The organism is Microvirga arabica (genome assembly GCF_016811235.1).
GTDB classification, from domain to species: Bacteria; Pseudomonadota; Alphaproteobacteria; order Rhizobiales; family Beijerinckiaceae; genus Microvirga; species Microvirga arabica.
Map to the genome: position 1 here is coordinate 1 of NZ_JAFBID010000058.1, position 41,221 is coordinate 41,221.

A 41,221-nucleotide genomic window follows, 5' to 3' on the forward strand; every position below is an offset into this window, starting at 1 on the left:
TGAACACCGCGTCCCCCCTCACTGTCGCCTCGACGTTGTAGCCGGAACTCTGAAACAAAAAGTTTGCGACACATCCCTTCATAGTGCTGTGCGCCGTCCGACAGAAAAACCTCAGCCCGAAAGTGGCGCCGCTCCTTGCCCTCGCGCGGCGCGAGCTCGGGGAACGCAAAGCTCGGCACGCGATAGCTGCGCATGGCCACTTGATAACAAAACTCATCATGTGGGCCGTGCGGAACAATGATCTTGACACTATCGGCTTCGCGCGACCTGAGCCTCCAAGCCTCGCTCCCGCAGTTGTACAGCCACGGCCTCAAGGGCTGGCTTGACGCTCTGGTCGAGGAAGGCATTCACCTCGTCACGGCCATGAAAGCGGATGATGCGGTTCAGGCTCCGCTGCCAATTGCCACCAACGGTGACCTGGGGACCTGGACGATACGCCGAGATGCCCAAGCGCTCAGCCGGATGCACGCGCTCGTTCTGCAAGGCCCGCAGCAACCCGTAGCACAGGACAACCATAATGACTGCGAACGGCAACGCACCGGCGATGGCGGCTGTCTGCAACGACTGGAGCCCACCGGCAACGAGGAGGACGGCGGCAACAACGCCCGCTGCCAGTGCCCAGAACACCCGCTGCCACACGGGCGGCTCTTCCGACCCACCCGAGGCGATGATGGAAATCACCAGCGCTCCCGAGTCGGCGGAGGTCACGAAGAAGGTAACGATGAGCAGCATTGCCACAAGCGATGTAAGCGTTGACAGCGGCAGCGCCTCCAGGAGCACGAAGAGAGCCACGGGCATGTTGTCCGTGACGATTTGGGCAATGGGAGCAATGCCATTCATCTGCATCCACAGGGCCGTGTCGCCGAAGACCGTCATCCAGAGGAAGGTGAAAAGAACCGGGACAAGAAGCACGCCCATGACGAACTCGCGAATGGTGCGTCCGCGGGAGATGCGGGCGATGAACATGCCGACGAAAGGCGACCAGGAGATCCACCAGCCCCAGTAGAACAGGGTCCAGCTACCAAGCCACTCATTCGGCTCATAGGCATAGGTCCGAAAGGTCAGACGCACGACGTCACTGAGATACGCGCCGATGTTCTGCATCAGGGCCCGGAGGAGGAAGAGAGTCGGACCGGCGATGAGAACAAAGCCAAGAATGAGGATGGCCAGAATGACGTTGAGCTCGCTGAGGCGGCGGATGCCGACGTCAAGGCCAAGAACTACTGAGACTGTGGCAAGGGCCGTGATGCCGGCAATGAGCGCGAGTTGGATGCCGACAGTTGAGGGCAACCCGAAGAGATGCTCAAGCCCGGCATTGACTTGCAGCACGCCCAGTCCGAGCGAGGTCGCGACCCCGAACATGGTCCCGAACATCGCGAAGATGTCGACGGCGTTCCCGACCGAACCATGGATGCGCTCTCCCAGAACCGGGTAGAGCGCCGAGCGGACCGTGAGAGGCAGGTTGTGGCGGAACGAAAAGTAGGCCAGGGCCAAGCCGACCACGATGTAGACGGCCCAGGCATACATGCCCCAATGGAAGAAGGTGATCACCATGGATTGGCGCGCGGCGTCCAGCGTGTTGCCGGGACCCACGGGCGGCGCCGTATAATGGAAGATCGGTTCAGCCACGCCGAAGAACATGAGGCCGATCCCCATTCCTGCGCTGAACAGCATCGCAAACCATGACACATAGCTGTAGTCGGGCTCGGCATCGTCCGAGCCGAGTTTGACCTCGCCATAGCGGCTCAGCATGAGAAAGAGAGCAAAGCCGAGAAACCCCGCCACTGCGGCGATGTAGAACCAGCCGAATCCTTCGACGATGGATTGCTGCACAGCTGTGAAGGAGGCGCTGGCAACTTCGGGCCGGATAGCGCCGAACGCCACGAACACTGCGATGAGGCCTGCCGAGATGAGAAAGACAGGCCTGTTGATGTGGGGCGTTGGCTGCTCAATATCCGGCCGTGGCATCGCCGTCTTTCCTATGACCGCTTGCGCCCACCTCCTCCCGATAATCCTTGATGGTTGGATAAGGTCCACCCGGGCCAGCATCTTGCTTTCGGAGCATCCTACCGTCCTTGGCGTCTCAAACACGAACGGTTACGCTAGTCGCGAGGTCGGGTCATCAACTGGAAGCGTAATGGCATCTGCCTTTCTGATTGGGCTGATGCTCGAAGGTGAAGGCATGGCGGAACCGACAGGCAAGCACTCCATGTCAGAAATCCATCAGGCCTCCTGGCGGCAAAGGTTGGGTAGCCCCGGCCTGGAGCGGGATTGGGATTATCTCCGACGGCTCCTGCTCACGCTGGTGGTCCTGGGGCTCGCCTATTTCCTTTGGCGCATCTCAGGAATTCTGCTGCTTCTGTTCGCCGCGGTTCTGCTGGCTGTTCTTCTCAGAGCATTTGCGGACCTCATCGCGCGGCACACCCCTATTCCGGAGCAGTGGACCCTAACCGCGGCTATCCTCATCGTTGCGATTTTGGCGGCGGCATTTCTGGTCCTGTTTGGGTCCCAGATCTGGGGGCAGATTGCTCAGGTGTTCGAGAGGCTGCCCGACGCCATTGATGCTGTTGGCAGTCGGATCGGCATCAGCAACGCCAGCGAGGAGCTTGAGAGCACTATCTCTTCGAATCTGGGGCCCGGTGTCCTGTCCCGGGCGGCAGGTCTCGGCTACACCGTTGCCGGAGCCTTGGCCGATCTGGCGCTGGCGGTCATCGCGTCGATCTACCTTGCCGCCGATCCGCGCCTATACCGTCGTGGGGTCGCCAAGCTCCTGCCCCCGAGCCAGCACGCACGCATCTTTGACGCTATGGACGTGACTGGCAAGGCGCTGCGGCTCTGGTTTGCCGGGCAGCTCGTCACAATGGTGCTGGTGGGCCTCGCATCGGGCTTGGCGTATTGGTGGATCGGCCTGCCGTCTCCTGTGGCACTAGCCACCATCGCCGCCGTCACCAACTTTGTGCCGTTTGTTGGCCCCATCCTGGGTGCCATTCCGGCCCTTGTCTTTGCGCTCACCATGGATTTGCAGAGCCTGCTGTGGACCGTGGGATGGATATTGACGATCCAGCAGATCGAGGGAAACGTCATCACGCCGTTTATCCAGAAGCGGGCGGTAGCAATACCGCCCGTGGTGGTGCTGTTCGCCATTGGGGTGTTCGGACTGTTGTTCGGTTTGCCCGGCATCTTCCTTGCGGTGCCGCTGGCGGTCGCCATCACCGTTCTCGTCAAGAAACTCTGGGTCCGCCAAACCTTGGGTGAGGACACCAGCGTTCCAGGTGAGGAGACACCAAGTGATGACGCTATGCCCAAGGCAAAATGAGCCTGCACAAGCTCATCAATGTAGATTTGAGAACTCGGGATCGTCAGGGGCTCGCCTGTAGAGTTGGTGACGACCCCGTTAGTTAATCTCATATCGGTCATTGGATCGCAGCGCCGGCTTCCTGAGCTGCGTCCAAACAGGAGCACAACACAAAGTACTGAGATGCTGCAGAACCTTGTCCAGGCCTGTCCGTTTGCTTGGCTGGTGTCCAAGCCGCCCTGTTCGAAGGAGACAGACGATGCTGAAGATGAAGCTTGCAGCAGGCCTTGCCGCAGCCGCCCTGCTGGCCGGACCGAGTTTTGCCCAAACCACGGCTCCGACCCAGCCTGCCGGTCCTGGTCAGGTGATGACCCAGATGCCACAAGACCTGATGCGCGGGTCACAGCTGATGGGCATCGACGTGTACGGGGCCGACAACCAGAAGATCGGCGACATCGATGAGGTGCTCGTGGACCGTCAGGGCAAGATCCACGGTCTCGTCGTAGGCGTCGGCGGCTTCCTGGGCATCGGCCAGAAGGATGTGGCCATTCCGTTCGATCAGGTGCAGTGGATGTCGAACCAAGAGGTTCAGGCCTCCTCCGGGACCGCCACTCAAGGCAACTCCGGCACGAACACGGCCGGCGGCGTGACCGTGCCCAGCACAGCCACAAGCCGGACGAACCAGCCGGCGACCACCGGCAGCACCGCGGCCGGCACCACCGGCTCGCCCGGAGCAGCCGGAACCCTAGGCGGCGCAGGTACCGGGGGCACAACCGCCGGAACCGGCACGGCAGCGGCTGGCACCGACCCCAACATGCCGGCCCGCGCCATGGTGAAGATGACCAAGGCCGACCTGCAGAACGCTCCCGAGTTCCGCTACGCCAACGATCAGAACCGCGCCAGCGCCGCTGGCAACACCACCCCGCCGCCCCGGAACGTGAACACTCCCGGCAACACCCCGCCGAACGCTCCACAGCAGTAGGAGGTCCGGGAGGATCCCGGGGCGGATCCCCAGGGCACCTGCAATCCCTCCTACAGGGTTGGCCTCAAATGAGGGGTGCCGTTGCGGCGCCCCTCGTCTCCGCCTCGCCGCCTTTATCGGGCCGGGCGAATTGGACAAAGCCGGGCAGCGCCGGGAAACGCACTCTCTCCTGATGAGTTGAGCACTTAGACCGGTGCCGACACGGTCCTCCGGGTTGATCCAGGCGTTGACGGGCACAGCACTCAGCCGGGCTACGAGCGCCATACCCAATTCCATGTCACCGGCGCGGCTCCAGATGGGACGCTACATTGAACATCGTACTGCTCCCGATACTGCCGCTTCTGGCAGCCATCTTCCCTCCGTTGGCAATCCGGTCGGGGCGCTCCCTGTGCGCAGTGTCAGCTGCGATTTTCACGGTCGCCGCGCTCCTCATCCTGGCAGCTGCTGCGCCGGCGATTTACCGGGGCGAGCTTGTTCAAGCAACCTACGAGTGGCTGCCGCAGTTCGGCCTGTCATTCAGCGTGTTCCTGGATGGACTGGGGTTCTTCTTCGCGGCGATGATCCTCGGCATCGGCCTGCTGATCATCATCTACTCTCGCTACTATTTAAGCGAGAAAGACCCAATGGGGCGTTTCTATGCCTACCTTCTCCTGTTCCAGGGGGCCATGGTGGGCGTTGTCATCAGCAACAACATTCTTCTGCTGGTTGTGTTTTGGGAACTCACGAGCCTGAGTTCCTTCCTGTTGATCGGCTACTGGCGCGCCCTTCCTGAGGGACGCCAGGGCGCGCGCATGGCGCTGGTCGTGACCGGCGGCGGCGGCCTCCTGCTGCTTGCAGGTCTCCTCCTCCTCGGCCAGATCGCGGGATCCTACGAGCTGACCGAGATCCTACAGCGGGGCGATGTGATCAAGGCCTCGCCGCTCTACCTTCCAATGCTGCTTCTCGTCCTGGGTGGCGCCTTCACCAAATCGGCCCAGTTCCCGTTTCACTTCTGGCTGCCGCACGCCATGGCGGCTCCGACGCCGGTGTCGGCCTATCTGCACTCAGCCACCATGGTGAAGGCAGGCGTGTTCCTCATGGCCCGCCTGTGGCCCGCGCTTGCGGGAACGGAAGCTTGGTTCCTCATCGTTTCCATGACCGGGCTGATCACTATGCTGATCGGAGCCTGGATTGCCCTGTTCAAGGATGACCTGAAGGCGATCCTCGCCTATTCCACCGTCAGCCATCTTGGCCTGATGACCATGCTGCTGGGGTTGGGCACGCCGATGGCCGCGGTGGTGGCCGTCTTCCACATCCTCAACCATGCCACTTTCAAGGCGGCGCTGTTCATGAGCGCGGGCATCGTGGACCACGAGGCGGGCACGCGCGACGTCCGGCGCCTCGGCGGCCTCCTGCATCTGATGCCGATCAGCGCCACCCTCGCCCTCATCGCGGCCGGGTCCATGGCGGGCCTGCCGCTGCTCAACGGCTTCCTGTCGAAGGAAATGATGCTGGAGGAGGTTGTGCACACGCCCTATGCGGGCAACCCCTGGATCATGCCGACCCTGGCCACTGTCGGCGCCCTACTCTCGGTCGCCTATTCGGTCCGGCTTGCCATCGCGACTTACCTGGGTCCGGTCCGGACAGACTACCCGCACCACCCCCACGATCCCCCGCTCGGGCTCTGGCTCCCCGTCGCGACCCTGGTTGTTCCGGTGATCGCCATTGGCCTTCTGCCGGCGGTGATCGCCGGCCCTGTGGTGGAACGGACTGCCCTCGCTGTCATCGGCGGTCAGGCTCTGCCGTCCTACTATCTCGCCCTCTGGCACGGCTTCACTCCCGCCCTGATGATGAGCGTCGTGGCGCTCGCCGGCGGAGCGGCGCTTCTGATGGCGTACAAGCCGCTGGACCGCCTCCGCCTCGCCATGCCGCGCCCGGAGGCAAAGCGGATCTTCGACCGGGTGCTCGACAGCGCCGCCCGTGGGGCCAGGATCGTAGTCGCGGCGCTCCATACCGAGTCGCTGCCCCGCTACTTCGCGACGATCATTGTGGCCCTCATCATCGTCGGCGGCGCCGGGTTCATGACGGGAACCCACGCGGCGGGAACCAGGGCTCCCCTGCCCGTCAACGGGCCGGCGCTGGTCATCTGGGCCACTCTCCTGGCCACCAGCGTGGCGGTTGTGGTGCTGCACCCCAACCGCCTCCTCACGCTCCTTCTGACCAGCCTCGTGGGGCTCGGCGTGTCGATTGCCTTCATTCAGTTCTCGGCCCCGGATCTCGCGCTGACGCAGATCTCGGTCGAGGTGGTCATGACGATCCTGCTGCTGCTGGCCCTCAATCTCCTGCCCCGCACGACACCCAGGGAAACTGGCTGGCTCCGTCGTGCGTGGGACGGCGTCATCGCCAGTGTGGCAGGCCTCGGCCTAGCGGGCCTCGCTTACGCCGTGATGACGCGGGACTTCCAGCCCATCTCCGAATACCACCTGGCGCAGTCCAAGCCCGGCGGCGGCGGCACGAACGTTGTCAACGTGATCCTCGTCGACTTCCGCGGCTTCGACACATTCGGCGAGATCATCGTGCTGTGCATCGCGGCTCTCGCCATCTACGCCCTGCTCGACAGCTCGCTCCGGGGTGCCGCCGCGCGCCGTCTGGCCTCTATGCGCCAGGGCGAGGAGGCTGCGGACGCCCACCCGCTCATGCTCGTCGTGGTCACCCGCGTGCTCCTGCCGCTTGCCCTGACGGTCGGCGCCTTCATCTTCCTGCGTGGCCACAACCAGCCTGGCGGCGGCTTCGTTGCCGGGCTCGTGGTTGCCATCGCGCTCCTGATGCAGGCGATGGCAAGCGGCTATGTCTGGACCGCGGAGCGCCTGCGCCTGAACGCCCACACGATGCTCGGCCTCGGGGTGCTGCTGGCGGGTCTCACAGGCCTCGGCTCTCTCCTGTTCGGCCGTCCCTTCCTGACCAGCACCTTCGGCTACGTCCATCTTCCCGTCATCGGCGAGTTCGAGCTCGCCTCGGCGATGGCGTTCGACACCGGTGTCTTCTTCGCGGTGGTCGGAACCGTTCTGCTGTCGCTTGCCCAGATCGCACGGGTGGAGGCCCGCGCCGAACGCAAGCCGGTGCCTGCAGGTCCGTCCGACATTCAGCTGCGTCACCCAGCCGCCGCCGTTGCGCCCCCAGCCACCGTCCTTGGAAAGGAGCCCTGACCATGGAGATCCTCGTTGCAAGCGCCATTGGGGTGCTGAGCGCCGCCGGCATCTACCTGATCCTGCGCGGGCGCAGCTTTCCGGTCATCATCGGCATGACGTTTCTCTCCTATGGGGTGAATGTCTTCCTCTTCGCCATGGGACGGCTGGCCGTCGACAGGCCGCCAATCATCGCGTCCGACACGACGGTCTACGCGGACCCGCTCCCGCAGGCCCTGGTGCTGACCGCCATCGTGATCTCGTTCGGCATGACGGCCCTGATCGTGGTGCTGGCACTGCGCGGGTTCCTTGAGACGGGATCGGACCGGGTGGACGAGGGCATCCCGAAGCTGCCCGAGCCTGTTGACGAGCGGCTGACCTCATGAGCGGCTGGATCATCGCCCCCATCATCATCCCGGCCATGGCGGCGGCGCTGCTGCTGCTGCTCCGGCGGTCCCCGAACCTGCAGCGTCAGGTGTCGCTGGCGGCAACCGCTCTCCTGTGCCTGGCCAGCATCAGGCTTTTCATGCTCGCCATTGAGGGTGACGTTCTGTCCTACAGGCTCGGAGACTGGCCGGCACCGTTCGGGATCGTCCTCGTGCTGGACCGGCTGTCCGCCACGATGGTCCTGCTCTCGGGCATTCTGGCGTCAGCCGTGATGCTTCACGCCATCCGGGGATGGGACGAGAAGGGACACCATTTCCATCCTCTCTTCCAGTTCCAGCTCATGGGCATCAATGGGGCTTTTCTGACCGGGGACGTGTTCAACCTGTTCGTTTTCTTCGAGGTGATGCTGATCGCCTCCTACGGGCTGCTTCTCCACGGCGGCGGACCACGCCGCCTCGGCGCAGGTTTCCAGTATGTGGCGATCAACCTCCTCGGCTCGACGCTGTTTCTCTTCGCCGTCGGTATCATCTACGGCGTAACCGGCACGCTCAACATGGCGGACCTGGCTGGGAAGGTCAGCCAGGTGGCCGCCGGCGATGTCGCGCTGCTGCGCACCGGCGCCCTGCTGCTGTTCCTGGTGTTCGCCCTGAAGGCCGCGCTGGTTCCCCTGCATTGGTGGTTACCCACCGCCTATGCCGCAGCCCCTGCCCCCGTCGCAGCCCTCTTTGCCATCATGACCAAGGTAGGCGCTTACGCCATCATTCGTGTGTTCACGCTCGTCTTCGGGGCAGAGGGAGGGGCTGCCGCATCCATCGCGGCGCCCTGGATCCTACCGGCTGCGTTGGCGACGCTTGCGATTGGCGCCATCGGCGTCCTGGCGAGCCGCGTGCTGGTCGACCTTGTTTGCTTCGCAGTGGTCTGGTCAATGGGCTCTCTTCTTGTTGCCGTGTCTCTCTTCGACGAGCGAAGCCTGACCGCTGCCCTCTACTACACCCTGCACTCGACTTTGATCGGAGGAGCCCTGTTCCTGCTCAGTGACCTGATCGCCTCCCGGCGGGGGCGCTCGCGCGACGATCTTGAGCCCAGCCCTGTCATGGCGAATGCTGCGGTGCTGGGCGGCCTGTTCTTTCTCGCTGCCATTGCCATGAGCGGCCTGCCGCCCCTGTCCGGATTCATCGGCAAGCTGATGATCCTCGATGCGACCCGCACCTCCGGTGCGGCCGGATGGATCTGGGGCATCGTGCTTGCAACAAGCCTGTTAGTCATCATCGGCTTCAGTCGGGCTGGCACGATGCTGTTCTGGAAGAGCGAGGCTGTAGCGGGCACCCTTGAGCCTCCAGCTCCCGCTCGCGCCGCCTCCCTAGCGCCAGCGGCGATTCTCATTGTCGGAACCGCCCTGCTCTCGCTTGGTGCCGGCCCGGTGACCCGACACCTGGAAGCAACGGCGCAGCAGCTCGTGACGCCGCAATCCTATGTGGATGCGGTTCTGGGCCGACCGGCTCAGGCGCAACGGGCAACGGAGGTGCGGTGATGGCCCGGCTTTTTCCGCAACCGATCCTCAGCATCGTTATCGCGCTCGTCTGGGTGCTGCTCGTGAACGACATCTCGGCCGGTGCCGTGGCGCTCGGCATCCTTCTCGGCTGGGGGATCCCGAAGCTGACGAGCCGCTACTGGCCAGACAAGCCACGTATCCGGCGGCCTTTCGCGGTCCTGGAGTACTTCGGCATCGTGCTGAAGGACATCGCCGTTTCGAACGTTCAGGTGGCCTATTGGGTTCTGTTCCGGCGCGGCGACACGCTCCGGTCCCAGTACGTCACCGTTCCGCTCGACCTGACCACGGCAGAGGCCATCACAGCCTTGGCGGGAACTATCACATTGACCCCGGGCACCGTCAGCGCAGACCTCTCCGCCGACGGACGCTCGCTGCTTGTCCATTGCTTGGAGACCACCGATCCCGCCGCGACCGTCGCCCAGATCAAGGAGCGCTACGAGCGCCGCCTCAAGGAGATCTTCGAATGATCGACATCGCCTGCATCATCGCCACCGCGACCATCGCAGTCGCAAGCCTTCTGACCCTTTACCGCCTGACGCGCGGCCCTGGCGTGCTCGACCGGATTCTGGCTCTCGATACCTTGGTGATCAATACCATCGGGCTGATCGTGGTCATTGGTCTGTGGTTTCGCACGACGATGTACTTCGAGACGGCCCTCCTCTTCGCCATGGTCGGCTTCGTGACCACCGTCGCCCTGTGCAAATACCTCCTGCGCGGCAACATCATTGAATGAGAAGCCTCATGGTCATCGTGGAAGTCGTCATCTCCCTTCTCGTCCTCGTCGGCTCGTTCTTTCTCTTCGTCGGCTCACTGGGGCTCGCCAAATTGCCGGATCTGATGCGGCGCCTTCACGGTCCGACGAAAGCGACTACTCTCGGCATTGGCTCGATGTTGATCGCGTCCATGCTGTATTTCTGGGCGGTCGAGGGAAATCCATCGATTCACGAGCTCCTGATCACCCTGTTTCTGTTCCTGACCGCACCTGTGACCGCACAGATGATTGCCAAGGCTCATATCCTTCGCGAGACCCGGGAACGGAAAGCGCTCCCCGACACCGGCCGATCTGTTGGCTGGGCTACGCTCGATCCTGCGGAGGCCGATGAGCGTTCGGAAGTCACGCGGACGATCTCAACTCCATAACGGCCGCCACATGAGGCACGGGTCACATCCTTTTTGCTGCTGATGAATAGAAAAGAGGTCACATGCAGCCTGGAACTGTCCCGAGGATCACGCAGAAATTCGGGCTTGGGCATCATCCTGGAACGGTGGCCTGCCTCCTTCTGGGCGGCCAAGCCCAACCTGCTACGATTGCGATGTCATTCGAAATCACGGCTGCTCACGCCATGCGGCTGACGGCAGTCGCTCCAGTTGATCCTTTCACTCCCCCGCCACGCCCTACCTTCAGTCACAGCTTGCGGTCTTTGGTCGAGGATATTGACCCCGTAGCCATGCACCAATCCGCAAGGTCAGCGATTGAGGAGTTCGAAGCTCACGGCCATGACAATAGGCTCCGGGTAAGCCGGGTTGTTGGCGGATCAGACATTCGGGAGTTGACCGCGAAGGCGGCTGAGTCCGACCTTGTGCTCGTTCCCGCCAATGTGGGAATGGATGGAGGCTGGGCGGAGGGCTGGAGCGAGGTCGCAGAGTTTCTCGTGCGGCGCAGCGACGTCGCTATTCTCCGGGTTTCGCGCAAACCGCTCAACGTCAGGAAAGTTGTTTTCGTCCTTTCCAGCACGGAAAGGTGCTCACAGCTGGCGCGTGGATATTTGGAGCTCGGTCTCTGGCCAGAAGCCAGCATTTCGATCCTGCCCATCGGAGAATATCGTCCGGGTGTGGCGGAGAACGTCAGGGAGCAGCTTGACCTGCTTCGTACCCGATCCCGTAATGCAGCGCTTCTCCCGCCGATTGATCTCGACTTTGAGGCAGCCGATCTGGAGCAGGTCCTGTCGCCGTTCCAGGCTGCTGTGATGGGGCATCTGTCCTACAGGGCGGGCTGGTTCGACTCGGTGAGATCGGACCCATTTGAAGTCGTCGCCTCGCGTGCTCCTGTGGTTCTTGTCCCTTGAAAGCGGTCCTGCCGTTCAATCGCGGCGACCTGCGGGCCTGAATAGTTGGAGTGAGGCCGTTATGCTGCTGACGGCTTGGGAGCCTGCTCATGCAGCGCGGTGGACGCAGCCCGGGCCCGTGGACCTGCTTGGCCGTCCTGGCTCGTCGCCAGCACTGCCGGCGCGCAGCAGAACGCCCTCGTCCAGACTGGCTTGATCCCAAACCTCAATGGGCTGACGGAGGTGGATGACGACGACCGCATGGTCCAGCCCTGGAACATCTCGGTGGACCGTGTCGAGGACATGGATCTGTCCTCGCCTCCGGCACAGAAAATCGCTGAGATCGAAGAGTTGTTGCAGCCCCCCTCTGGCCGGATAACAGCCTCGGTGGTGGAAATCGATGTACCCGGCGCTGATGAGCGGGAAGTGGTTGTCGGCGTCGATCAGGTGAACCTGCAAGGTGAGCGTCTGACCACGGGCCTGACGGCAGACCAGCTCCGGACCATGCCGAATTGAAAGCAGTAGTGCCAAAGCCCCGACACTCAGGAGGTTCAGGCACGGTCGTCAATACCGAAAGCCGCTGGTCGCAAGTGGTATGGCGAATGCAGCCGAAGGGGCTATGACGTCCTGCTCCCCGGTACTCCTCAATCGCGCGATCCGTAAACCTCACTGGCAGCACGGGTCGATCAGCTAAGCTCTCTCTCTACCTGCGTCCGATATCGCCGAATAAACTGGAGCAGGGTTGAATAGGTATTCGGCCAGTACCATCCATGACGGATGGAGAAGCGAATTGAACTCACAAACGCAATCGGCCAGGTACTTCAGCAGGTTACAAACGCGCCAGCACAGGACATTCACATCGAGGGCAAGCCCCTGCGGGGCGGCATCGAGGCTTCTGGTGTCACCCTGGTGACGGTGCGCTACCGCAGCCATTCCCACCGTCAGCAGATGTTCCGGCTCGTCGCGAAGCAGCTGACGGGCCGCCCTGCGCGTGAGGCTGCGGTTTATCAAGGTCTTGTGGCCGCGCACGCTCGAAACCTGGCTCCCGGGCTTCTGGCGGTCGAGGAGTCCGGACCCGGCAACGTTCTCCTGCTGATCGAGGCCGTTCGCCGGACGACCTCTTGGCCGTGGCGCAGCCTCAAGGCGGGAGAGGAGCTTCTGGTCCGCTTGGCGGAACTCCATGCGGACGCCGCGGGGGCGGCGGCGCTTGTTCCCGAATGGGACTATGAGGAAGACCTCCAGGCTGTCGCAGAGCAGACACGGGAGGCCCTGGAAAATTGCCGGAGCGACCCCGACCTGGCGATCCTGGTGCGAGACCTGCCGGCTCTCGACCGGGTGGTTCGCGCCCTTCCTGCCCTCAGGAGGCAGTTGCTGTCTGAACGCCCGTTCGGCTCTCGGCCCATTCATGGCGATCTCCACCCCGGCAACGTCCTCATGGGTCGGCGGCACGGGCAGGATAAGCCGATCCTCCTCGACTGGGGCCGGGCGCGTGTCGCCTCGCCGCTGGAGGATGTCAGCTCGTGGCTGCAGGCGGTCGGCTATTGGGAGCCGGAGGGCCGGCGGCGTCACGACACGTTGCTCGCCTCCTACCTGTCGGCGATGGGCATGGACCGGAGGCTGACCCCTTCGGTGCGGGCAGTATACTGGATGGCTGCGGCGTCGAACGCTTTGTCAGGTGCCCTGCTCCATCATCTGCGCATCGCAAGGAACGGCTGTCAGTCCTCGCGGCAGCGCGCCGCCGCGGCCAGGGCTGCCCAGGACGCGCTCCGCGTTGTCCGCCGGGCGGATGCGTGGTGGCGATGAAGTGGCTGCTCTGAAGCAATCACCCACGCCACCAGAAGCAGTTAGCGGGTGCTGTGCCACACGCTCGTTAGGGGAAGTGAAGCTTCCGGGTGAGGCCACGTCGGAGCCGCTGGGGCCATCGCGAACGCGTTTGTGGAGGTGGCCAACAAAACGAAGTCGAACCGCAACCACGTTCCAACTCGCGACCCGGAGCTTGTAGGGATAGCTCCGGAGCAAATTCTCTCCCCCTTTTCGGGCCGCGGTGGTGAGTGTCCGAGCTGCCGCGCCAGCTGGTTCGAATCAGTCAAATCTGACTTGTTCAAGATTGCCGCCTCACGCTTTCCAATGCCTCTTGTCTTTTGAGGGCTGCTCCTGCCGCCCGATGGCAGCCCACCGGCGTGCCGAACAATACGAATCGCGAACCGTTGTCTTGCGGACCGCTCGGGAGCTCGATAATGCAGCACAATGGACGCAGCCCGGTTCTCTGGGCCACGGGGGCCCTCATCCTGCTGATGGGAATTGGCCTCGGCGTCGGCGGCGTCTGGCTCGCCGTAATCATCAATGATCCGCTCTATGCTGTTGATCTTGCGCTCTCTGATATTGGGCTCGTCTATGTATTCGAACCCCTGGTGCGCGAGTATCTGCGAGTAGAGCGTTTGATCCAAGTTTTACCGGAAGCGTCCATTGAGGAGCCTGGCCTATTTCTTTACTTCCCGCGGCGAGCCTCTCTGTCGCCGAAGCTGCGAGCGTTCATTGATACGGCGAAGGCCGTACTCAGGCCTGATGCGATGGGCCCAGCCGCTTAAGTCATGGAGTTCGTCCCGCTATGTGTGAACGCTGCAACTGCAGCAGCTGAAGACTGCTCAACAGCCAATTCGGCCTTGAGCCAGTCACGGAAGGCTGCAGCGGCTCGCGTCATTGGTGCCGACCGAGCCGTCACGAACCAGTAGGATATGCCCGTGTCGTAGCGGTCGGGAAAAGGCGCCACGAGACGCCCCATGGCGATGGCATCGCAGGCGAGCGTCTCCCAGCCGAGGAATACGCCCTGGCCTGCCACCGCCGCATCCAGGCAGAGCGACGCGTCCGAGAAGACGGGCCCATCCCCGAGGATGGACTCGTCGAGCCCGTTGGGTCCGAGCCACGCGTTCCAGCCGAACATGGGCGTTGGCTCCCGGATGATCGGCACAGCGGCGAGGTCGCGCGGGTGGCGCAGGCGTTCCCCTATTGCCGCGCTGCACACGGGGAAGATGAGCTGGTCGAGCAGCTTCTCGGCCTTCACATTCGGCCAGCCGCCGCGGCCAACCCGGATGCATACATCCACGTCCGAGGAGCCGGGGTCGACCAGGGAGACGTCCGCGTCGATGCGGATGCGGATGTCGGGATGCTGCTCCCGGAAGCGCTGCAGGCGCCAGACCAGCCACTTGCTGGCGAAGACCGGCGCGACCGATACGGTTAGCACCCCCTCGCGCCGCCGCTCAGCGAGTGTCAGCCCGGTCGAGATCTCGGCAAAGCCCGCGCTCAGGTAGCGCAGCACGTCCTGCCCGAAGGCGGTGGGCCTGAGGCCCTTCGGGTGCCGCTCGAACAGAGGGCGGCCGAACTGCTCCTCGGCCTTCAGGATCTGCTGGCTCACCGCCCCGACCGTGACGCCGAGCTCCTCGGCCGCGGCGCGCAGGTTGCCGAGACGCCCGGCCGCTTCGAGTGCGCGCAGGCCATTGAGATGAAAGCGGTTCAGGTTTCGCATATAGCTTTTCTAAAGCCAGCAGCAGAAAAACGCCATTCCTTCGCGGCCGGGGAAGGTTCAGGATTTGTGCATGATGAACCTACTGTCGCGGCTCACACACTGTTTTCTTCGGCCGTCAACCGACTGGGAGGCTATAGCACGCCTTGAGTGCCAGCAGGATCCCCTATCCCATCCGGCCCTACAGCGGATGTCTCTCGAACAACTCGCAGACCTTCCATTCGAGCGCGGAGCATCCTTGTATCAGGTTCCACCTGCGAACCGGGCCGAACCTGCATATGGCTCCAGTTGACAATTTCCGGCTCCGAACTGCCGTTCTCATACGCTTCGGTCTGCAAACCCGCACGAAGCATAAGCGAGAGGCGCCATGACCCGCAGAGCTGTACTTGTTCGCGCCCCATCCAATCTAGGCCTGCGCCCATTAGCGCCGCAGCACGAGCCAGGAACGTGGAGAGCTCCTCATGCGCTGACAGAGGCAGGCTTGGTCGATGCGCTGTCACCCTTGCGTATCATTGATCTTGAGCGACCGATCTCCCGGCGCGACCCAGAAGCCGGGTCGGCACTCCGCAACGGAGCGGCCATCAGAGACTTCAATCTGCGGCTCGCCGACGTCGTCGCAGGCCTGAAGGACGACATCTCGGCCTTTCCAGTGGTTGTCGGCGGCGACTGCTCGATCCTGCTTGGCGCCTTGGCAGGATGTCGCCGCCACGGGCCGCTGTCGCTTGTACACGTCGATGGCCATAGCGATTTCCGCCATCCTGGCAACTACAACGCGGCAGAAGTCTTGGGTGCCGTGGCCGGTATGGACCTCGCATTAGCGACCGGACGAGGGGAAGCGCTCCTAACGGAGTGGCCCATGGTGACCTCCCCCCTCGTGCCTGATGAGCAGGTCGTACAGATCGGAGAGCGGGAAAGCCGTAATGCTGACTTCCCATGGCCCGATATCAATGGCACTTCAATCACCCGGCTCGACGTGTTTGCAGCACGTGACCTTGGAATTGCGGAGGTGGCTACCCGCACATATGCTACGCTCCAGCAGCAGCCGGGGTGGCCCTTCTGGATTCATTGGGACCTCGATGTCCTCGATCAGCTCGTGATGCCAGCCGTCGACTCTCCGGGCAGCCCCGGCATCGACGAGGAAGATCTTGTTACTCTCCTGCGGGTGCTGGTGAAGGATCAACACTGTGCTGGAATGACGATGACCATCTTCGACCCTGATCTTGACCCGGAGGGCCTATACGCAGCGAGGATCGTTTCCTTGGTTCGAAAGGTGTTTCAGACGTAAAGTGATAGTCTCGTGGACAGGCAAAGAGCCTATCAACGTGCCTGAAAGAGGCGACTCTCAAGATGGACCTTTTTAGTGGGCCGGATCAACTCCGGCCCGCTGAGTAGGGCCACGCGCGTTTCTTTCGGACTAGGCGGCATCAGATATGGTCTGAATGGAGAGAAGGCGCTCAACCAATGTGTCGATCGATGCCTCGGCTCTCGCAAGCGATGCCTGAAGCCGATCATCGGCGAACTCATCATACTCGGCAGCAACCGACGTAAAGTCCGCGATGCCTAGATACCTGAACGCTGTCTGTACGCTGGCTTCGACGTAATTGAGATGGTGGATGCGTTCACCCTCATCATAACCGAAATCACCGCGCGAGCTGAGCACGACAAGTCTCTTTTTGTACTCAGCCAAGAGCGGCCAGTAAGGATCCCCTGGACGTGAGCGGTCGAAGCCGGAGGTGCGCCCGACCCGCACGATGTTGTCTATGTAAGCCTTGAACTGGGCTGGTGGACCAAAGTTGTACATCGGCACGCCGGCCACGATCAGGTCTGCCTCGATCAACTCGTCGACAAGAGTGTCGCTTTCGGTGAGCACCTCCTGCATCCAGGGCTCGCGCTGTTCTGGTTTCGTAAAGGCGGCGTGGATCCATCGGCCCGTCACCGGCTGCGGTGGGTTCTGCCCAACGTCCCGGTAGATGATTCGATCTGTAGGCCGCGCCGCTGCCCAGCAGTCAATAAAGCGGGCTGTGAGCCGGCGCGTGTGCGAGCTGAACCGGTCATGATCCGAACGTCCCGAACGCGCGCTGGCATCGATATGGAGAAGGGTCGTCATTGTGTTTCTCCCAGTATGAAATCATCCTTCGCCTTGGCCGTGGAGTTGCCCTATCTGATGAACTGTGCTCATCTTTGGAGTGTTGGCGTTCTGGCGAAGGCGTTGGGAGAACATGCCGCTCAGCCGGTCGCAAGACAAAATCGAATTCCTCACTCGTCAGGTGAGATGAGTTCAGCCGTGAGAAATCATGAGGAGACTACCACCGCTTGCGACGCTGCGTGCTTTTGAGGCTGCAGCTCATCACCTGAGCTTCAAACGGGCGGCCGACGAGCTTCCCGTGACACCGACCGCGATCAGTCACCAAATCCGACTGCTCGAGGAGACGCTTGGACAGCGGCTTTTCGAGCGCAGGTGATGTCACGGTAACTTTTGGTCAGGGGCTTCTGGCTTAAGAGCCGCAGCATGACCAAGCCTATCAGCTACAAGCGCCATCGGTTCCCATCCCAGATCATTGCTCATGCGGTCTGGTTGTACTTCCGGTTTCCTCTGAGCCTCCGGCTGATTGAGGAAATGCTGCTGGAGCGCGGCGTTGTCGTGTCCTACGAGACCGTCCGCCGATGGGCACTGAAGTTTGGACCGGACTACGCCCGCGGCCTGAAGCGCAAGACACCAAACCGCCGCGACATCTGGCATCTCGATGAGGTCGTGGTCACTATCGCCGGCAAGAAGCACTGGCTCTGGCGAGCCGTGGACCAGGATGGCTATGTCCTTGATGAGATCGTCCAGACCCGCCGCAACACTAAAGCGGCCAAGCGCTTGCTGACGCGCCTTCTGAAGAAGCAGGGCTGCTCGCCGCGGCGGATGATCACCGACAAACTACGCTCCTACACCGCTGCCCGGCGTCAGGTCATGCCAGGCGTCGAACACCGATCGCACAAGGGGCTCAACAACCGAGCAGAGAATTCACATCTGCCCTTGCGCCAACGAGAGCGGATCATGCAGGGCTTTCGATCGCCGGGAGGTCTGCAGAGGTTCACCACGATCTTCTCAGCCGTCCGCAACCTCTTCATTCCACCCCGTTCCCGCCGCTCCGCCCTTGCCACGCATCTGCATCGCCTTACCGCGATGGCAGAATGGAAAGCTGTGGTCGGCGTCGCCGCTTGAACCAACTTCGGCGCAAATCAGGTCTCATTGCGTCCGTGGACAGATAACGTGACAAGCCCGCTCAAACTGCTCGGCGAGGGATAGCTGCGAACTGTGGGAATATTTCGCCTGTGCCTTGCGCAGCATGTGCACAATCTCGATGCCGCCCAAGATCGTCCGAGCGGATGCCATTGGCTTGAAACCCAACATGGGGCGCACTCGCCGCTTGATAGCCCGATGGTCCTGCTCGATGAGCTGAGGTAGGCGCTTTGCCGGATGCGGGTCGGCTTGACCTTCTGTCGTGGTCGGTCCTGTAGCCGGTTCGTCGTATTGCAGGACAGGATCGCTTCCCAATTGGTCTGGCTGCCGTCGATGGCAATCCGCTCATGCGTACCGTGTCGCTTAAGGGCTCTGCGTAAGAACTGCTTGGCCGCAGTGAGGTTGCGCTTCTCGTTGAACCAGAACTCGACCGTATCGCCGTCGCTGTCGATGGCGCAGTAGAAATACATCAAGCGCCCGCGTGCTTTGATGTACGTCTGGTCCATGTGCCACCTTCCGGTGACGACTCTCTTGCGCCGATCGAACTGCTCGAGCAGTTCAGGCGAATAGCGCACGATCTATCTGTGAATGGTCGCGTGATCGACCGAGATATCACGCTCGGCCATCATCTCCTCCAAATTCCGGAGGCTCAGGCCGTAAGCGAGATACCACCGGATACAGAGCAAGGATCACCGAGCGATCAACATGGCGGCCCTTGAACGTCATAAACCTCTGGAGTTGGCCGGAGACATAGATCGAACTAAGTTACTGATGGGTTTGCGACGGTTCCCAAAAATTTACGTTGAGCAGGATCTCCGCGCCATCAAACGCCGCGTGGGTCCAATGCTCGGCTTCAATTCCGCTGGCAGTGCCCGCGTGATCCTAGGTGGCCTCGAGTTAATCCATATGATGCGCAAACAGCAGGCGAATTAAGCCTGCAATCAGCAGCTATCGCTCGTGGGCCAATTTGAGCGAATCGCTGCATGAGCGCGGAACGAAGACCTACCATTCTCTCATCCCTACTCCGGATTTGCGACAGAACCTCTCCGAGCGCTGTAGCTCGATCACGCTTTCCTGACGGGCTTCTACGACTTAAATTGCCTCAGCATGGACGACGCCAGAGAGAAGGCCGGGTCGGCAAACCTGGCCTTCGAAAATTGTTACTCCCTACGAACCGTGGGGATTAATGGGCGGATCTGCTTGCTCCCTGCCCGTACCTACCGGCGGCGGGGTCGGATGGATCCATACGCAGATGCCGGTTGAGCTGACTGTTCGGGCTCGCGAAGTCTTTCGAATGCCTGCTTATTGGCCAGACCTTCAGCTCGTAGTCGCTCCCAGCTGCCATCCCGCTGCATGCGTTCGATTTCGCGGCTGACTCGATCGCGGTCTGTGCCGGAGCCCTGGACCCCGCCGGAGCTCTGGGCGAACGCAATACTGGGAAGAAGAACGAAAGCTAAAGAGACGAAAAGTTTCTTTGTCATCACATTCTCCATTGACCGGTTCAAGGCCGGCAGTGGTGCGCACGGCGACGCCCGTGCCGACCTGGAATATGGTTAGGCTCAGCTGGTTTACACGTGCGCTAGCGCACAGATGGAAGCGTCAAGAATGCAAGTGCGTTTCGAATCACTAGGCTCAAGAATTTTTTAGTTCTACCAACAATGGATGCTGTGTGATCACTTGGCTCTCGGCGGACCGCCGTTACCGGTACCGGTGATCTTTCCCGTCGTCTTTTCTGCTTCCACCGACGATGTGACGCCTGATCGGGAGCATACGGCAAGATGGCAGCATCTAGAGGCCGAGGCCATCAACCAAGGTGAGTGGTCTAGCCGCTTCGAGTCCTAATCAGCATTCAACTGGACCAATTGAATGAGGTTGCCAGAGGTGTCGTCGAGCACGGCCATGCGGACAGGGCCAGCATCCATTGGCTTCTGGGTAAATGAGAAGCCCAGTGACCGAAGCCGCTCATGTTCAGAATCGAGATTAGCAACCTTGAATGAGGTTGCCGGAATGCCGTCCTCGACAAGCGCGGTTTTGTAAGGTGGGACGGCAGGGTGGGCGCCCGGCTCGTGAAGCAGCTCAGTGCCGCCTGGGTCCTCCGGCGACACGACGGTTAGCCAGCGATGCTCCCCGACAGGCACATCGTTCTTCATTGTGAACCCGAGTACACGCGTGGAGAAGTCCAGCGCCTTCGCCTGGTCATCAACAAGAACACTGGTCACATAGATCCTCATCTCGTTCTCCTTCCTAGAGGTGATGGCGAAGCCACAGGTCCACCGCCTCTCGCAACAGACCGGGGTCGAGAGAGTGGAGCTTGGTTCGGCCCGACCATTCGACACTCACAAGGCCCGCTCTCTGCAGCACGTCGAGGTGCTGCGTGACCGCCTGGCGCGAGAGCGTCATCCCATTCTCCGCAAAGAAGTGGGCACAGATTTCGAACAACGATTGGTCTGGACGCTCCCGCAGGCGATCTATGATCCTGCGGCGGGCCGGGTCGCCAAGCGCCTTGAAGATACGGTCGAGTTCATCGTCAATCACGGAGGCCAATATGCAATAGAAATATTGCATCTCAAGGCGCGATCGACGACTGCTGCACAATAGTCCAGGCGACTTATCTACCCCTAGATCCCCGGTGATCGAGTGCCCCCACGCTCGCGCAAGTCGTGGTTCAAGCATGTGGGAGAACCTGTCTACGTGAGATTGTCATCGACTCAGCAAAACCAACTTGAGCGCATCAAACCGCACTTCCCGCATCCCACGGAGTGCCGCACATGTGCGACTACCACATGATCGGACGCACCACCTATTCTATCCGCGACGGTTTGAGTTGGCAGGGCCTACCCGAACTTTATGGGCTGTCATTCGTATTCACCCGGATCTTTGGGAGCCTCGTTAGCGAAAGCCGGACGCCCACGCGGCTCAGTATCGAAGGGACGTTGCTAGATCCCGCTCCTCGACCTAAAAGCCTCGCCGAAGCCTCGCGATCGGATAAAGAAAAAGGCCGCTGTTAGCAGCGGCCTGAGGTGGGACCAGGGTCCTTCCAGAGGGAACGACGCGAGCGGGAGGTATGATCGCGTCTTCCATGAAATGGTGACGTTTGCCTGCACTCGTCACCCTGCTCATTGCTAAGCTGCTATGCATCCAGCGCAACCATCGTGCCTTGAATTCGACGAAACTCGTCAGAATCGCAAAGGCGACGCCAGCAGCCGTCCACCGGTACCGTCAGCCGGCAAGGATTGCCATTCGTAGCTGACATCCATCAGCTTGCTGCATCCTGCGCCACTGCGCTCAAGAGCCTGCTGCTTTGTTGATGTGCGGTCACTGTTACTGCGCATCGATGGGACAATGATCAAACTGTCAGAGTCATTCTGCTGCGTGGAGACTAGGTTCGGCAGCAGTGCGCATCCGTGAGCCCGCAAGGGTCTTCTGGCCGAAGAGCACGGTCATAAAAGCCAGGATGGCAGAAACCACTGAGACCCAGAAGCCGTTGGTTGGGCCATAGGTGTCGACGACCCATCCTGTAACAAAGGAGCCCAGCGCCATACCGATCCCAATGCCGGTCATCACCCACGTGATGCCCTCCGTGAGCATAGCTGCCGGAACCCGCTGCTCGATGAGGCCAAAGGCCGTGATAAACGTAGGCGAGATGGCGATGCCGCTGAGGAAGACCGCCAAGGCGAGCATCGGCACCGTACTTACGAACGGGAGCGGCCAGGCCGTCACAGCCAGAACAGCTAGTGCAATGGCGAGTTGGCGCTGAAGAGCCATCTTCAGGTTCAGTGCGCCGATGATCAGGCCCACCAAGAACGAACCGACTGCATACACGCCAATCACCAAACTGGCGGCACCAGGCTGGCCGAGATGTTCAGTGATGGCGACCGCGCTCACTTCGGCCGTTGCGAACGTCGCTCCAACGAACACCAAGGCGAGGGTAACAATCTGAACCGGCCGCAGCCAAATGGCGGAGCCGCCTGAGACTTCACTACTCGACCGCACCTTGGGTTCGGTTGAGCGTTGGACAACGAACGCCGTAGCGCCGAGCACCAGCAGAAGGGTGCTAACCAGTAGGCCTGCCTCTGGGAACAGAGTAACGCTGAGGCCGACCGATAGCGAGGCGCCCGCGATGTAGACTAACTCGTCAGCGGCGGATTCAAAGGCAAAGGCGGTGTTCAGCTCCGGTCGATCGCGAAAAAGGTCACTCCAGCGGGCTCGTACCATGGCTGGGAAGCTGGGCATCAGCGCAGCGAGGAGAGCCGATGCGAACAGGGTCCAGACTGGCCAACTCTGGTTAGCCGCCAAGATCAGCAGGACAAAAGCGATAGCCGCAATGGCTGTAGTCGGGACCAAGATGCGTGCCTGCCCCAGACGATCTACCGCCCGCGAGATCTGTGGGGAGATCAGGGCGTTGCCAAGCGCAAAGACGGCTGAGACGGCGCCGGCAAGCCAATATTCCCCTTGTGTCTGGGACAGCATGGCAACAATGCCGATCGGAGCCATGGCAATCGGCATGCGCGCCAGAAAGCCCGCGGCCGCAAATCCACTGGCACCGGGCGCTCGGAAGATCTCTGCATAGGGATTGGACATCTGCACATCCTCTAGGTTGGGCAAACCGCCACCCGAAGCTTTACATACGTGGCGTATGCCAATTAACTAGTGGCATACGCCACGTATGTCAATTGACATGCGCACCGTATGTGAGTAAATGGAGGAATGGTTCGCAGATCGCGTCACGACATGATCCTGGAAACCCGCGCCAAGCTCATGGCCGCGGGACGCAAGGCCTTTGCTGAATTGGGGTACGCGGATGCGTCAATGGACGACTTCACCGCCGAGGCAGGACTCACGCGCGGGGCTCTCTACCATCACTTCGGTGACAAGAAGGGCCTATTCCAGGCCGTAGTCTCTCAGATCGATACAGAGATGGCCGAACGCCTCAGGCAGCGTGCCGCTCGGGCTCCCAGCCGCTGGGAAGGCTTCGTCGAAGAAGGCATTGGCTACATCGAGATGGCGCTTGAGCCCGAGATCCAGCGCATTGTTTTACGTGACGGCCCAGCGGTGCTTGGAGATCCCTCATCATGGCCTAGCGCCGATGGCTGCATTGCAGCGATGAAGGCAAGCCTGGAGGCACTGCAGGCAGAAGGGGTGGTCGGCGGCATCGATGCTGAGGCGACGGCACGGATGATCACTGGAGCTTCGTGCTATGCTGCTCAGTGGATCGCCAATTCTAATGACCCACTTGGAGCCTCACGCAGGGCCACCGCGGCCTATCGCCGTCTTCTCGAAGGATTGCTCCAGCCTGCATACACGATGGTGTGACGAATTCCGTAGCGTGCTCATTCCCCTACCTGGCGCGAGAACATGCCTGCGAATGCAAGGACTAGGCACCGTCAAGGACGATGTTTCGCGCCTGATTATGGAGGATGTGACCTGAAGATCTGCCGGTGATGTCACATTAACCCGACGGCATCGTCAACTTAACGGGTTGGGACGGGTCCGCGCATCCGAGATGGTCAGATCAGAAGCCAGCGGCCACGCCAGTCACCTCAGCCCAGACCTGAAAAGCCCTAGTCCGAGCTTGGCGATCATCTGCAGCCTTGGTGTTTGCAGGACGGCGGAAGAGGTTTGCCACCTGATCCTAGATTGAGCGGAAGCGCTGCGCCTGTCCGGCTGATTTGTAGCGTTTCATGATCCGCTCACGTCATCGAGTCGGCTGATGAGACTTCTCCGCTCGATTGTTTAGGCCTTTGTGCTGCCGATGCTCGACGCCAGGCATCACAGTTCTCTTGGCAACGGCGTAACTGGGCAATTTTTCGGTGATCATCACGCGCGGGGCGACGCCTTGTTTCTTGAGCAGCTTGCGCAGCAAACGCTTGGCTGCTTTGGTATTGCGGTGGCTCTGGACCAGGATGTCGAGCACGGCCCCGTGCTGATCCACAACTCGCCAGAGCCAATGCTTCCGGCCGGCGATGCTGATCACGACCTGATCAAGATGCCACTCGTCTCCGGTTGCCGGAAGACGCCTGCGGATCTGGTTGGCAAAGCTCTGGCCGAACCTGAGCGCCCACTGCCGGATCGTCTCATGGCTGACCTCAATGCCGCGGGCGGCCAGCATCTCCTCGACCATGCGCAGGCTGAGTGGAAACCGAAAGTATAACTACACGGCATGGCTGATCACTTCAGCCGGAAAGCAGTGAAGGGCATAGCGAGGATGACGGGCCTTCTTCATCCCTCACATATGCCTCGATCCGGTCACCCCCGGGTTAACTTGATGTCGTGGATGGCGCCCTCCACCAGCGTCAGACGTGCCAGAATGGGCATGTTGGAGAACCGAAGAGAGCCACTCATCATGCCTGAGATTGTCACGATCGGCCTTGATATCGCGAAGAATGTCTTCCAGGTGCATGCGGTGGACAGGAGTGGACGGATCGTCCTGCGCAAAGCGCTGCGTCGCAGCCAGATCCAGAGCTTCTTCAGCGCCCTTCCGCCTTGCCTGATCGAGATGGAGGCGTGCGCGACGGCTCATCACTGGGCCCGCACACTCATGGCCTTCGGGCACGCGGTCCGCTTGATCCCGCCCGCCTATGTCAAACCCTATCTGCGCCGACAGAAGAACGATGCCGCGGACGCGGCTGCGATCTGCGAGGCCGTTACACGGCCGTCGATGCGCTTTGTCCCGGTCAAGAGCCCACAACAGCAGAGCACCCTCATGCTGCATGGAGCCCGCGATCTCCTGACCGGGCAGCGGACCGCCCTGATCAATGCCCTGCGCGGTCACTGCGCCGAGCTGGGCATCGTGGTGGCGCAGGGCGCTCGCAACACGCGCCAACTGATTGCCCTTATCCATGATGACACCAGTCCCGATCTCCCCGTCACCGCTCGGATCGCACTCCAGCCTCTGGCAGCGATGCTGATCGGGATCGAGGCGCAGATTGCCAAGCTCGACAAGGCCATTCTGGCAGCTCATCGCAGCAATCCGGTGAGCCTCAGGCTTGCCACTATCCCCGGGATTGGCCCGATTGTCGCCTCCTGTCTCTCGGCCAGTGTTCCAGACGCCGGCCTGTTCCAAGGAAGTCGGGAGTTTGCCGCCTATCTCGGCCTCGTGCCCCGGCAACACTCAACCGGCGGCAAGGCGCGGTTGGGCTCCATCTCCAAGATGGGCAACCGGCACCTGCGCAAGCTGCTGGTCGTTGGAGCACACGCGGCGCTCTACAGCATGAAGTCGGGCAAGACCCGGACGGCCCTGGCGGAAGGGACCCGGAGCCTCCTGGCCAAGAAATCGTTCAAGGTGGTTGCCGTGGCCCTGGCCAACAAGATGGCGCGGATCGCCTGGGCAGTGATAGCCAGGAGCACGGCTTACGAGCCCGGGAGCACGGGAGCGGCCGGCCGGCGGCCTCATAGACGGAGAGCTCAGACTATTCGCCCTTAGGGCAACCCAGTTGGCACGGTGACGATGAGATGATGTGAAGCCAAAGCGGACATGGACCGCCGGAACTGGACAACCCGTGGCATCGTCTTGCGACAGTCAAGCGCGATAACTTGAGAGGGACCAGCTCCAGGGTAAAACATCAGGGCCAGCGGTTATGACATACCGCGTTCAAAGGCCGGAGACATGACTGCACCCGCCCCGCTAGGCCGAAACGTCAACAACAATCACATTGCCAAACGGGCGCCATCCAGACATGACGGTGCTCTCCAGCCAACGGCGAGATCGTTCAGTGCCGCACGCTTGGCGGTCGCCTCCTGGATCTTGTTTTCACCGCAGGAGCGGCTCAAGGCGAGCGATCAGAGCTCGTCTAAAGATCTGCCTCCGCGAATATCCCGCCGATCCAGTCGAGAAACACACGCAATCTCGGGGTCGTATGGCGGTTTTGCGGATAAAGGGCAGATAGCGGCGTCGGTGTCGGTGGACAGTCCGACAACACCTCCACCAGGCTCCCGTTGTCCAGATCTTGTTTCAGACGGTATCGCGGCGCTTGGATCAGGCCGAACCCCATTCGGGCGAGCTCGGCCATCGTGTCGGAATTGTTGACCGTAATCCTGCACGGCAGGCTGATGTACCGGACCCTGCTGTCAGCCATGAATTCCAATGGCATGACTTGCCCGGTCCGAGACGACACGAACCCGACAGTCGTGTGCCTATCAAGATCGTTTAGCGATCGAGGGATGCCGTGTCGTTCCAAATAGGCCGGGCTGGCGCACGTGATCTCTCTGATCGTGCCAAGGCGGCGCATGATCAGGCCACTGTCATCCGCCTCCCCCGCGCGGATCACGCAGTCCACACCCTCGCGAACGAGATCGACCAATCTGTCACCCTGCCCGAGTTGTAAATCGAGCATGGGATAGCGGTCGAGGAACTCCTGCAGTCGCGGCAGAAGGAAGGTCCGTGTCAGCAGGCCATGAGCATCGACCCGCAGCAGCCCCCGGGGCTGGGCATCGCGAAACACATTCTCGGCTTCGTCAACCTCCGCCAGGATCGCAAGGCATCTCTCATAGAACGCCTTGCCGTCCAGGGTCGGCGTCACGTGGCGTGTGGTTCGCTCAAGAAGCCGTACGCCGAGATCCTTCTCGAGCTGTTTGATCCCCTCGGTCGCTGTCGAGCGGGCAAGCGTCAGGTCGGCGGCGGCCGCCGCGAAGCTGCGGCGTTCCACCACGCGAACGAAGAGCTGCATGCGGTCAAGGCGATCCATGCGATTGTTCAGCATGGCCGAACTGTGATGTCAATTCTTCAGTAATTGTTTAGGACAGACCATGGGTCTACATCCACCCCATCCAGAGGTAGGAGCATGTCATGACCACCCAGGCCCAGCGGGTCGCCATCATCACAGGAGCCTCAAGGGGCATCGGAGCGGCCATCGCTCGACAGCTGGCTCGTGACGGCATAGCCATCATCGTCAATTACGCAACGAACCCAGAGGCTGCGGACCAGGTCGTATCGGCCATTTCCGCCGAGGGAGGCACGGCCTTGGCCGTCCAGGCCGATATCGGCAGCCCGAAGGGAATGACTAACCTATTCGATGCGGCAGAAGGCGCCTTTGGCGGCGTCGACATCCTCGTCAACAACGCGGCCGTGATGACGCTCTCGCCCCTCATCGAGGTCGACGATGAGGGCTTCCAGGTGCAGGTCGACACCAATCTCGGTGGCGTCTTCCGCGGCCTGCGGGAGGCGGGACGACGTCTAAGGGATGGTGGGCGTATCGTCAGCTTCTCGTCGAGCGTCGTCGGGCTTTACCAGCCGACTTATGGTGTCTACGCGGCCACGAAGGCTGCCGTCGAGGCGCTAACCCACGTCTTTGCCAAGGAGCTTGGGCCGCGCAGGATCACGGTCAATGCGGTCGCTCCTGGCCCAGTGGAAACCGACCTGTTCCTGACAGGCAAGTCGGACGAGCAGGTGAAGGCCATTGTCGGGATGAATCCCATGCGGCGGCTTGGTCAGCCGGAGGACATCGCGTCCGTCGTGGCCTTCCTGGTGAGCCCCGAGGGCGGCTGGATCAACGGGCAGACGGTACGTGCCAATGGCGGCGTGATCTGACGAGGCGCCATGAAGAGGACACTGTGACCTGAAGCTCCTTTACCTTCTAGGAGTTCACTGGCTGGACCTCTTCTGCATCAACACAACTCAACCATGAAAGGACAACGCAATGCCGTTTGTGAACATCAAGACCCCTGAAGGCGCCCTGAGCAGGACCCAGAAAGAGGAGATCGTGCATCGGACGACGGATATGCTGGTCGAGTATTTCTCTGAGGCGGCACGGCCTCACACGATGGTGCTCATTGAAGAAGTGAAGGATGGAGGCTATGGGCGCGCTGATGAGATCTTCATAATCCCGCAGGACTATCGAGCCAACGAAGAGTGATGACTGAGCACTACGTCAGCCCACGTGGTCGAGGCACGTGCGCTTTGTCTGCTGCGGGTCAAAGGGTAACGAACAGCAGATGGAATGAAGGTCTGCTCGCCGCCTCATGAGCAGACCGAAGCGTTTCTTCAGCCTCGTGCCAAATCTTGCCCTCAGGACCACCCAACCTAATTGAAGAACCTATTTCGACGAAGGGATTGCTCATGCACAGCATTGTATTCGAAAGGTTCGGCGCTCCGGCCGAGGTGTTGACCCTTGTCGAGCGTGAGCGGCCTGCGCCCGGGCCGGGGCAGGCGCTGCTCCGGATGATCCTGTCCCCTATCCACAATCATGACCTGATGACCGTGGCTGGCACCTATGGCATCAAGCCCCCGCTGCCGGCGATCGGCGGTACGGAGGCGCTCGGCGTGGTGGAAAAACTCGGCGCCGGGGTCGAGAACCTCCAAGTCGGGCAGCGCGTGATCGGCGGCGCCCAGCAGACCTGGGCCGACTATTACTTGGTCGATGCAAGGTACGCACGCCCCGTGCCCGATGGCATTGATGATGAGACAGCTTGTCAGCTCATCGCCATGCCACTCAGCGCCAAGATGGTGCTGGCCGACCTTGGCCTTCAGCGCGGCGACTGGCTCGTGCAGAACAGTGCCAATGGCGCGGTCGGACGCCTTCTGTCGCGCTTTGGCGCGGAAAAGGACGTCAACGTGCTCAGCCTTGTTCGGCGCGACGCGGCGGTCGCCGAACTTGCCGCCGCCGGCATCACTAACGTGGTGTCAACCGAGCAGCCCGGCTGGGAAGCGCGCGCTCGCGATCTTGTCGGTGATGGATCGATCCGCGCCGGGCTCGACTCCGTGGGCGGGGACGGCCCCGCGCAACTTGCTCGCCTAGTGGCTGACGGCGGCGAGATCGTCATCTTTGGCGCCCTGAGCGGCCAACCAATCCGCATCGAGCCGTCTGTCGCGATCTTCCAACAGATCACCATTCGGGGTTTCTGGGGTGCCAAGCCGCGCCTTGCACCCGACATGATCGGCCGTCTGCTCGAGGAAGTCGTCGCCGAGGCTGCCAGTGGCAAGCTTACGCTTTCGGTCGACGCCGCCCTCCCGCTTGATCGGATCGCCGACGCCGTGCGCGCCAGCACTGAACCCGGTCGCAAGGGCAAGGTTGTCCTACGCAAGCGGTGATCAGGCTTGCAGAAGCAACCAGGAGCCGAGCCTGCGTGCCGATGGACAGCCCCTCAACACTTTCTTCGCCACCAAATGCCACCGCCCCGGGCATCGCGCTCAAGGGCCAGATCGTTGTCATCGGTGCCGGTCAGGCTGGGCTCTCGGCGGCCTACCATCTCAAGAGGCTGGGATTGGCGCCGCACAAGGGTTTCGTGGTGCTCGACCAGTCTCCAGGACCGGGGGGCGCCTGGCAGGACCGCTGGCCCTCGCTGACCTTGAGCACGGTCAACCGCATCCACGACCTGCCGGGGATGCCCTTTTCCGAGGTGATCGGCACAGGCAGCCCTGAGGTGCGGGCGAGCGTCGCCGTCCCAGAGTACTTCGCGGCCTACGAGAAGCGGTTCGAACTGCCGGTCTATCGCCCGGTGACGGTGAAGGTCGTCTGCGACAGGCACGATCACTTCAGGGTCGAGACGGATCGGATCCAGGTCTCCGCACGCGGGCTCATCAACGCCACGGGAACCTGGGACAGCCCCTACGTTCCCGACATACCCGGAGCCGGGCGGTTCAAGGGCAGGCAACTGCACACGAAGGATTACCGCACCGCCCAGGAATTCTCGGGCCGGCATGTCATCGTCGTGGGAGCTGGCATCTCGGCGATCCAGTTGCTCGATGAGGTGTCTCGCGTTACCACGACTACCTGGGTGACCCGGAGGGAGCCCGAATTCCGGGATGGTCCGTTCGACGAGAAGGTCGGGCGCGTTGCCGTGGCGATTGTGGAGGACCGGGTGCGCCGTGGCTTGCCGCCTGCGTCCGTTGTCTCGGTGACCGGGATCCCCGTCACTCCCGCCGTTACGGCGATGCGGGCACGCGGGGTGCTGACCCGGCGCCCCATGTTCAGCGAGATCACGGAGGACGGGGTTCTCTGGTCAGATGGGACCGCGCTCCGCGCCGACGTGATCCTCTGGTGCACCGGCTTTCGCAGCTCCCTCGATCACCTGGCACCACTCATGCTGCGCGAGCCTGGAGGAGGCATCGTCATGACTGGACGGTTGGCGACGCAGGTCGCGAAGGACCCGAGGGTGCATCTGGTGGGGTACGGTCCGTCCGCCTCCACCATCGGGGCCAACCGGGCCGGCCGGGCCGCTGCGGAGGAACTCATGGCGTTCCTTGAACTCGGGTAAGGGTGGACCATCAGGAATCCGCCCGCCCTGCGAGGCCGTCAGCCATTTCGCGCACGCGGGAAGGTCTGAATTGGGTCAGACATTCGCATTCAGGCCCTCACTGAACGTCAGCTCTCGAGCGCCGAAGCAGACAAAGCGCCTACGTCTCAGGAGTGCCATAAGCAGTCGTTCCCTCACGCCCATCTGTTGGCAGCAATTGGACCGTTCAGTCACTCCGGCAGAGGAACCGTCAAACCGACCTTGACGCGGTCCATGGCGACGAAGGTGCGGAACCGCTTCACGTTGTTGTTGCCGAAGAACAGGCGCCGCGTCAGAGCCTCATAGGCTGCCATCGTCGGCACTATGACCACCAGCACGAAGTCCGCCTCTCCGGTGACATAGTAGCACTGCTGCACCTCCGGAACCGAGGCGAACTCCCGCTTGGCGGCATCGACTAGCTCTGCCGTCTCGCTGATCACCTCGACCTCGACGAAGATGGTGATGGCCTGCCCCACCTGGGCCGGGTCCACGATTGCGACATTGGTCTGGATGACCCCGGCCTCCTCCATCCGCCGGATGCGGCGCTGCACGGCAGGAGCAGACAGACTGACGGTCTCACCGATCACCCGCTGCGGGGTTGTATTGTCCCGCTGGAGGGTATTCAGGATCGCGAGATCGAAGCTGTCGAGGGTGATCGACGACGAAGGCTTGGGCACCATGGGCCACTCATACGACAAAATCTTGCATTTATCGGGCCCAAATAGAGCGCCTTTCTCACGGCAACTGCAATATCTTCTCGCCATCCCGCAGTGAAGGATGGCGATGTTCCTACCCAACCAGCACCCCGACTACCGCAAGCCCCTTGCTCCGGTCGATGCCGAGACCCTCGGCGTACCGGCCGCTGAAGAGGTCGAACGTTATCTCATCTATCGGGACAACCATGCCCCGACGCCCTTACACACCCTGCCGGTCCTGGCCGCCGAACTCGGCGTGAATACGGTTCATATCAAGGATGAGGGATTCCGGCTTGGCCTCGGCAGCTTCAAGGCGCTAGGTGGCTCCTATGCGGTCATCCGGCTTGTGCTGGAGGAAGCCAGCCGCCAGCTCGGACGCGCAATCGATCTCGCTGAACTGCATGCGCCCGAGGTCCGTGCCGTCACTGCTGGCATGACAGTCGCTTGTGCCACGGATGGCAATCATGGACGCTCAGTGGCGCAGGGCGCCCAACTCGTCGGAGCCAGGTCTGCCATCTTCGTGCACTCCGGCGTCAGCGACGAGCGCGTGGCGGCCATCGCCCGCTTCGGCGCCGAAATGATCCGGGTTGAGGGCACCTATGACGACTCGGTCGCGGAGGCGGCGCGTGTCGCGGCCGAGAAGGGCTGGATCGTGGTCTCCGACACCTCGTGGCCGGGCTACGAGCGAATTCCCAGCCTGGTCATGCAGGGCTACACCGCCATGGTGCGCGAGGCCCTGCGCCAGCTTCCTTCTCCGCCAACGCATGTATTCGTCCAAGCCGGCGTCGGCGGCGTTGCGGCCGCCGTGGCAGGGCATCTCGCTCTCGCCCTCGGGGATCAGCGGCCGGTCTTCGTCGTGGTCGATCCGGCACGGGCTGCCTGCCTCTTCGAGAGCGCGCGGGCCGGACGCCCGGTCAAGATCGAGCACGGCGAGCCGACCGTCATGGCAATGCTCGAATGCTACGAGCCGTCACTGGTTGCCTGGCGGGTGCTGTCCCGCGTTGCCGATGCCTTCATGATCGTCGCCGACGAGGATGCGGTCGCGGTAATGAACCGCCTCGCCCGACCGGCCGGACGTGATCCGGCCATCGTGGCGGGCGAGAGCGGCGGCGCAGGTCTTGCCGGTCTCATGCGAGCCGTCGCGGATCCTGAGATCAGGGCAGCGCTCGACCTGAATGAGGCCTCCCGCGTCTTCATCATCAACACCGAAGGCGCAACCGATCCCGAACGCTACGAAGAACTGGTCGGCATGCGGCCTGACGCCGTCACAAACAGCACCAGAAGGGCAGACGCATGACCACGCTGTCGATCAACGCGGAGCGCCTGCTCGGCCGGCTGTGCGACCTCGGGCAGATCGGCCGGGATGGGGATGGCAGGCTCGTGCGGCTTGCCGGATCTGACAGCGACAAGGCCGGACGCGATGCCGTCGTTGCCTGGATCCGCAGCGCAGGCGTGGAGGTCACAGTTGACCGCATCGGCAACATCTTCGGCATCTGGCGAACCGCCGACAACGCTGACGAGGCTCCGATCCTGCTCGGCTCGCACATCGATACCGTCATAGATGCCGGCATCTATGACGGCTGCTATGGCGTGCTCTCCGGACTGGAGGTGATCGAAACCCTCAAGGCTGCTGGATACGCTCCCGCACGGCCCGTCGCCGTCGCCGCCTTCACCAACGAGGAGGGCGTGCGCTATGCCCCCGACATGATGGGCTCGCTCGTCTATGCCGGGGGACTCCCGGTCGAGGAAGCGCTGGCGACGGTTGGCACCGACGGCGCGGTTCTCGGCGCGGAGCTGGAGCGGATCGGCTATGCCGGCTCTGAGGAGCCGAGCCTTATCAGGCCGCACGCCTATGTCGAGCTGCATATCGAGCAGGGGCCGGTGCTGGAGCGCGAGGGCGTGCCCATTGGCGCAGTCGAGAACCTTCAAGGGATTTCCTGGCAGCGCATCACCATCAAGGGAGAGGCCAACCACGCCGGCACGACACCGATGTCGATGCGCCGGGACGCCGGCCATGCCGCGGCCCGCGTGGTCACCTTCCTGCGTGACCGGGCCCGCAACGCGAACACACCCACCGTCGCCACGGTCGGGTGCATGAGCTTCGAGCCGAACGCGATCAACGTCATTCCCTCACGCGCGACCTTCACGGTCGACCTGCGCGATCCGGACGAACAGCGCCTCCAGACGGAGGAAGCAGTTCTTGCCGCTTACTTGGAGGAACTCGCAGCCGCCGAGGAGGTCACGATCTCGGTTGAGAGGCTGGCACGGTTCGAGCCGGTGACCTTCGACCGGGGGATCGTGGAGCTGGTGGAGGAGGCCTCACGCAAGCGCGGGCTGGCCTCGAAGCGCATGACCTCGGGCGCGGGGCACGATGCCCAGATGATCGCCCGGATCGCGCCCTCAGCGATGATCTTCGTGCCAAGCCTCGACGGCATTAGCCACAATCCGCGCGAGCACACGCCGGATGCCGACCTCGTCGCCGGCGCCAATATCCTGCTCGACGTGACGGCCACTCTCGCAGCCCGATAAGGAGACACCGATGGCCCTGGATCTGGACGCCCTCGCTCAAGAGATGACCGCTTGGCGGCGCGACCTGCACGCGCATCCCGAGTTCGGCTTCGAGGAGAGGCGCACCAGCGCCTTCGTGGCCGCGAAACTGCGGGAGTTCGGCCTCGACGAAGTGGCCGAAGGCATAGGCGGCACCGGCGTCGTCGGCACGCTGAAACGCGGCAGCGGCAACCGGGCGATTGCACTCCGGGCCGACATGGACGCCCTGCGCATCAACGAACAGGGCACGTCGGAGTACCGCTCGCAGAATCCCGGCACGATGCATGCGTGCGGCCATGACGGTCACACCGCCATGCTCCTTGGAGCCGCCAAGCTCCTCGCCGAGGAAGGCGGGTTCGACGGCATCGTGCGCTTCGTCTTCCAGCCCGCCGAAGAATGGGGCAAGGGCGCGCTCGCCATGCTGGCGGATGGTCTGATGGAGCGCTTCCCGTTCGAGGAGATCTACGGTCTGCACAACATGCCGGGCTTGTCCGTCGGGCACTTCCAGACGCGCGTGGGGCCGATCATGTCGGCGGAGGACAATTTCGAGATTGTCCTGAAAGGCGTCGGCGGGCATGCAGCCCGCCCACACTGGGGCAACGAGGTGCTGGTCGCTGCCTGTGCGACGGTCATGAACCTCCAGACCATCGTGTCCCGTCGCCTGAGCCCGACTGACATAGGCGTGGTGTCGGTGACCGAGCTGATCACCGACGGCACCCGCAACGCACTGCCCGGGCTGGCCCGCATCCTCGGCGATGCCCGCAGCTTCCGGCCGGAGGTCAGTGCCGAGATCGAGAAGCAGATGAGCATCATCGCCGAGGGTACGGCACTGACCTACAACATTGCCGCTGAGATGACCTACACGCGCGAGTTCGTACCGCTCCTGAACGATGCCGCCCTGGTGGACGAAGCGTTCGCTGCCGCTCGAACCGTGTTCGAGCCGGAGCATGTCTCGACGGCCGATGAACCGACGACGGGGTCTGAGGACTTCGCCCGCTTCCTGGAGCACGTGCCCGGCTGCTTCGTGTTCGTCGGCAACGGCAAGGATTCGGCGCCCCTGCACAACCCATCCTATGACTTCAACGATGACGGGCTGCTCTATGGGGCACGCTTCCATGCCGCCATCATCCGACAGCGGTTGCCATCGGCCTGATCGCCACGGATCAAGAATATCGTAAGGGAGGAACAGCAGCTTAAAGAGCTGCCCTTCCGGATTAGCGGACTTCGCAGCTTTCTAGCGTCGGAAGACAAGGCTGAGATTATTAGCGGGCATCGAGATCCGCTCGACAAGCGTCAGCCCATACCTTCCGGCGAGCCCCGCCACCTCCTCGAGGTCCCGGATACCCCAATCGGGATTCCGGCGTCTGAGATCGGCATCGAAGGCTTCATTGCTTGGCGCCGTGTGGATACCGTTCTCCTTGTACGCTCCGTAGAGGTAGAGCACGCCGTCGGGCGAGAGAGACCGTCCTGCCCCGGCCATCAGCCCTTGCGTCGCCTGCCAGGGGCTGATGTGGACCATGTTGATGGCCACAATGGCGTCCACCTGCTCGACAGGCCATTCGGGAGAAGCGGCATCGAGGCGAAGCGGCGCGAGGAGGTTCGGCAGGCCAGAGATGGCCCGATGAGCAGTGATGCTTCTCAGGGCCTCCTCATCCTGATCCGATGGCTGCCATATGAGGTGCGGCAACGCAGCCGCGAAGTGCACCGCGTGCTCGCCCGTGCCGCTGGCGATCTCGAGAATCGTGCCAGTCGGCGGCAGAACTCTGCGCAATACGGCCAAGATCGGATCGCGGTTGCGGGCCACTGAAGGTGCAACTCGTGCAACCTGGGAAGACGATGTCGTTGTCATGAAGGCGTATACCTCATTATGCGGTGCCTGTGCTGTCATGCCGTCGGGGGAAGCCGTCGACAGGACAGACAACGCCACTCTGCGGACAATCAGTTGGAAGACCCGATCCTTTCGAGCGTGTCTGTCACAGCACGTCTCGCGGCCTCCACCGCCCCTGCCATAAAACCCGGTTCCGTTGTGCTAGTTTCGCTGCCGGCCAAGGTGAGGCGCCGTTGCCACGCTCCCGTGACCCAGGCGGAACCCTCTGCTGAGGGGTGACCGCCGAATCCTCTGTCTGCCGATGTTGCGGTCAGCGGGTCCTTTGACCAGTCCTTGTAGAGCGTGGCTCGCGGTTGGAGCGCCTGCGGTCCGAAAATTCGGGCCAACTGCTCGATGCAGGCCTGGGTGACCACGGCCTCGCCAACCGCCGAACGCTGATCCGGTCCCATACCAAGGAAGCCGAATAGCCCCGGCTTCCCGGATGAGGTCGTCGCATCGTGGATTTCCATCAAGGGCCCAACCACGCTCTGCGCCGTTCCCGACAACCCGGCCTCGCGCCAGAACGGGCGATCGTAGAGGGCGAAAAACTTCGCATGCGGGGCCATCCAGGTCGGCGTGCTACGCCAGCGATCGGCCGTCGATGGCTCCAATGCAGGCGTGAATTGCACTGTCGCTTCGAGGAGACGCGGCGGCACCGCCGTGACCACTTGGCTGGCGTGGATTTCCGCCTCCCCGCCACCGGGGAGGCCAATGGTCAGCCGCACCCCGTCCTCTGCGAGCACCATCCGGGTCACATGAGCCTCGCACCGGATGCAATCCTCAGGCAGGCTGGTCATAAGCGCGCGAACCATCGCGGACGTGCCGCCAACCAGTCGGATCGACTGTGGGTCCTGCCTTGGCCCTGCATGGCGGAGCGGACCCTCGCGCGAAAAGCGCTCGAAGACGACATCACCTTCACTGAACTGGGTGAAACCGGACAGTCCGAGTTCGTCGACTAGGGCGCCTATCGCTGGCTGCATCTTCGGCCAGATCCAGGAGGCGCCGAGGTCAAACCCGTCCTCGCTCGGACGACCTCTCTCATCGACCGACAGAATACGCCCGCCGACGCGGTCGCGAGCCTCCAGGATCTGAACCGCAACACCTGCGGCGTGAAGCAGATGGGCAGCGTAAAGACCGGATAGGCCAGCTCCGATGATCGCAACCGTGGCATCGGTAGACTTCATACAGGCTTCCTCTTGCTGGCTTGGGTCCCGAGCGCCAAAGCGCCCTGCCCTCCCGCATACCGAGTTCTGCCCATGAGCAAAAATGGTAAGATCTCATACATCGATAAGTAGGAGTCATGAATGCTGGACTACCAACACCTTGCCATTCTCAGGGAAGTCGACCGTTCAGGCAGCGTGACTGCGGCAGCCGAGCGGCTCAATGTCAGCCAGTCGGCCCTATCGCATATGATCCGCAAGGTCGAGGAACGCTATGGGGTCAAGCTCTGGGTGAAGCAGGGGCGTGGCCTGCGCTTCACGCAGGCCGGGGAGTATCTGCTCAGCCTTGCCCAGCGCGTCCTGCCCCAGATGGAACATGCCGAGCGGGTTCTCACTGACTTTGCCCAAGGGCGGCGCGGCGCCCTGCGCGCCGGGATGGAGTGCCACCCGTGCCAGCGCTGGCTGATGCGGCTTACCCCGCACTACTTGGCTGCATGGCCGGACGTGGACCTGGATGTCCGCACGGCCTTCCGCTTCGATGGCGTTGCCGCGCTGCTTGGCCACGAGATCGACCTGCTGATCACCCCGGACCCGATTGATCTGGCGGGGCTCCTGTTCACGCCTGTCATCAATTACGAGCTCGTGCTCGTCGTGCATGAGGAACACCGTCTGGCCCAACGCGATTGGGCCACCCCGCCGGACCTCCTCGACGAGGTGTTGATCACCGTTCCGGTCAGCATCGAGCGGCTCGACATCTACACGCAGTTTCTCGTGCCCGGTCAGTGTCGCCCGCGACAGCACAGGACAGTTGAAACCACCGACCTGATGCTGCAACTGGTCGCTGCCCGACGGGGTGTTTCGGTCCTGCCAGATTGGCTTGTACGCGAGGAGGGAGCGCAGCTTCCCATCCGCGCCGTAAGGCTTGGGAAGGGCGGGATCAACAAGAGCATCAATCTCGGCGTCCGCCGCGGCGAGGAAGGGATTGCCTACATCGCTGGCTTCCTATCCCTTGCACAGGAACTAGAGGCTAAAGCTGACCCAGCGGCCGACTGGAGCTAGTGACCCTCGCATGACGGCGCGGGAGCTTACGTCCGGAAAGGGTCACCCAAAAAAGTTCCCGGCGTCGTTGGAACGTCCGGTTGCGTGAGGATTGCTGCCCTTGGGACAATATCTCAGGAGTGCCATCTGCGGACATTCGCAACCTGACAACGATCATTGTTGAGCTACATCCAGCATTGTTCACGTTGGCGTTTCCCTAACCTAGACCGCTAGGATAAAAGATACTTACGTCCTGGTGAACCTGCTGCATTCATGGTGAAGCAATTCCATTGTGAATGTTATACAAGGGCAATCGGCTCTCCGTCCCTTGCCCCTAGCAAGCTATCTGTCGACCATTAATCTGTTCTGCAATCCGCCAGATGTATACTCTACAGCAATGGGTAAACTGACGAATAGGATCCGAACAATGCGGTGGGAGAAGAGATACCCCGCAGCGGATTTAGGTTTTACGAGATGCAGTTGAAGAATAGCCCCGCCTCTATCCAATCCCGTAGCGCGGCGGGAGCTTTAGAAGTTATCCTAAACGGCATTGTGCAACCGGTCATCGTTAAGGACCGTGCTCATCGTTTCGTATTTCTGAACGATGCCGCATGCGTCCTGATCGGACGCTCCCCTGAGGAACTGATAGGTGGGGTGGATCACGACTTCGTTCCAAAGGAGCAAGCTGACGCCTTTTGGGCGCTTGATGACGAGGTATTGGCGACCGGTCAGGACCGCCAGGTCGAAGAGCACATCACCGCGGTGGATGGTACCATTCGTATCCTTAGCACCCACAAACGCCTCGTTGCTCTCCCAGGCACGGCTGGGGAGGAACTCTTCATCGTCGCGGTCATCTCCGACATTACGGAGCTCCGGCGGTCCGAAGCGGTGCTGCGCGAGAGCGAAGAGCACTATCGTCACTCCGTCGAGCTGAACCCTCAGATTCCCTGGACGGCCGATCCGCAGGGCAACATTATCAGCGTCTCGTCGCGCTGGCATGAGCTCACGGGGATGCCCGTGGAAGAAGGGTTGGGCCGCGGGTGGATCGCCGCCCTTCACCCGGACGACCTGCCGCCGACCCAGCAAAGCTGGTTGCGTTCGGTTACGAGCGGTAAGCCGTTCGATACAGAGTACCGCCTGCGCCTACGCGACGGGAACTATCGATGGTTCCGGGCTCGCGCCACAGCACGGCACAGCGAAGATGGCACCATCCTCCGCTGGTACGGCACGCTGGAGGACATCCACGAGAGCAGGCTGGCCACGCAAGCGCTTCGGGAGCGGGAACGCCAGCTTGCGACCGTGTTCGGCCAGACCATGGTCGGCATCCTGCACCGGGGTTTGAACAACGAGGTGCTGATGGTCAACCAGCGCTTCTGCGATCTTGTCGGGCGAACCCGGGAAGAGCTCCACGGCCTTTCGATGAAGGATTTCACGCATCCGGAGGACTTCCCGCGGAACCTGGCCGTGTGGGAGGAACACCGGAAGCATGGCACGCCATTTCAGATCGAGAAACGATACGTCCGGCCGGATGGTAAAGCGGTCTGGTGTGCGGTTCATGTCTCGTTTGTTTACGATGAAAGCGGCAAGGTGATCTCCACCATCACGGTGGCGCAGGACATCGATGAACGCAAACGGGCAGAGGAGCAGTCCCGCGAGAGCCAGGAAAACTTCCGCTATCTGGTGGAGCTGAACCCGCAGATCCCCTGGATTGCGGACCCGGACGGGCAAACCATTGAGATCAGCTCCCGCTGGCTCGCCTTGACGGGACTGTCCCGTGAGGAGGTGCTCGCCGAGGATGGCTGGGCCAGAGCCGTGCATCCCGATGATGTGGAATCGGCAACGCGGAATTGGGCTCATTCCGTCGCCACAGGCGAGCCGCTTGATGACGAGTTCCGCCTGCGCGTGGCCGACGGGAGCTATCGCTGGTTTCGCGCACGGGCGAGCGCCCGGTGTGACGAGACCGGCGCCATCGTTCGATGGTACGGGGCTGAGGAGGACATCCATGACAGGAAGCTTGCGGAGGAGCACCTCCGTTGGGCCGCGTATCATGATCCGCTGACTGGTCTGCCTAACCGGAGACTTTTCCAGGAGCGGCTCCGGCAGGCGCTCGACCGGGCTGCCACATCGCACCGAAGTGTCGGCTTACTGATCGTCGATCTGGACGACTTTAAGCAGATCAATGACCGGTTCGGCCACGATGCCGGGGATGCGGTTCTGAAGGCGTTTGCCCAGCGGCTCCAGGGCACAGCGTCAGATCCCGACGACGTGGCCCGCCTCGGCGGGGACGAGTTTGCCATCATCCTGCCTGATGTGGCGAGTGAGGCGGACGTCGCCCGCGTTGCGAGCCACGTCATTGCCCAAGTCAGCAAGCCGTTGAGCGGGAGCAATATCGGACGGGACTACCGCGCGAGTGTCGGAGGGGCCATCACCTCCGGCCCCGGCATGGAACTTGATGAGCTTCTGAAACAGGCAGATCTCGCCCTCTATAGCGGCAAGGCTGCCGGACCGGGCCTGTTCAGGATGTTCGAACCCGCCATCCGGGAAGGAATCCAGCAAGCCGCTTCGGCTCTGCGGCTGGCCCAAAAGGCGCTCGAACTCGACTGGATCGTTCCGTTCTACCAACCGAAAGTCACGCTGGGCACCGGTGCCATTGCGGGCTTCGAGGCGTTGCTGCGGTGGCACCACCCCCGCCTGGGGCCGCAGCCTCCCAGCGCCCTCGCCTCTGCCTTCGATGATCCGAGGCTTGGCGTCGCCATCGGCGAGCGGATGCTTGCCTCTGTCCTGAGGGACTTGCGCTCGTGGCTCGACACGGGTCTCGATGTCGGAACAATCGCCATCAACGCCTCAGCCAGTGAATTCCTCAGTGGCGACTATGCCGAGCGGGTGCTCCATCAACTCCGGTTGGCCGGTTTGCCGGCAAGCCGCCTTGAGATAGAGGTAACCGAGACGGTGCTTGTTGGGCGCGACGCAGCAAACGTGGAGCACACCTTGCAGACCTTGAGTGCTGCGGGGATCAAGATCGCTCTTGACGATTTCGGAACAGGCTACGCGTCTTTGACACACCTGAATAAGTTTCCTGTCAACGTCCTGAAGCTGGATCGGTCATTTGTTGGCAGCTTTGAGAAGGAGCCCGGCAATGCAGCGATAGTCCAGGCAGTCCTCGATCTCGGCCGGAAACTGGCGATCACGGTGGTTGCCGAGGGCATCGAAACGTCGGCACAAGCTGCCTTTCTGCGAGACCACGGGTGCGATCTAGGCCAAGGCTACTTCTTCGGAAGGCCGATGGCGGCCGACGCCGTTTCTCCATTCATAGGGACGTGGTCGGCCCGACTGAACGAGGGCGCTGACGAGTTGTCACGCGGAGGGGTAGTGCTCAACAATCGGCCGGAGGCGAATGCCGCAAGAATCGATGTCGGCGGATCCGCAGATCGTCAAGCCTGAGTGTCAACAGGAGCGCTGGAACAGACCACGGCCTCCTCCGTGTCCAGCGGGACTATGCCGCTGCGGCCAGTGGGTCAGGTACCGGGGCT

General features: G+C 62.1%; 36 protein-coding genes and 4 pseudogenes. 27 read left to right on the plus strand and 13 right to left on the minus strand.

Going from position 1 to position 41,221, the window contains the following annotated elements:
• Window positions 1–194 (minus strand): hypothetical protein (locus JQC81_RS33405; RefSeq protein WP_246520606.1); only part of this gene is annotated, 194 nt, incomplete at its 3' end.
• 55 nt (window positions 195–249) lie between these two features.
• The gene (locus JQC81_RS22795; protein WP_246520607.1) at window positions 250–1,968 is read right to left on the minus strand and encodes a BCCT family transporter; all 1,719 of its coding nucleotides are present in this window, start codon (window positions 1,966–1,968) and stop codon (window positions 250–252) included.
• Window positions 1,969–2,137: 169 nt separating this feature from the next.
• Between JQC81_RS22795 and JQC81_RS22800 the strand changes: the two genes are divergently transcribed.
• The 12 genes from JQC81_RS22800 (at window position 2,138) to JQC81_RS22855 (ending at window position 14,013) form a co-directional block, all read left to right on the plus strand.
• On the plus strand, window positions 2,138–3,316 hold the full coding sequence (locus tag JQC81_RS22800; RefSeq protein ID WP_203274102.1) for an AI-2E family transporter: 1,179 nt from the start codon (window positions 2,138–2,140) through the stop codon (window positions 3,314–3,316).
• 238 nt (window positions 3,317–3,554) lie between these two features.
• Window positions 3,555–4,277: a PRC-barrel domain-containing protein gene (locus tag JQC81_RS22805; RefSeq protein ID WP_203274103.1), complete on the plus strand. Its 723-nt coding sequence runs from the start codon at window positions 3,555–3,557 to the stop codon at window positions 4,275–4,277.
• A 308-nt stretch (window positions 4,278–4,585) separates the two neighbouring features.
• Window positions 4,586–7,462 (plus strand): monovalent cation/H+ antiporter subunit A, encoded by a 2,877-nt coding sequence (locus JQC81_RS22810; RefSeq protein ID WP_203274104.1) that lies wholly within the window; start codon window positions 4,586–4,588, stop codon window positions 7,460–7,462.
• Window positions 7,463–7,464: 2 nt separating this feature from the next.
• A complete protein-coding gene (locus JQC81_RS22815) occupies window positions 7,465–7,827 on the plus strand; it encodes a Na+/H+ antiporter subunit C (protein ID WP_203274105.1) in 363 nt (120 codons plus the stop codon).
• Window positions 7,824–9,359 carry a monovalent cation/H+ antiporter subunit D gene (locus JQC81_RS22820; protein ID WP_203274106.1) on the plus strand — a complete coding sequence of 512 codons (1,536 nt, stop codon included), beginning with the start codon at window positions 7,824–7,826 and terminating at the stop codon, window positions 9,357–9,359. The genes JQC81_RS22815 and JQC81_RS22820 overlap by 4 nt, the downstream gene beginning before the upstream one ends.
• The gene (locus JQC81_RS22825) at window positions 9,359–9,847 is read left to right on the plus strand and encodes a Na+/H+ antiporter subunit E (RefSeq protein WP_203274107.1); all 489 of its coding nucleotides are present in this window, start codon (window positions 9,359–9,361) and stop codon (window positions 9,845–9,847) included. The genes JQC81_RS22820 and JQC81_RS22825 overlap by 1 nt, the downstream gene beginning before the upstream one ends.
• Window positions 9,844–10,113, plus strand: a complete 270-nt coding sequence (locus JQC81_RS22830; RefSeq protein ID WP_203274108.1) for a K+/H+ antiporter subunit F — start codon at window positions 9,844–9,846, stop codon at window positions 10,111–10,113. The genes JQC81_RS22825 and JQC81_RS22830 overlap by 4 nt, the downstream gene beginning before the upstream one ends.
• 8 nt (window positions 10,114–10,121) lie before the next feature.
• Entirely contained in the window at window positions 10,122–10,520 is a 399-nt protein-coding gene (locus JQC81_RS22835; RefSeq protein ID WP_246520608.1) for a Na+/H+ antiporter subunit G, read from the plus strand.
• 512 nt (window positions 10,521–11,032) lie between these two features.
• Window positions 11,033–11,446: a hypothetical protein gene (locus tag JQC81_RS22840; protein ID WP_210347249.1), complete on the plus strand. Its 414-nt coding sequence runs from the start codon at window positions 11,033–11,035 to the stop codon at window positions 11,444–11,446.
• 99 nt (window positions 11,447–11,545) lie between these two features.
• Window positions 11,546–11,941 carry a hypothetical protein gene (locus JQC81_RS22845; protein ID WP_203274111.1) on the plus strand — a complete coding sequence of 132 codons (396 nt, stop codon included), beginning with the start codon at window positions 11,546–11,548 and terminating at the stop codon, window positions 11,939–11,941.
• A 261-nt stretch (window positions 11,942–12,202) separates the two neighbouring features.
• Window positions 12,203–13,228, plus strand: a complete 1,026-nt coding sequence (locus tag JQC81_RS22850; protein ID WP_203274112.1) for a phosphotransferase — start codon at window positions 12,203–12,205, stop codon at window positions 13,226–13,228.
• A gap of 434 nt (window positions 13,229–13,662) precedes the next feature.
• Complete coding sequence (locus JQC81_RS22855; RefSeq protein WP_203274113.1) at window positions 13,663–14,013, plus strand: LysR substrate-binding domain-containing protein; 351 nt, start codon at window positions 13,663–13,665, stop codon at window positions 14,011–14,013.
• On the opposite strand, the gene JQC81_RS22860 is transcribed toward JQC81_RS22855, so the two are convergent.
• A complete protein-coding gene (locus JQC81_RS22860; RefSeq protein WP_203274114.1) occupies window positions 14,010–14,948 on the minus strand; it encodes a LysR substrate-binding domain-containing protein in 939 nt (312 codons plus the stop codon). The genes JQC81_RS22855 and JQC81_RS22860 overlap by 4 nt on opposite strands.
• Before the next feature lie 364 nt (window positions 14,949–15,312).
• Here JQC81_RS22860 and JQC81_RS22865 point away from each other — a divergent pair, with 364 nt between their 5' ends.
• Entirely contained in the window at window positions 15,313–16,230 is a 918-nt protein-coding gene (locus JQC81_RS22865; RefSeq protein WP_203274115.1) for an arginase family protein, read from the plus strand.
• A gap of 129 nt (window positions 16,231–16,359) precedes the next feature.
• Here JQC81_RS22865 and JQC81_RS22870 read toward each other — a convergent pair whose 3' ends face one another.
• Entirely contained in the window at window positions 16,360–17,052 is a 693-nt protein-coding gene (locus JQC81_RS22870; RefSeq protein ID WP_203274116.1) for an FMN-dependent NADH-azoreductase, read from the minus strand.
• Window positions 17,053–17,239: 187 nt separating this feature from the next.
• Here JQC81_RS22870 and JQC81_RS22875 point away from each other — a divergent pair.
• Both JQC81_RS22875 and JQC81_RS22880 read left to right on the plus strand, forming a co-directional pair.
• Window positions 17,240–17,401: pseudogene (locus tag JQC81_RS22875) on the plus strand (LysR family transcriptional regulator); the annotation flags it as partial.
• Window positions 17,402–17,454: 53 nt separating this feature from the next.
• Complete coding sequence (locus JQC81_RS22880) at window positions 17,455–18,156, plus strand: IS6 family transposase (RefSeq protein WP_203274118.1); 702 nt, start codon at window positions 17,455–17,457, stop codon at window positions 18,154–18,156.
• 24 nt (window positions 18,157–18,180) lie between these two features.
• On the opposite strand, the pseudogene JQC81_RS22885 reads toward JQC81_RS22880, so the two are convergent.
• A pseudogene (locus tag JQC81_RS22885) lies at window positions 18,181–18,900 on the minus strand (IS6 family transposase).
• 75 nt (window positions 18,901–18,975) lie between these two features.
• Between JQC81_RS22885 and JQC81_RS22890 the strand changes: the two are divergent.
• Window positions 18,976–19,107: pseudogene (locus tag JQC81_RS22890) on the plus strand (IS6 family transposase); the annotation flags it as partial.
• Window positions 19,108–20,012: 905 nt separating this feature from the next.
• On the opposite strand, the gene JQC81_RS22895 reads toward JQC81_RS22890, so the two are convergent.
• From JQC81_RS22895 to JQC81_RS22905, 3 genes are all read right to left on the minus strand, one after another.
• The gene (locus JQC81_RS22895; protein ID WP_203274119.1) at window positions 20,013–20,405 is read right to left on the minus strand and encodes a VOC family protein; all 393 of its coding nucleotides are present in this window, start codon (window positions 20,403–20,405) and stop codon (window positions 20,013–20,015) included.
• 13 nt (window positions 20,406–20,418) lie between these two features.
• A complete protein-coding gene (locus JQC81_RS22900) occupies window positions 20,419–20,709 on the minus strand; it encodes an ArsR/SmtB family transcription factor (protein WP_203274120.1) in 291 nt (96 codons plus the stop codon).
• Window positions 20,710–21,534: 825 nt separating this feature from the next.
• Complete coding sequence (locus JQC81_RS22905) at window positions 21,535–22,755, minus strand: MFS transporter (RefSeq protein WP_203274121.1); 1,221 nt, start codon at window positions 22,753–22,755, stop codon at window positions 21,535–21,537.
• A gap of 126 nt (window positions 22,756–22,881) precedes the next feature.
• On the opposite strand from JQC81_RS22905, the gene JQC81_RS22910 reads away from it, so the two are divergent.
• The gene (locus JQC81_RS22910; protein WP_246520610.1) at window positions 22,882–23,487 is read left to right on the plus strand and encodes a TetR/AcrR family transcriptional regulator; all 606 of its coding nucleotides are present in this window, start codon (window positions 22,882–22,884) and stop codon (window positions 23,485–23,487) included.
• 199 nt (window positions 23,488–23,686) lie between these two features.
• Here the strand turns inward: JQC81_RS22910 and JQC81_RS22915 are convergent.
• Window positions 23,687–24,397 (minus strand): annotated as a pseudogene (locus tag JQC81_RS22915) (IS6 family transposase).
• A gap of 120 nt (window positions 24,398–24,517) precedes the next feature.
• On the opposite strand from JQC81_RS22915, the gene JQC81_RS22920 reads away from it, so the two are divergent.
• Window positions 24,518–25,597, plus strand: coding sequence for an IS110 family RNA-guided transposase (locus JQC81_RS22920; protein WP_203274122.1), 1,080 nt, complete (start codon window positions 24,518–24,520; stop codon window positions 25,595–25,597).
• Window positions 25,598–25,964: 367 nt separating this feature from the next.
• Here the strand turns inward: JQC81_RS22920 and JQC81_RS22925 are convergent, their stop codons facing one another.
• Entirely contained in the window at window positions 25,965–26,858 is an 894-nt protein-coding gene (locus JQC81_RS22925; RefSeq protein ID WP_203274123.1) for a LysR family transcriptional regulator, read from the minus strand.
• 101 nt (window positions 26,859–26,959) lie between these two features.
• Here JQC81_RS22925 and JQC81_RS22930 point away from each other — a divergent pair, with 101 nt between their 5' ends.
• The 4 genes from JQC81_RS22930 to JQC81_RS22945 all read left to right on the plus strand — a co-directional run bounded on the left by JQC81_RS22930 (window position 26,960) and on the right by JQC81_RS22945 (window position 30,366).
• Complete coding sequence (locus JQC81_RS22930; RefSeq protein WP_203274124.1) at window positions 26,960–27,700, plus strand: SDR family oxidoreductase; 741 nt, start codon at window positions 26,960–26,962, stop codon at window positions 27,698–27,700.
• A 109-nt stretch (window positions 27,701–27,809) separates the two neighbouring features.
• Complete coding sequence (locus JQC81_RS22935) at window positions 27,810–28,025, plus strand: tautomerase family protein (RefSeq protein ID WP_203274125.1); 216 nt, start codon at window positions 27,810–27,812, stop codon at window positions 28,023–28,025.
• Between the two features lie 203 nt (window positions 28,026–28,228).
• Window positions 28,229–29,200 (plus strand): zinc-binding dehydrogenase, encoded by a 972-nt coding sequence (locus JQC81_RS22940; protein ID WP_203274126.1) that lies wholly within the window; start codon window positions 28,229–28,231, stop codon window positions 29,198–29,200.
• A 41-nt stretch (window positions 29,201–29,241) separates the two neighbouring features.
• Entirely contained in the window at window positions 29,242–30,366 is a 1,125-nt protein-coding gene (locus JQC81_RS22945) for an NAD(P)-binding domain-containing protein (RefSeq protein ID WP_203274136.1), read from the plus strand.
• 209 nt (window positions 30,367–30,575) lie between these two features.
• Here the strand turns inward: JQC81_RS22945 and JQC81_RS22950 are convergent, their stop codons facing one another.
• Window positions 30,576–31,064: an Lrp/AsnC family transcriptional regulator gene (locus JQC81_RS22950; RefSeq protein ID WP_203274127.1), complete on the minus strand. Its 489-nt coding sequence runs from the start codon at window positions 31,062–31,064 to the stop codon at window positions 30,576–30,578.
• 103 nt (window positions 31,065–31,167) lie between these two features.
• On the opposite strand from JQC81_RS22950, the gene JQC81_RS22955 reads away from it, so the two are divergent.
• Genes JQC81_RS22955 through JQC81_RS22965 form a run of 3 tightly spaced genes read left to right on the plus strand, consistent with a single transcriptional unit; the run spans window position 31,168 to window position 34,779 of the window.
• Window positions 31,168–32,376 carry a diaminopropionate ammonia-lyase gene (locus tag JQC81_RS22955; RefSeq protein WP_203274128.1) on the plus strand — a complete coding sequence of 403 codons (1,209 nt, stop codon included), beginning with the start codon at window positions 31,168–31,170 and terminating at the stop codon, window positions 32,374–32,376.
• The gene (locus JQC81_RS22960) at window positions 32,373–33,608 is read left to right on the plus strand and encodes a Zn-dependent hydrolase (RefSeq protein ID WP_203274129.1); all 1,236 of its coding nucleotides are present in this window, start codon (window positions 32,373–32,375) and stop codon (window positions 33,606–33,608) included. Before JQC81_RS22955 ends, JQC81_RS22960 begins: the two co-directional genes overlap by 4 nt.
• Window positions 33,609–33,618: 10 nt before the next feature.
• Window positions 33,619–34,779: a M20 aminoacylase family protein gene (locus JQC81_RS22965; protein ID WP_203274130.1), complete on the plus strand. Its 1,161-nt coding sequence runs from the start codon at window positions 33,619–33,621 to the stop codon at window positions 34,777–34,779.
• Between the two features lie 81 nt (window positions 34,780–34,860).
• Here JQC81_RS22965 and JQC81_RS22970 read toward each other — a convergent pair whose 3' ends face one another.
• Both JQC81_RS22970 and JQC81_RS22975 read right to left on the minus strand, forming a co-directional pair.
• Window positions 34,861–35,475 carry a DUF938 domain-containing protein gene (locus JQC81_RS22970; protein WP_203274131.1) on the minus strand — a complete coding sequence of 205 codons (615 nt, stop codon included), beginning with the start codon at window positions 35,473–35,475 and terminating at the stop codon, window positions 34,861–34,863.
• A gap of 89 nt (window positions 35,476–35,564) precedes the next feature.
• A complete protein-coding gene (locus tag JQC81_RS22975) occupies window positions 35,565–36,677 on the minus strand; it encodes a flavin monoamine oxidase family protein (protein ID WP_203274132.1) in 1,113 nt (370 codons plus the stop codon).
• 120 nt (window positions 36,678–36,797) lie between these two features.
• Here JQC81_RS22975 and JQC81_RS22980 point away from each other — a divergent pair, with 120 nt between their 5' ends.
• Window positions 36,798–37,712 carry a LysR family transcriptional regulator gene (locus JQC81_RS22980; RefSeq protein WP_203274133.1) on the plus strand — a complete coding sequence of 305 codons (915 nt, stop codon included), beginning with the start codon at window positions 36,798–36,800 and terminating at the stop codon, window positions 37,710–37,712.
• A gap of 453 nt (window positions 37,713–38,165) precedes the next feature.
• Window positions 38,166–41,132, plus strand: a complete 2,967-nt coding sequence (locus JQC81_RS22985) for a PAS domain S-box protein (RefSeq protein ID WP_246520611.1) — start codon at window positions 38,166–38,168, stop codon at window positions 41,130–41,132.
• Window positions 41,133–41,221: the final 89 nt, after the last annotated feature.

Bases quoted from the DNA above. Each gene is read 5' to 3' on its own strand.
- JQC81_RS22870 (WP_203274116.1), bottom strand. From the start codon at position 17,052: ATGACGACCCTTCTCCATATCGATGCCAGCGCGCGTTCGGGACGTTCG.
- JQC81_RS22825 (WP_203274107.1), top strand. From the start codon at position 9,359: ATGGCCCGGCTTTTTCCGCAACCGATCCTCAGCATCGTTATCGCGCTC.
- JQC81_RS22935 (WP_203274125.1), top strand. From the start codon at position 27,810: ATGCCGTTTGTGAACATCAAGACCCCTGAAGGCGCCCTGAGCAGGACC.
- JQC81_RS22795 (WP_246520607.1), bottom strand. From the start codon at position 1,968: ATGCCACGGCCGGATATTGAGCAGCCAACGCCCCACATCAACAGGCCT.
- JQC81_RS22830 (WP_203274108.1), top strand. From the start codon at position 9,844: ATGATCGACATCGCCTGCATCATCGCCACCGCGACCATCGCAGTCGCA.
- JQC81_RS22940 (WP_203274126.1), top strand. From the start codon at position 28,229: ATGCACAGCATTGTATTCGAAAGGTTCGGCGCTCCGGCCGAGGTGTTG.
- JQC81_RS22980 (WP_203274133.1), top strand. From the start codon at position 36,798: ATGCTGGACTACCAACACCTTGCCATTCTCAGGGAAGTCGACCGTTCA.
- JQC81_RS22815 (WP_203274105.1), top strand. From the start codon at position 7,465: ATGGAGATCCTCGTTGCAAGCGCCATTGGGGTGCTGAGCGCCGCCGGC.
- JQC81_RS22895 (WP_203274119.1), bottom strand. From the start codon at position 20,405: ATGAGGATCTATGTGACCAGTGTTCTTGTTGATGACCAGGCGAAGGCG.
- JQC81_RS22860 (WP_203274114.1), bottom strand. From the start codon at position 14,948: ATGCGAAACCTGAACCGCTTTCATCTCAATGGCCTGCGCGCACTCGAA.
- JQC81_RS22930 (WP_203274124.1), top strand. From the start codon at position 26,960: ATGACCACCCAGGCCCAGCGGGTCGCCATCATCACAGGAGCCTCAAGG.
- JQC81_RS22820 (WP_203274106.1), top strand. From the start codon at position 7,824: ATGAGCGGCTGGATCATCGCCCCCATCATCATCCCGGCCATGGCGGCG.
- JQC81_RS22920 (WP_203274122.1), top strand. From the start codon at position 24,518: ATGCCTGAGATTGTCACGATCGGCCTTGATATCGCGAAGAATGTCTTC.
- JQC81_RS22965 (WP_203274130.1), top strand. From the start codon at position 33,619: ATGGCCCTGGATCTGGACGCCCTCGCTCAAGAGATGACCGCTTGGCGG.
- JQC81_RS22855 (WP_203274113.1), top strand. From the start codon at position 13,663: ATGCAGCACAATGGACGCAGCCCGGTTCTCTGGGCCACGGGGGCCCTC.
- JQC81_RS22850 (WP_203274112.1), top strand. From the start codon at position 12,203: ATGGAGAAGCGAATTGAACTCACAAACGCAATCGGCCAGGTACTTCAG.
- JQC81_RS22865 (WP_203274115.1), top strand. From the start codon at position 15,313: ATGACCCGCAGAGCTGTACTTGTTCGCGCCCCATCCAATCTAGGCCTG.
- JQC81_RS22945 (WP_203274136.1), top strand. From the start codon at position 29,242: ATGGACAGCCCCTCAACACTTTCTTCGCCACCAAATGCCACCGCCCCG.
- JQC81_RS22950 (WP_203274127.1), bottom strand. From the start codon at position 31,064: ATGGTGCCCAAGCCTTCGTCGTCGATCACCCTCGACAGCTTCGATCTC.
- JQC81_RS22970 (WP_203274131.1), bottom strand. From the start codon at position 35,475: ATGACAACGACATCGTCTTCCCAGGTTGCACGAGTTGCACCTTCAGTG.
- JQC81_RS22925 (WP_203274123.1), bottom strand. From the start codon at position 26,858: ATGGATCGCCTTGACCGCATGCAGCTCTTCGTTCGCGTGGTGGAACGC.
- JQC81_RS22975 (WP_203274132.1), bottom strand. From the start codon at position 36,677: ATGAAGTCTACCGATGCCACGGTTGCGATCATCGGAGCTGGCCTATCC.
- JQC81_RS22905 (WP_203274121.1), bottom strand. From the start codon at position 22,755: ATGTCCAATCCCTATGCAGAGATCTTCCGAGCGCCCGGTGCCAGTGGA.
- JQC81_RS22880 (WP_203274118.1), top strand. From the start codon at position 17,455: ATGACCAAGCCTATCAGCTACAAGCGCCATCGGTTCCCATCCCAGATC.
- JQC81_RS22955 (WP_203274128.1), top strand. From the start codon at position 31,168: ATGTTCCTACCCAACCAGCACCCCGACTACCGCAAGCCCCTTGCTCCG.
- JQC81_RS22910 (WP_246520610.1), top strand. From the start codon at position 22,882: ATGGTTCGCAGATCGCGTCACGACATGATCCTGGAAACCCGCGCCAAG.
- JQC81_RS22835 (WP_246520608.1), top strand. From the start codon at position 10,122: ATGGTCATCGTGGAAGTCGTCATCTCCCTTCTCGTCCTCGTCGGCTCG.
- JQC81_RS22805 (WP_203274103.1), top strand. From the start codon at position 3,555: ATGCTGAAGATGAAGCTTGCAGCAGGCCTTGCCGCAGCCGCCCTGCTG.
- JQC81_RS22960 (WP_203274129.1), top strand. From the start codon at position 32,373: ATGACCACGCTGTCGATCAACGCGGAGCGCCTGCTCGGCCGGCTGTGC.
- JQC81_RS22985 (WP_246520611.1), top strand. From the start codon at position 38,166: ATGCAGTTGAAGAATAGCCCCGCCTCTATCCAATCCCGTAGCGCGGCG.
- JQC81_RS22800 (WP_203274102.1), top strand. From the start codon at position 2,138: ATGGCATCTGCCTTTCTGATTGGGCTGATGCTCGAAGGTGAAGGCATG.